General features: G+C 63.9%; 56 protein-coding genes (1 of these 56 only partly in view). 25 read left to right on the top strand and 31 right to left on the bottom strand.

Going from position 1 to position 55,377, the window contains the following annotated elements; translation table 11 throughout:
* On the bottom strand, positions 1–301 hold the start of the coding sequence (locus V6590_RS16720; RefSeq protein WP_335424817.1) for an acyl-CoA dehydrogenase family protein. Its footprint begins 1,364 nt before the window's first position; 301 of the gene's 1,665 nt are visible here — the first part of the coding sequence; it begins with the start codon at positions 299–301; its stop codon lies off the left edge, out of view.
* Between the two features lie 165 nt (positions 302–466).
* On the opposite strand from V6590_RS16720, the gene V6590_RS16715 reads away from it, so the two are divergent.
* Positions 467–1,237 (top strand): sulfite exporter TauE/SafE family protein, encoded by a 771-nt coding sequence (locus V6590_RS16715; RefSeq protein ID WP_335424816.1) that lies wholly within the window; start codon positions 467–469, stop codon positions 1,235–1,237.
* Between the two features lie 24 nt (positions 1,238–1,261).
* Here the strand turns inward: V6590_RS16715 and V6590_RS16710 are convergent, their stop codons facing one another.
* Both V6590_RS16710 and V6590_RS16705 read right to left on the bottom strand, forming a co-directional pair.
* Positions 1,262–3,130, bottom strand: a complete 1,869-nt coding sequence (locus V6590_RS16710; RefSeq protein WP_335424826.1) for a calcium-binding protein — start codon at positions 3,128–3,130, stop codon at positions 1,262–1,264.
* A gap of 253 nt (positions 3,131–3,383) precedes the next feature.
* Complete coding sequence (locus V6590_RS16705; RefSeq protein WP_335424815.1) at positions 3,384–4,982, bottom strand: phosphoenolpyruvate carboxykinase; 1,599 nt, start codon at positions 4,980–4,982, stop codon at positions 3,384–3,386.
* 350 nt (positions 4,983–5,332) lie between these two features.
* Between V6590_RS16705 and V6590_RS16700 the strand changes: the two genes are divergently transcribed.
* The 7 genes from V6590_RS16700 to V6590_RS16670 are packed head-to-tail and all read left to right on the top strand — an operon-like array spanning position 5,333 to position 10,608.
* On the top strand, positions 5,333–6,034 hold the full coding sequence (locus V6590_RS16700; RefSeq protein WP_335424814.1) for a response regulator transcription factor: 702 nt from the start codon (positions 5,333–5,335) through the stop codon (positions 6,032–6,034).
* Positions 6,035–6,040: 6 nt separating this feature from the next.
* Complete coding sequence (locus V6590_RS16695) at positions 6,041–7,720, top strand: sensor N-terminal transmembrane domain-containing protein (RefSeq protein ID WP_335424813.1); 1,680 nt, start codon at positions 6,041–6,043, stop codon at positions 7,718–7,720.
* Positions 7,721–7,725: 5 nt separating this feature from the next.
* Positions 7,726–8,139, top strand: coding sequence for an HPr kinase/phosphorylase (locus tag V6590_RS16690; protein ID WP_335424812.1), 414 nt, complete (start codon positions 7,726–7,728; stop codon positions 8,137–8,139).
* Positions 8,132–9,058 carry an RNase adapter RapZ gene (rapZ, locus tag V6590_RS16685; protein WP_335424811.1) on the top strand — a complete coding sequence of 309 codons (927 nt, stop codon included), beginning with the start codon at positions 8,132–8,134 and terminating at the stop codon, positions 9,056–9,058. The genes V6590_RS16690 and rapZ overlap by 8 nt, the downstream gene beginning before the upstream one ends.
* A gap of 7 nt (positions 9,059–9,065) precedes the next feature.
* Positions 9,066–9,485: a PTS sugar transporter subunit IIA gene (locus V6590_RS16680; protein ID WP_335424825.1), complete on the top strand. Its 420-nt coding sequence runs from the start codon at positions 9,066–9,068 to the stop codon at positions 9,483–9,485.
* Entirely contained in the window at positions 9,482–9,751 is a 270-nt protein-coding gene (locus V6590_RS16675; RefSeq protein WP_335424810.1) for an HPr family phosphocarrier protein, read from the top strand. Before V6590_RS16680 ends, V6590_RS16675 begins: the two co-directional genes overlap by 4 nt.
* Positions 9,752–9,801: 50 nt before the next feature.
* The gene (locus V6590_RS16670) at positions 9,802–10,608 is read left to right on the top strand and encodes a lysophospholipid acyltransferase family protein (RefSeq protein WP_335424809.1); all 807 of its coding nucleotides are present in this window, start codon (positions 9,802–9,804) and stop codon (positions 10,606–10,608) included.
* 6 nt (positions 10,609–10,614) lie between these two features.
* Here the strand turns inward: V6590_RS16670 and V6590_RS16665 are convergent, their stop codons facing one another.
* Entirely contained in the window at positions 10,615–11,490 is an 876-nt protein-coding gene (locus V6590_RS16665) for a 3-hydroxybutyryl-CoA dehydrogenase (protein ID WP_335424808.1), read from the bottom strand.
* 169 nt (positions 11,491–11,659) lie between these two features.
* Here V6590_RS16665 and V6590_RS16660 point away from each other — a divergent pair, with 169 nt between their 5' ends.
* On the top strand, positions 11,660–12,481 hold the full coding sequence (locus V6590_RS16660) for a DUF6473 family protein (protein WP_335424807.1): 822 nt from the start codon (positions 11,660–11,662) through the stop codon (positions 12,479–12,481).
* 72 nt (positions 12,482–12,553) lie between these two features.
* On the opposite strand, the gene V6590_RS16655 is transcribed toward V6590_RS16660, so the two are convergent.
* From V6590_RS16655 to V6590_RS16630, 6 genes are all read right to left on the bottom strand, one after another.
* Positions 12,554–13,465, bottom strand: a complete 912-nt coding sequence (locus tag V6590_RS16655) for an electron transfer flavoprotein subunit alpha/FixB family protein (RefSeq protein WP_335424806.1) — start codon at positions 13,463–13,465, stop codon at positions 12,554–12,556.
* Position 13,466: 1 nt separating this feature from the next.
* Entirely contained in the window at positions 13,467–14,228 is a 762-nt protein-coding gene (locus tag V6590_RS16650) for an electron transfer flavoprotein subunit beta/FixA family protein (protein WP_335424805.1), read from the bottom strand.
* 150 nt (positions 14,229–14,378) lie between these two features.
* Entirely contained in the window at positions 14,379–14,951 is a 573-nt protein-coding gene (locus tag V6590_RS16645; protein WP_335424804.1) for a cob(I)yrinic acid a,c-diamide adenosyltransferase, read from the bottom strand.
* Positions 14,951–15,160, bottom strand: a complete 210-nt coding sequence (locus V6590_RS16640) for a twin transmembrane helix small protein (RefSeq protein ID WP_335424824.1) — start codon at positions 15,158–15,160, stop codon at positions 14,951–14,953. Before V6590_RS16640 ends, V6590_RS16645 begins: the two co-directional genes overlap by 1 nt.
* 68 nt (positions 15,161–15,228) lie before the next feature.
* The gene (locus tag V6590_RS16635) at positions 15,229–16,062 is read right to left on the bottom strand and encodes an SDR family NAD(P)-dependent oxidoreductase (RefSeq protein WP_335424803.1); all 834 of its coding nucleotides are present in this window, start codon (positions 16,060–16,062) and stop codon (positions 15,229–15,231) included.
* An 81-nt stretch (positions 16,063–16,143) separates the two neighbouring features.
* Positions 16,144–16,629, bottom strand: coding sequence for an SH3 domain-containing protein (locus tag V6590_RS16630; protein ID WP_335424802.1), 486 nt, complete (start codon positions 16,627–16,629; stop codon positions 16,144–16,146).
* A gap of 135 nt (positions 16,630–16,764) precedes the next feature.
* Here V6590_RS16630 and V6590_RS16625 point away from each other — a divergent pair, with 135 nt between their 5' ends.
* Entirely contained in the window at positions 16,765–19,068 is a 2,304-nt protein-coding gene (locus V6590_RS16625) for a DNA topoisomerase IV subunit A (protein WP_335424801.1), read from the top strand.
* A 45-nt stretch (positions 19,069–19,113) separates the two neighbouring features.
* Positions 19,114–20,013, top strand: a complete 900-nt coding sequence (locus tag V6590_RS16620) for a calcium-binding protein (protein WP_335424800.1) — start codon at positions 19,114–19,116, stop codon at positions 20,011–20,013.
* Positions 20,014–20,061: 48 nt separating this feature from the next.
* On the opposite strand, the gene V6590_RS16615 is transcribed toward V6590_RS16620, so the two are convergent.
* The 3 genes from V6590_RS16615 to V6590_RS16605 form a co-directional block, all read right to left on the bottom strand.
* A complete protein-coding gene (locus V6590_RS16615) occupies positions 20,062–20,493 on the bottom strand; it encodes a hypothetical protein (RefSeq protein WP_335424799.1) in 432 nt (143 codons plus the stop codon).
* Positions 20,494–20,536: 43 nt separating this feature from the next.
* The gene (gene pheS, locus V6590_RS16610; protein ID WP_335424798.1) at positions 20,537–21,616 is read right to left on the bottom strand and encodes a phenylalanine--tRNA ligase subunit alpha; all 1,080 of its coding nucleotides are present in this window, start codon (positions 21,614–21,616) and stop codon (positions 20,537–20,539) included.
* A gap of 70 nt (positions 21,617–21,686) precedes the next feature.
* Complete coding sequence (locus V6590_RS16605) at positions 21,687–22,538, bottom strand: AraC family transcriptional regulator (RefSeq protein WP_335424797.1); 852 nt, start codon at positions 22,536–22,538, stop codon at positions 21,687–21,689.
* A 117-nt stretch (positions 22,539–22,655) separates the two neighbouring features.
* Here V6590_RS16605 and V6590_RS16600 point away from each other — a divergent pair, with 117 nt between their 5' ends.
* Positions 22,656–23,528 carry a DMT family transporter gene (locus tag V6590_RS16600; RefSeq protein ID WP_335424796.1) on the top strand — a complete coding sequence of 291 codons (873 nt, stop codon included), beginning with the start codon at positions 22,656–22,658 and terminating at the stop codon, positions 23,526–23,528.
* Positions 23,529–23,538: 10 nt separating this feature from the next.
* On the opposite strand, the gene V6590_RS16595 is transcribed toward V6590_RS16600, so the two are convergent.
* Entirely contained in the window at positions 23,539–24,033 is a 495-nt protein-coding gene (locus V6590_RS16595; RefSeq protein ID WP_335424795.1) for a VOC family protein, read from the bottom strand.
* Between the two features lie 143 nt (positions 24,034–24,176).
* Positions 24,177–25,220, bottom strand: coding sequence for a tryptophan--tRNA ligase (trpS, locus tag V6590_RS16590; RefSeq protein ID WP_335424794.1), 1,044 nt, complete (start codon positions 25,218–25,220; stop codon positions 24,177–24,179).
* An 88-nt stretch (positions 25,221–25,308) separates the two neighbouring features.
* Here trpS and V6590_RS16585 point away from each other — a divergent pair, with 88 nt between their 5' ends.
* Positions 25,309–26,010: a rhomboid family intramembrane serine protease gene (locus V6590_RS16585; RefSeq protein WP_335424793.1), complete on the top strand. Its 702-nt coding sequence runs from the start codon at positions 25,309–25,311 to the stop codon at positions 26,008–26,010.
* 33 nt (positions 26,011–26,043) lie between these two features.
* Here the strand turns inward: V6590_RS16585 and murJ are convergent, their stop codons facing one another.
* The 3 genes from murJ to V6590_RS16570 are packed head-to-tail and all read right to left on the bottom strand — an operon-like array spanning position 26,044 to position 31,546.
* On the bottom strand, positions 26,044–27,588 hold the full coding sequence (gene murJ / locus V6590_RS16580) for a murein biosynthesis integral membrane protein MurJ (protein WP_335424792.1): 1,545 nt from the start codon (positions 27,586–27,588) through the stop codon (positions 26,044–26,046).
* Positions 27,585–30,320, bottom strand: a complete 2,736-nt coding sequence (locus V6590_RS16575) for a [protein-PII] uridylyltransferase (RefSeq protein WP_335424791.1) — start codon at positions 30,318–30,320, stop codon at positions 27,585–27,587. Before V6590_RS16575 ends, murJ begins: the two co-directional genes overlap by 4 nt.
* Before the next feature lie 44 nt (positions 30,321–30,364).
* On the bottom strand, positions 30,365–31,546 hold the full coding sequence (locus V6590_RS16570) for a penicillin-binding protein activator (RefSeq protein ID WP_335424790.1): 1,182 nt from the start codon (positions 31,544–31,546) through the stop codon (positions 30,365–30,367).
* 96 nt (positions 31,547–31,642) lie between these two features.
* On the opposite strand from V6590_RS16570, the gene rsmI reads away from it, so the two are divergent.
* The 3 genes from rsmI to gshB are packed head-to-tail and all read left to right on the top strand — an operon-like array spanning position 31,643 to position 33,869.
* Positions 31,643–32,509, top strand: coding sequence for a 16S rRNA (cytidine(1402)-2'-O)-methyltransferase (gene rsmI, locus V6590_RS16565; RefSeq protein WP_335424789.1), 867 nt, complete (start codon positions 31,643–31,645; stop codon positions 32,507–32,509).
* On the top strand, positions 32,509–32,871 hold the full coding sequence (locus V6590_RS16560; RefSeq protein WP_335424788.1) for a YraN family protein: 363 nt from the start codon (positions 32,509–32,511) through the stop codon (positions 32,869–32,871). Before rsmI ends, V6590_RS16560 begins: the two co-directional genes overlap by 1 nt.
* 53 nt (positions 32,872–32,924) lie before the next feature.
* On the top strand, positions 32,925–33,869 hold the full coding sequence (gshB, locus tag V6590_RS16555; protein WP_335424787.1) for a glutathione synthase: 945 nt from the start codon (positions 32,925–32,927) through the stop codon (positions 33,867–33,869).
* A 5-nt stretch (positions 33,870–33,874) separates the two neighbouring features.
* Here the strand turns inward: gshB and V6590_RS16550 are convergent, their stop codons facing one another.
* The 4 genes from V6590_RS16550 to cobU form a co-directional block, all read right to left on the bottom strand.
* A complete protein-coding gene (locus V6590_RS16550; RefSeq protein WP_335424786.1) occupies positions 33,875–35,395 on the bottom strand; it encodes a YifB family Mg chelatase-like AAA ATPase in 1,521 nt (506 codons plus the stop codon).
* Positions 35,396–35,442: 47 nt separating this feature from the next.
* Positions 35,443–36,315: a glutathione S-transferase N-terminal domain-containing protein gene (locus V6590_RS16545; RefSeq protein ID WP_335424785.1), complete on the bottom strand. Its 873-nt coding sequence runs from the start codon at positions 36,313–36,315 to the stop codon at positions 35,443–35,445.
* A gap of 78 nt (positions 36,316–36,393) precedes the next feature.
* Positions 36,394–36,966 (bottom strand): histidine phosphatase family protein, encoded by a 573-nt coding sequence (locus V6590_RS16540; RefSeq protein WP_335424784.1) that lies wholly within the window; start codon positions 36,964–36,966, stop codon positions 36,394–36,396.
* On the bottom strand, positions 36,963–37,511 hold the full coding sequence (gene cobU / locus V6590_RS16535; protein ID WP_335424783.1) for a bifunctional adenosylcobinamide kinase/adenosylcobinamide-phosphate guanylyltransferase: 549 nt from the start codon (positions 37,509–37,511) through the stop codon (positions 36,963–36,965). Before cobU ends, V6590_RS16540 begins: the two co-directional genes overlap by 4 nt.
* Before the next feature lie 46 nt (positions 37,512–37,557).
* Between cobU and V6590_RS16530 the strand changes: the two genes are divergently transcribed.
* Together V6590_RS16530 and coaBC are read left to right on the top strand one after the other, a co-directional pair.
* Complete coding sequence (locus V6590_RS16530) at positions 37,558–38,433, top strand: RNA polymerase factor sigma-32 (protein ID WP_335424782.1); 876 nt, start codon at positions 37,558–37,560, stop codon at positions 38,431–38,433.
* Positions 38,434–38,499: 66 nt separating this feature from the next.
* Complete coding sequence (gene coaBC, locus V6590_RS16525; protein WP_335424823.1) at positions 38,500–39,711, top strand: bifunctional phosphopantothenoylcysteine decarboxylase/phosphopantothenate--cysteine ligase CoaBC; 1,212 nt, start codon at positions 38,500–38,502, stop codon at positions 39,709–39,711.
* Here the strand turns inward: coaBC and V6590_RS16520 are convergent.
* Entirely contained in the window at positions 39,689–40,498 is an 810-nt protein-coding gene (locus V6590_RS16520; RefSeq protein WP_335424781.1) for a protein-disulfide reductase DsbD domain-containing protein, read from the bottom strand. The two genes, coaBC and V6590_RS16520, sit on opposite strands and share 23 nt — an antisense overlap.
* A 153-nt stretch (positions 40,499–40,651) precedes the next feature.
* Between V6590_RS16520 and V6590_RS16515 the strand changes: the two genes are divergently transcribed.
* Positions 40,652–41,206, top strand: a complete 555-nt coding sequence (locus tag V6590_RS16515; protein ID WP_335424822.1) for a YqgE/AlgH family protein — start codon at positions 40,652–40,654, stop codon at positions 41,204–41,206.
* On the opposite strand, the gene V6590_RS16510 is transcribed toward V6590_RS16515, so the two are convergent.
* Positions 41,203–41,913, bottom strand: coding sequence for a pyridoxamine 5'-phosphate oxidase family protein (locus tag V6590_RS16510; protein WP_335424780.1), 711 nt, complete (start codon positions 41,911–41,913; stop codon positions 41,203–41,205). The genes V6590_RS16515 and V6590_RS16510 overlap by 4 nt on opposite strands.
* A 64-nt stretch (positions 41,914–41,977) precedes the next feature.
* Between V6590_RS16510 and pdxR the strand changes: the two genes are divergently transcribed.
* Complete coding sequence (pdxR, locus tag V6590_RS16505) at positions 41,978–43,408, top strand: MocR-like pyridoxine biosynthesis transcription factor PdxR (RefSeq protein ID WP_335424779.1); 1,431 nt, start codon at positions 41,978–41,980, stop codon at positions 43,406–43,408.
* 52 nt (positions 43,409–43,460) lie between these two features.
* On the top strand, positions 43,461–43,853 hold the full coding sequence (locus tag V6590_RS16500) for a hypothetical protein (protein WP_335424778.1): 393 nt from the start codon (positions 43,461–43,463) through the stop codon (positions 43,851–43,853).
* On the opposite strand, the gene V6590_RS16495 is transcribed toward V6590_RS16500, so the two are convergent.
* On the bottom strand, positions 43,808–44,695 hold the full coding sequence (locus V6590_RS16495) for a helix-turn-helix domain-containing protein (RefSeq protein ID WP_335424777.1): 888 nt from the start codon (positions 44,693–44,695) through the stop codon (positions 43,808–43,810). The two genes, V6590_RS16500 and V6590_RS16495, sit on opposite strands and share 46 nt — an antisense overlap.
* A gap of 208 nt (positions 44,696–44,903) precedes the next feature.
* Here V6590_RS16495 and V6590_RS16490 point away from each other — a divergent pair, with 208 nt between their 5' ends.
* The gene (locus V6590_RS16490; RefSeq protein WP_335424776.1) at positions 44,904–46,196 is read left to right on the top strand and encodes an adenylosuccinate synthase; all 1,293 of its coding nucleotides are present in this window, start codon (positions 44,904–44,906) and stop codon (positions 46,194–46,196) included.
* A 5-nt stretch (positions 46,197–46,201) separates the two neighbouring features.
* Entirely contained in the window at positions 46,202–46,432 is a 231-nt protein-coding gene (locus V6590_RS16485) for a DUF2842 domain-containing protein (protein WP_335424775.1), read from the top strand.
* 133 nt (positions 46,433–46,565) lie between these two features.
* On the opposite strand, the gene V6590_RS16480 is transcribed toward V6590_RS16485, so the two are convergent.
* Positions 46,566–48,806 carry a hypothetical protein gene (locus tag V6590_RS16480; RefSeq protein ID WP_335424774.1) on the bottom strand — a complete coding sequence of 747 codons (2,241 nt, stop codon included), beginning with the start codon at positions 48,804–48,806 and terminating at the stop codon, positions 46,566–46,568.
* Between the two features lie 139 nt (positions 48,807–48,945).
* On the opposite strand from V6590_RS16480, the gene V6590_RS16475 reads away from it, so the two are divergent.
* Positions 48,946–49,626 carry a thiamine diphosphokinase gene (locus V6590_RS16475; protein ID WP_335424773.1) on the top strand — a complete coding sequence of 227 codons (681 nt, stop codon included), beginning with the start codon at positions 48,946–48,948 and terminating at the stop codon, positions 49,624–49,626.
* A 144-nt stretch (positions 49,627–49,770) separates the two neighbouring features.
* Entirely contained in the window at positions 49,771–51,123 is a 1,353-nt protein-coding gene (locus V6590_RS16470) for a calcium-binding protein (RefSeq protein WP_335424772.1), read from the top strand.
* 2 nt (positions 51,124–51,125) lie between these two features.
* On the opposite strand, the gene V6590_RS16465 is transcribed toward V6590_RS16470, so the two are convergent.
* From V6590_RS16465 to V6590_RS16445, 5 genes are all read right to left on the bottom strand, one after another.
* The gene (locus tag V6590_RS16465; RefSeq protein ID WP_335424771.1) at positions 51,126–52,067 is read right to left on the bottom strand and encodes a DMT family transporter; all 942 of its coding nucleotides are present in this window, start codon (positions 52,065–52,067) and stop codon (positions 51,126–51,128) included.
* 39 nt (positions 52,068–52,106) lie between these two features.
* Complete coding sequence (locus tag V6590_RS16460) at positions 52,107–52,424, bottom strand: DnaJ family domain-containing protein (RefSeq protein WP_335424770.1); 318 nt, start codon at positions 52,422–52,424, stop codon at positions 52,107–52,109.
* 63 nt (positions 52,425–52,487) lie between these two features.
* Positions 52,488–53,861: an L-serine ammonia-lyase gene (locus tag V6590_RS16455; protein WP_335424769.1), complete on the bottom strand. Its 1,374-nt coding sequence runs from the start codon at positions 53,859–53,861 to the stop codon at positions 52,488–52,490.
* 123 nt (positions 53,862–53,984) lie between these two features.
* Positions 53,985–54,647 carry a glutathione S-transferase family protein gene (locus V6590_RS16450; RefSeq protein ID WP_335424768.1) on the bottom strand — a complete coding sequence of 221 codons (663 nt, stop codon included), beginning with the start codon at positions 54,645–54,647 and terminating at the stop codon, positions 53,985–53,987.
* 182 nt (positions 54,648–54,829) lie between these two features.
* Positions 54,830–55,300: a DUF4279 domain-containing protein gene (locus V6590_RS16445; RefSeq protein ID WP_335424767.1), complete on the bottom strand. Its 471-nt coding sequence runs from the start codon at positions 55,298–55,300 to the stop codon at positions 54,830–54,832.
* Positions 55,301–55,377 lie beyond the last annotated feature (77 nt).

The raw sequence follows: 55,377 nt of genomic DNA, 5'->3' as shown, positions 1-55,377 counted from the left end.
CGATCTGCAGGATCAGCCCCTCCATCGCGCCAAACTGGCCCTGTTCGGCCAGCCGCCCGGCCCAGGCGTCCAACTGGCGCAGGCTTTCGGTATAGGTTGCCAGCCAGGACAGGGCATGGGCGGCGAACTGGTGTTCCTCCAGTGCCGCGGCCGAAATCTTGCCGCCGACAGTGACCCGCCCCCGCAGCGCCTCGCGCGCTTGCGCGAACAGGGTTTCCACTTCGGGCAGGGCAGCGGCGGTCAGGCCGGTCAGATCGGCGATGAGAGGCTGGTGGGGCACGGCTTGACCATCATGCGGCATGGCGATTCCTCGGGCTTCTGCAGTTGCGAAAGGGGTAATCCTTTTGCAGTTGCAGCGCAACAAGATTTCAAACAGCATGGCGCATTCGTATCAATATGTCGCTGCCGTTTAGGGCTTGCCCTGCATTGGTCAAGGGTTCAATCAGGGAAAAAAGCGGAGACTGCGATGGAATTCTGGATGGCGGGCACCAGCCCGATGGCATTTGCATTGGCCCTTGCCGTCACGCTGTTTGCAGGCTTTGTGAAGGGTGCCATCGGCTTTGCCATGCCGATGATCATGATTTCGGCCTTTTCCAGCTTTCTGCCCCCCGAAACCGCGCTGGCCGGGCTGATCCTGCCCACTGTTGTCGCCAATCTGGGGCAGGCCTTCCGGCAGGGGGTGGCACCTGCCCTGGCCACGATCCGCCGGTATTGGCGCACGATCAGTGCCACGATCATCTTCATCGTGATTTCGGCGCAATTCGTGCGGGTCATTCCGCAGGATCTGTTCCTGTTCGCCCTGGGTGCCCCGATCACGTTGTTCGCGGCAGCGCAGTTGATGGGCGCGAGCCTTGCGCTGAAGCTGCAGCACCGCAATCGCGCCGAATGGGCGCTTGGGGTGATCGCCGGGCTTTATGGCGGGATTTCGGGGGTCTGGGGGCCGCCGCTGCTGGTGTTCCTGCTGTCGATCGGGGCCGACAAGGTGGAGACGGTGCGGGTGCAGGGCGTGGTCTTCCTGATCGGGGCGGTGGTTCTGACCACGGCGCATCTGCAATCGGGCGTATTGAATGCCGAAACGGTGCCGTTTTCGCTGGCCCTTGTGCTGCCCAGCCTGATCGGCATGGCGCTTGGCCAATGGGTGCAGGACCGGCTGGATCAACTGCGGTTTCGCCGCTGGACCCAAGCCCTGCTGGTGCTGACCGGTCTGAACCTGATGCGGCGGGCCGTGGGGCTTTGACCCCGCACCGCCCGCCGCCATGGATCATGCCAGGATGAAGTCGCTGGCGTCGATGCTGGAAAGCCGGGTGTCGCGCAGCAGGATATCCAGCGGGCCCGCATCTATGCGGACATCTGCCCCGATCTGCACGGCTGCCGCCAGAACCTGCGCGGCCGAACTGAACAGCCCCTCCAGCCGCAGCAGATCCCGTTCATTGGCCGCATGGTTGAAATCTTCGATCACAGCCAGACCAGTTTGCCCGGCGGCAAAAACGAAGGTGTCATTGCCATGCCCGCCATTCAGCCGGTCATTGCCGCCGCCACCCTTCAGCACATCGGCATGTTCAGCGCCATAGAGCGTGTCATTCCCGCCCCCGCCCGACAGGGTGTCGATGCCGCGCCCGCCATGCAGCAGATCGGCCCCTGCGCCACCGGAAACCATGTCGTTTCCGGCCTGACCAAAGGCGAAGGCCCCCGAAATCACATCATTCCCGGCCCCGCCTTGGGTTGCAGCGGAAAAGCCCAGATCCTGATCGAACCACTGGAACAAGGACGGGGTTTCATCTTCCAGCCGGTCGCCCTGCACCGAATAATCGCGGGTAAAAGCCCCCAGCAGCCCGGTATTCTGGAATTGCACCTTTTCGATGCCGCTGGCGATCTTGAGCCCATGGGCCGCCGACCAGAAGGCCAGATTGCCATCATTGAGCTTCATCACCCGCCAATCATTGTTCGATCCTGACAGGTGCAGCATATCCTGCCCGGTGCCGCCTGCGATGACGTCGAACCCCTGGCCGGTGCGGAAGGTGTCATTGCCCGTGCGGCCTTCGAGATAGTCATTGCCGCGATTGCCGGACAGAAGATCATCAAAGTCGCTGCCGATGACGAAAGCCGGTGCCCCGACATGGTTGGAGGCCAGTGTGGCCTTGTCTTCGACCCAGGTCGTGCCACGGCTGAGCGCGGAAAGGTTGGAGACCACCACCACGCTGTCGCGATCGGTCAGGTCATAGAATTCCGATCCGGCAATACGGTCCAGCGCATCGGTAAAGACCCCGCCCACATGCGCCCCCCAACCGCCAATGACATTCAGGATGGAGAAGGGTCCGAAGGGAAACAGCGACGAGGCGTAGATGTCGTCGAACAGGATGATATTGTCGGTGGAAGAGACAAGGTTGTAATCCTGCCCGGTCAGGAAGGGCAGGGTGGGCAGGGCGGCCTCGAGAAAGCTCGCCCAATCGCCTGCTGCGCGGTGAACGACATCGTTTTCATACCCCACGTTCAGAACGCGGTCATTGTCTTCGTACATCAGCGGGCCGTCATGGCCGATATAGACCGAATCCGCGAAGAACCCACCGGCAAGGCTATCGGCGAAACGCGCCATCACATTGGTCATCGCCCCGCCCAGCGAATAGCCGGTCACGATGACATCTTCGCCGGTCAGGCCGTAGGATGCCGCAAGGGCTGCGACAGCAGATAACAGCGGCTCCATCTCGGCGCTGATCGTGCCATCGTTCAGCTGAAGATAGTCCAGCACATCGACCGGTGAATTGGTGCCGGTAAAGGCCAGGGACAAGCGGGTCACCGCACCGTTGGCATCGGTTTCAGCCAGGATCTTCAACTGTGGACCGGTCCAGGTCGTGCCGGTCAGCGGGCTGGGGATGGTGTAGAAGCCATCCCGGTCCAGCGCCGCATTGGTAAGACCCAGTTCAACCGGGGCGACTTCGCGCCAGCCCGATGGCAGGGACGAGGTCAGCGTGCTGGGCAGGGTGCCGGGGGGCAATACCGAACCGACGGTGTTGATCAGATCCCGGATCGGCACACCGACAAAGGGGCCAAGCTGCGAATAGGTGGCCAGATCATGCGAAAGCAGCGTCAGAGCCGCCGATTCCGCTGCAGAATAGTCCTGATACTCAAACATACCCACGGGCGCATTCCTCCTGATTGCGTCACAAGGGGGCGGCGCTGCTGTGGCTCCAAGGTCCCCCCGGGCGCAGTAAACACAGGGCTGCGGGGGGTAGGTCAGATAACGTCGGGGAATATAGTGACGTTACGCTGCGTATAATTGAAATTTAATTGCGTGGTAAAAACTTGTGTGCACAACTTTTGGGCGATCAGCGCAATGAAAAACGCCACCCCGGTCGGGGTGGCGCAAAGCTGTCAACCCGCAGGCATCAGCCGATGGCGGCGGCCTTAACGTCTTCGTCGATATGCGCGACATATTGGCCGAAATTGTCGGCAAACATCGTCACCAGCTTTTTCGCCTGCGCGTCATAGGCGGCCTTGTCGGCCCAGGTGTCGCGCGGGTTCAGCAGGGTAGCATCAACGCCCGGCACGGCGACCGGCACTTCAAAGCCGAAGTTCGGGTCCTTGCGGAACTCGACCTTGCCGAGCGAGCCGTCCAGCGCCGCTGTCAGCAGGGCGCGGGTGGCCTTGATCGGCATGCGCTTGCCGGTGCCATGGGCGCCACCAGTCCAGCCGGTGTTGACCAGCCAGCATTCGGCGCCGAACTGCGCAATCTTCTCCTGCAGCAGCTTGCCATAAACCTCGGGGCGGCGCGGCATGAAGGGGGCACCGAAGCAGGTGGAGAAGGTGGGCGTCGGTTCCGTCACCCCACGTTCGGTGCCCGGCGTCTTGGACGTGAAGCCGGACAGGAAGTGATACATCGCCTGCGCAGGGGTCAGCCGCGCGATGGGCGGCAGCACGCCAAAGGCGTCACAGGTCAGCATGATCACGTTCTTGGGCGTGCCGCCCAGACCGGTGGGCGAGGCGTTCGAGATGTAATCCAGCGGATAGGCGCAACGCATGTTCTGCGTCAGGCTGGCATCGTCGAAATCCAGCTCCAGCGTTTCGGGGTGATAGACCATGTTTTCGATCACGGTGCCGAATTTGGAGGTGGTGGCAAAGATTTCCGGCTCGGCCTCGGCCGACAGGTTGATCGTCTTGGCGTAGCAGCCACCTTCAAAGTTGAAGATGCCCTGATCCGACCAGCCATGTTCGTCATCGCCGATCAGGATGCGCGAGGGATCGGCCGACAACGTGGTCTTGCCGGTGCCCGACAGGCCGAAGAACACCGCCGCATCGGCCGGGTTGCCAATGGCGTGGTTGGCCGAACAATGCATGGGCATGATACCCTTGCCGGGCAGAATATAGTTCAGCAGGGTGAAGACCGATTTCTTGTTTTCACCTGCGTATTGGGTATTCGCGATCAGGATCAGCTTCTTGTCGAAATTGAGCGCGATCACCGTTTCGGTCCGGCAACCGTGGCGGGCCGGATCGGCCTTGAAGCTGGGGCAGTTGATGATGGTGAATTCCGGCACGAAGCTGTCCAGTTCCTCGCGCGCCGGGCGGCGCAGCAGGTGACGGATGAACAGGCCATGCCATGCCAGTTCGGTCACCACGCGCACGTCCAGCCGATGGGCCGGATCGGCCCCGGCGAACAGATCCTGCACGAAGTAGTCGCCGCCCTTCATGTGTTCCAGCATGTCGGCATGCAGGCGATCAAACGCGTCGGGCGCCATGGGGGCGTTGTTTTCCCACCAGATCGTGTTTTCCACCGATGGGGTGCGCACCACGAACTTGTCTTTCGGAGAACGGCCGGTGAACTGGCCGGTGGTGCAGAGGAATGCACCGCCCTTGCCCAGCTTGCCTTCGCCGCGCGACACCGCCGCTTCGACCAGCGCCGGTTCGATATCGTTGTAATAGACGTTGCCCAGGCCGATGATGCCTTGCGTTTCAAGGGTATGGCTGGGGTTCACGCGTCCATTTGTCATTGTGCAAGCTCCCGGTGCCGCAATGCGGCGTCAATCTGGGTTCAAATCGGCATCCCGGGCCTAGGGATACCGGCCGACCCCGGTGCGAAGGGACGACACGCGCCCTATAACATGAGGATTTCGTGACGGAACAGCAGACATTTTTGCAGTTAGCGCAACCATCCGGGGTTTAGCGCAATCATCTTGCGCGGGGTTCCGCCGGGTGAGGCAAATTAGCCATTCCTTCAGCCTTTTCGCTTGTCCTGAACAGAGCGAGTCAAGCCGATTCGCAGATAGAGGTTGATTCTTCGCGTGAGAAAACAGAGAATGTTCACAAAACCAGAACAATGAGCAGCACAGGAAAACCGCACATGTCGAGGATCGCCCTTGTGGACGACGACAGGAATATCCTGACGTCGGTTTCCATGACGCTTGAGGCCGAAGGCTTCGAGGTCGAAACCTATAATGACGGGCAAAGCGCCCTTGATGCCTTCAATCGCCGCCTGCCCGACATGGCCGTGCTGGACATCAAGATGCCACGGATGGACGGGATGGACCTGCTGCAGCGCCTGCGGCAGAAAACCACCATGCCGGTGATCTTCCTCACGTCGAAGGATGATGAGATCGACGAAGTGCTGGGCCTGCGAATGGGGGCCGACGATTATGTCAAGAAGCCCTTCAGCCAGCGCCTGCTGGTCGAACGCATTCGGGCGCTCTTGCGTCGGCAGGATGCGATCTCGACCGGTGAGGTCGCGGTGACCGAAGAAACCAAGATCATGGAGCGGGGCAATCTGCGGATGGATCCGCTGCGCCATGCCGTGACCTGGAAGGGCCAGGACGTTTCGCTGACCGTGACGGAATTCCTGCTGCTGCAGGCCCTGGCGCAGCGCCCCGGTTTCGTGAAATCGCGCGATCAGCTGATGGATGTGGCCTATGACGATCAGGTCTATGTCGATGACCGCACGATCGACAGCCATATCAAGCGCCTGCGCAAGAAGATGCGGACGGCTGATGCAGAGTTCTCGGCCATCGAAACCCTGTATGGTATCGGTTATCGTTACAACGAAGAATGATGCCCGATGACCGTGGCGCAGCAGATCAGGATGGATGAGCGCAAGGCACAGCCCCGCAATGGCGAGGTGTTGCTGGGCGAGGATTGGGTCAGCCCCGAGGCATTGGCCGAACAGGAACTGCGCGCCGGACGCGGGCGGCGCGGTCTTGTTGCGCTGAACCATTCTCCGCTAGCCCGGAAGATTGTCATCTTCAACATGATGGCCATCGTGATCATGGTGGCGGGGGTCCTGTTTCTGAACCCGTTCCGTGACAGTCTGGTCATCCAGCGCGAACAGGGTCTTGTCACCGAGGCGGAGCTTGCCGCCGATGTTCTGGCTGCCAAAATGGCCAGCATGATGCCCGAGGCCGCGGTGGAAGGGCTGCGTATCGGCCCGGGTGTCACGCTGCATGTGTTTGATGCCAGCGGTCAGGTTGTTGCCGAAGCGCGCGGTGGGCCACGGCAGGCCCTAGGGGAAGAGCGCACGACCATCATCACTGATTTCCTCAACCTCGTCTGGGATGCGGTATCCGGTGTGCTGACGTCGGGCCGGAGCGCCGAAGGGCCGGCGGATGGCGTGGCCTTGGCGCAGGATATCATCGCGCGGGCGCAGGCGGGCGAAACCGCCATAAAGACGACACGCGGCCCTGAAGGCGGCACCATATTTACCGTCGCAACTCCGATCGGCGCGTCAACCGGCCCGCTGGGTGTGGTTGCGCTGACCTCTGCAGAAGGCGAGATTGACCGCTTGGTGCGGCACGAACGCGAACAGGTGCTGCAGATGTTCGTGATCGCCCTGCTGGTGTCGATCGGGCTCAGCCTCGTGCTGGCCTCTACCATCGCCAACCCGCTCAGCGATCTGGCGGCGGCGGCCGAACTGGGGCAGGACAGGGACGCGCGGCGGATGTCGCCCGGTCGGGTCAGGATCCCGGACCTGACGGCCCGCCCCGATGAAATCGGGCGGCTGTCGGTGGCAATGCGGGGCATGGTGGCGGCACTGTATGACCGGATTGACGCCAATGAACAATTCGCCGCCGATGTGGCGCATGAGATCAAGAACCCGCTTGCCAGCCTGCGGTCGGCAGTCGCCTCGTTGCATGTGGCCAAGCGCGATGACCAGCGCGCCCGCCTGCTGGAAGTGATCGATCACGATGTGCGGCGGCTAGATCGTCTGGTCAGCGATATTTCGAATGCTTCGCGGCTGGACAGCGAACTGGTGAAGGAAGAGGAAGAAGAGTTCAATCTTCTGAAAACGCTTGCCAATCTGTCCGAATATCTGGGGCAGCAGGCGTCGGAAAAGGGCGTTGAGTTCATCACCGACCTGCCGGTCGATCCCATCGTGATCCGCGGGTTGGAGGGGCGTCTGGCGCAGGTCTTCGTCAACCTGATCACCAATGCGATTTCCTTCTGCGAACAGGGCGATGCCGTGCGGGTCTGGGCGCGCAAGCGGGACAACCGTGTACTGGTCGTGGTCGAGGATACCGGCCCCGGCATACCTGAACAGGCGCTGACCAAGGTGTTCAAACGGTTTTACTCCGAACGGCCTCAGGGGGATTTCGGCAATCATTCGGGCCTTGGCCTTGCGATCTCAAAACAGATTGTCGAGGCCCATGGCGGGGTGATCTGGGCCGAAAACATCCGTCCGACCCATGCCGATGTCACCTCGGAACCACTGGGTGCCCGTTTCGTTGTTGGCCTTCCGGTCTGATTGCGGTGCCGCTGCTGCATGCCAGTTGTGTGGCACTTGAGGGGCGTGGTCTGCTGATCCTTGGGCGCGCAGGGGCCGGAAAGTCCGGCCTCGCGCTGCATCTGATGGCGCTTGGCTGCCAACTTGTGGCCGATGATCAGGTGGACCTGACCCGCGTCGGGGCCGAGGTATTCGCGACCGTGCCCGGCCGTCTGCACGGGTTGATCGAGGCGCGCGGTCTGGGACTGATACGGGCCGAACCCTGCGCGCGGGCCAAGATTGACCTCGTGATCGATCTGGACCGGACCGAACCTGATCGTCTGCCGCCGAAACGTGAAATCCTGATCTGCGAATGTCCTTTGCCGCTTGTCTTGCGCGGGGATGCGGCCCATTTTCCCTATGGAGTGCTGCAACTTCTGCGTGGAGGGCGTCATGCTTGACGGCGGATCGGAACGGAGAGCCGGGGCGGATCGCGCCGAGCATCGTCTGGTGATGATCACCGGGCCGTCGGGGGCGGGCCGTTCAACGGCGATCAATGCGCTGGAAGATCTGGGCTATGAGGCGATCGACAATCTGCCGCTCAGTCTGGTGCCCCGATTGATGGACGGGCCTCCGCTGGGCCGCCCCATCGCGCTTGGCATTGATGTCCGCAACCGGGATTTCAGCGCGACGGCGTTGATCGAAATGGTCGATCTGCTGGAAGCTGATCCCCGGGTCACCCTGAACCTGCTCTATCTGGATTGCGCGCCCAATGAACTGATCCGGCGCTATTCGGAAACCCGGCGGCGGCATCCTCTGGCCGAGGCGGAAAGCCCGGCCGAGGGGATCGCCCGGGAAATCGACCTGTTGGCACCGATCCGGGTGCGGGCCGATCATCTGATCGACACCACGGAAATGTCGCCCCACGATCTGAAGGCCGATATCGTGGGGTGGTTTCAGTCAGAGGGCACGCCCAGGCTGGCCGTGTCGGTGCAAAGCTTCAGCTACAAGCGTGGGGTGCCGCGCGGGCTGGACATGATCTTTGATTGCCGGTTTCTCGACAATCCGCATTGGGTGCCGGCCCTGCGACCGCTGGACGGTCGTGATTCTCGTGTCGCGCAGCATGTGACTGCAGATCCGAATTTCCCTGAGTTCAGCCAAAGATTGCGCGATTTGCTTCTTTTTCTGCTTCCGGCCCATGAAGCCGAGGGCAAGGCCCATCTCTGCATCGGCTTTGGCTGTACCGGCGGGCAACACAGATCGGTTGCAGTTGCAGAAATCATGGGTAACGCGCTTGCAGAAGCGGGCTGGTCGGTGTCAAAACGACATCGGGAACTTGAACGCAGGTCAGCGGCAGCGCGACCTTTGGGATCTGGGTGATCTGGGTTTGATCGGGATCGTGATCGTTGCGCATGGCGGTCTGGCGCGGGAATATCTGTCCGCGGTAGAGCATGTTGTCGGCAAGCAGGCCGGCATGGCAGCCATTGCCATTGCGGATGAACATGACCGCGCCGCGAAGTCGCTGGAAATCGCGGCTGCCGCAGATGCGGTGGATCATGGCGATGGCGTTGTTGTGGTGACTGACATGTTTGGAGGCTCACCCTCCAATCTGTCCTTGCCTGCCTGCACGGTGCGCAACCGCCGCATTCTTTATGGGGCCAACCTGCCCATGCTCATCAAGCTGACCAAATCGCGCGAACTGCCGCTGGCGGATGCGGTGGCACTGGCGCTGGATGCCGGGCGCAAGTATATCAACAGCCTGGATTTGGGTGGTGAACCGGTTGTCAGACCGGAGGGGCAGGAATGACGAGCAAAAGCTTGCGCATCGTGAACGAGAAGGGGCTGCATGCCCGCGCCTCGGCCCGATTTGTGGAATGTGTGGAACGGTTTGACGCCCAGGCAGAAGTGACCAAGGACGGAATGACCGTGTCAGGCGATTCCATCATGGGATTGTTGATGCTGGGGGCGTCGATCGGCACCTCGATCGATGTGGCCACCAGCGGGGCAGAGGCAGAGGCGCTTGCCACGGCGCTCGAGGCCCTCGTGGCCAACCGGTTCGGGGAAGAGCGGTGAATATACTCCGCAACGAGGCCGCGCCCCCGCCTGCAGGCCGTCAGTATGACATGCGCCGTCTGTCCTATGCGGGCACCTTCAGCCATCCGGTCAAGGCAGGCGCGATCCGCGCTCTGGAATGGGTGACGGCGAAGATCACCCTGCTGCGGTTGATCCGCAAGTTCGAGGCTTCCGGTGCGCCGTTCGGCGTGCCGTTCTGGCCCAAGGCGATCCGCACCATGGGCATCGACATCCAGACGCCGGATGAAGAAATCGCCCGCATCCCGGCCAGTGGCCCTGTGGTACTGGTGGCCAATCATCCGCACGGATTGGTGGATGGCATGGTCATGGCCGAAATCGTTTCGCGTGTTCGGCCCGATTTCAAGATCCTGACCCGGTCGCTGCTGACCGGCATCCCTGAAATCGAAGAATTCATGATCCCGGTGCCCTTCCCGCATGAGGAAAACGCGCGGGAACTGGGTTTGCAGATGCGCAATGAAACCATGGCCCATCTGAAGCGCGGCGGGCTTATCATCCTTTTCCCGGCGGGCAAGGTCGCCATGTCCGAAGGCTGGTGGGGGCCGGCGGTCGAAGGGGAATGGAACGTCTTTACGCACAAGATGGTCCGCACTTCGGGCGCGACCATTGTGCCGATGCGCTTTACCGGCCAGAACAGCCGGGCCTTCCAGATCGCCAATCAACTGTCCGACACGCTGCGGCAGGGATTGCTGCTGTATGAAATCAAGCGTGCCCTGTTCCGGCCGCAGCGCCCGCATATCGGGCAGCCGATCCCGGCATCGGAACTGGACAAATGGGAAGGCAATCCGCGCGGCTTTCTGGCCTGGTTGCGCGATCATACGCTGTCGCTGGGGCGGTGACCCGCCTCAGCGGGTCGGCACCGGGGTTCCGCTGCGATAGTCGTAAAAGCCGCGACCGGATTTGCGGCCCAGCCAACCTGCCTCGACATATTTCGTGAGCAGGGGGCAGGGGCGGTACTTGGTATCGGCCAACCCGTCATGCAGCACGTTCATGATCGCAAGGCAGGTATCCAGACCGATGAAATCCGCCAGTTCCAGCGGGCCCATCGGGTGGTTGGCCCCCAGCTTCATCGATTCATCAATGCTGCGCACACTGCCCACGCCTTCGTACAGCGTATAGACGGCTTCATTGATCATCGGCACCAGAATGCGGTTCACGATGAAGGCCGGGAAATCTTCGGCGCTGGCGGCGGTCTTGCCCAGCCGCGCCACCACCTCCAGCAGCGTCTGGTAGGTGGGTTGGTCGGTGGCAATGCCGCGGATCAGTTCCACCAGCTGCATCACCGGCACCGGGTTCATGAAGTGAAAGCCCATGAAGCGTTCAGGCCGGTCGGTCCGGCTGGCCAGCCGCGTGATCGAGATCGACGAGGTGTTCGAGGTGAGGATCGTTTCCGGCTTCAGATGTGGCAGGAGCGCGTCAAAGATCTTGTTCTTCACCGCTTCGTTTTCCGTTGCCGCCTCGATCACCAGATCGGTCTGGCCCAAATCGGCAAGGCTGGTGGTAGTCCTGATCCGGGCCATGGCCGCCGCCTTGTCTTCAGCGCTGACCTTGCCGCGGCTGACCTGACGTTCCAGATTGCGGTCGATGGTGGCAACGGCACTGTCCAGCGCAGCGGCGTTGATATCGTTCAGCAGGACCTCATAGCCGGACAGGGCGAAGACATGCGCGATCCCGTTACCCATCTGCCCCGCGCCGACAATGCCCACGCTTTCGATTGCCATGTCTTCCCCCCGGGCTGTGTTCTGTGCCGGGAAACCTTATGCGCCGGATCAGGGCCAGTGCAAGGGCGGATCGCGCTTGGGAAATTTGTTTCAAATGTACCGCTTAGGGATTTGGCAAGGCAATTGCTGCACCCTGAGTCGTGGGTGTTGTGACTTATGGGTGGGTGTGATGGCCTATGTCTATCAGGGCGGGGGCGCCCTGGATTATCGCGCGTGCCATTATGGCGCGTCGCGCGTGCAGTTCCGTGGGCCGCAGGCGCGGCTTGACGGAAACCATATTGCGGTTCTGGGGGGAACCGAAACGTATGGCAAATTCATCCCGGCCCCTTGGCCGGACCTTCTGTCCCGACTGACCGGGGCAGAGGTGGCCAATCTTGGTGCGGTCAATGCCGGGGTTGATCTCTATCTGAACGAACCTTCCGTGATGGAAGTGGCGGCGAAGGCGCGTGTGACGGTTGTGCAGGTCATGGGGGCACATAACCTTTCAAACCGCTATTACGCTGTGCATCCGCGTCGCAATGACCGGTTTCTGGGGGCCACACCGCTGTTGCGAACCCTGTTCCGCGAGGCGGATTTCACGGAATACAACTTTACCCGGCATCTGCTGGCCGGGCTGCACAGGATATCCTCCCAGCGATTTGATCGGCTGGCTGAAGAATTGCGGCAGTGCTGGCTGCTCAAGATGCGGATGCTGCTGCAGGAACTGCCGGGGCGCAAGGTATTGCTTTGGTTTGCAGATCAGGCGCCGCGGCCGCGCGAACCCCATGCCAGCCCCGAAGGGGACCCGATGCTGGTGACCCGTGAAATGGTCGATGCGATGCGGCATCTGGTGACGGATTATGTGGAACTGGTGGTCAGCCCGCAGATGCGCCTGACGGGGACAGAGGGCATGATCTTCTCTGCCATGGAGGAACCTGCCGCCCTGTCCTTGCCCGGCCCTTCGGCGCATGAGGAACTGGCAACCGAATTGGCGCGGGTCTTGGCGAGCTGATCATTTCCCGCCATCAGCCAAACAAAAGGGCCGCGCAGATTGCGCGGCCCTTTCGCTTCCCTGCGGCAGGGATCAGAGTTTGCCGGTCAGTTCCGGAACGGCGGTGAAGAGGTCGGCCACCAGACCATAATCGGCCACCTGGAAGATCGGGGCTTCTTCGTCCTTGTTGATGGCAACGATCACCTTGCTGTCTTTCATGCCAGCCAGATGCTGGATCGCGCCAGAGATGCCGACCGCAACATAAAGCGCAGGAGCGACAACCTTGCCGGTCTGGCCAACCTGCCAATCGTTCGGTGCATAACCCGAATCGACGGCGGCACGGCTGGCACCTACCGCAGCACCAAGCTTGTCGGCCAGTTTTTCGATCAGCGCGAAATCGGCTTCCGAACCGACGCCACGGCCCCCCGACACCACGATCTTGGCCGAGGTCAGTTCCGGACGGTCCGAGGCCGCGACCTTGTCTTCCACCCAGGACGACAGATCGGAAGCCTTGGCCGCGACGGCCTCGATGCTGGCCGAACCGCCATTGCCCGCAGCGGCAAAGGCCGCTGTGCGCACGGTAAAGACCTTCTTGGCATCCGAGGATTTCACCGTCTGGATGGCGTTGCCTGCATAGATCGGGCGTTCGAACGTGTCGGCATCGACGATGGCCGTCACGTCCGACAGGACCATCACATCCAGCAGGGCAGCCACGCGCGGCAGCACGTTCTTGGCATAGGCCGTGGCGGCGGCGGCGATGTGGCTGTAGCCACCGGCCAGACCGACGATCAGGTCAGCCAGACCTTCGGCCAGACCATTGCCAGCCTCGTCGGCATGCAGAACCTTGGCCACGCCTTCCAGTTTGGCGGCCTCAGCCGCAGCCGAAGCCGGACCCGACACCAGCAGATGCACGTCGCCCAAAGCCTTGACCGCAGTCACGGTCTTGGCCACTGCGTCAGCGGCCAGAACGCCGCCATTCACGTCAGCAAGCAGAAGAACAGCCATTTCAGATCACCCCCGCTTCGTCTTTCAGTTTCGCGATCAGTTCATCGACCGACCCGACCTTGACACCCGCCTTGCGGCCCGCCGGTTCGGTGGTTTTCACCACAGTCAGGCGCGGGGTGACATCGACGCCGTAATCGGCGGCGGTCTTTTCTTCCAGCGGCTTTTTCTTTGCCTTCATGATATTGGGCAGCGAGGCATAGCGCGGCTCATTCAGACGCAGATCGGCGCTGATCACGGCTGGCAGCTTCACCTTGATGGTCTGCAGGCCGCCATCCACTTCGCGGGTGACGGTGGCATGATCGCCATCGATCGAAACTTCGGAAGCGAAGGCCGCCTGGCTCCAGCCCAGCAGGGCCGAGAGCATCTGACCGGTCGCATTCATGTCATTGTCGATGGCCTGCTTGCCGGTGATCACCAGACCCGGGCCTTCTTCCTTGACGACGGCCGCCAGCAGCTTGGCCACGGCCAGCGGTTCGATGTCGGTATGCACATCGGACGCGGCTTCGATCAGGATGGCGCGGTCTGCCCCCATGGCCAGCGCAGTGCGCAGGGTTTCCTGCGCCTGCTTCACGCCGATGGACACCACCACGATTTCGGAGGCCACGCCCTTTTCCTTCAGCCGGATCGCCTCTTCCACGGCAATCTCGTCAAAGGGGTTCATCGACATCTTCACATTCGCAAGATCGACGCCCGATCCGTCCGCCTTCACGCGGACCTTCACGTTGTAATCAATCACGCGTTTGACAGGCACCAAAACCTTCATCAGCGGCAATCTCCCAGATTCCCGGCCCCGCAAAGGGCCCATTCCAAGCTCTCCGCCGTGTTGTTACCCTTTTCGCACCTGCGAAAACAATCCAAAAGCGACGCGGAAAGGCGTTACGACGCCGCGTCATTGACGCAGCGTCAGGCGCGTTCAGCGGGTCAGGCCCGGCACCCAGAGTACATCGGCCCGCCCGTCATCATTGGCAATCCGGGCCGCGACAAAGAACCAGTCGCTCAGGCGATTCAGGTACTTGACCGCCTCGGCGTTGATTTCCTCCATCGTGGCCAGCTCTACCACAAGCCGTTCGGCACGGCGCGAGACGGTGCGGCACAGGTGCAGATGCGCGGCCAGGGCCGATCCGCCGGGCAAGATGAAACTGCGCAGCGGTTCCAGTCGCGCATTCATGGCGTCGATTTCGGATTCGAGCCGGGCGACCTGGCTGTCCAGTATGCGCAGCGGCACATAGCCCGCCTCGTGATCGCGGGCCATATCGGGGCGGCAGAGGTCGGCACCAAGATCGAACAGGTCATTTTGAATGCGTTGCAGCGCGGCATCCATGTCACCTGTGGCATGCAACCGGGCCAGACCTACCGTGGCATTGGTTTCATCCACCGTGCCATAGGCCGAAACCCGCAGGCTGTGCTTGGCGACCCTTGCGCCATTGCCAAGCGCGGTTTCGCCGGCATCGCCGGTCTTGGTATAGATTTTCGACAGAACGACCATCAGTTTCCTCCGCGTCCGCGCAACCAGGCAAAGGCCACGATCAGGATCACCGCCAGCGCCTGCGCAATGATGCGGTAGCGCATCAGCCGATTGGCGTGCTTGCGGTTGAAATCGCCCCCGGTGGCAAAGCCGCCAAGGCCGATCATCAGGATGACCAGCACCCCGAAGGCCGCCAGCGCGGCAATGATGAACAGCGGGTCATTCAGCAGCATACCGGTGTCTCTCCCTTGGCCTTTCGCCCGATGTAGCGGCTTCGGCGCGAAAGGCCACAGGAAAATCAGCCTTTGGCGATCAGCCAGTCCAGCGCGCGGGTCGGCAGGATGCGCCGGGCCAGCCCCATCAGATGCGTGGCATTGGTCACATAATAGCGGGGCCGGGGCCGGGGGCTTTCGATGGCATGGATCAGCTTGGCCGTCACCGCCGAACAGGGCAGCTCAAATCGGTCGGGCCCGGTTTTCGGTTCATACAGGCGGTGCAGCAGTTTGCGATAGTCTTCGGCACGGGCCGAATTCTGCCAATCGATCCATTTTTCGAAATGCGGGATCGAGTTTTCGCGGATGCGGGTCGGGATCGGGCCGGGTTCGATCAGGATCACATCAATCCCCGTGCCCTGCATTTCGATCCGCAGCACATCGGTCAGGCCTTCCAGTGCGAATTTGGTGCTGACATAGGCCGCGCGCCATTTCATCCCCACCAGCCCAAGAACCGAGGAACAATTCACGATCCGCCCGTGGCCCTGTGCCCGCATGACCGGGATCACCCGGCGTGTCAGATCGTGATAGCCGAACAGGTTGACCTCGAAAATTTCGCGCAGGGCGCCGCGCGGCAGGTCTTCTGCGGCCCCGGGGCAGGCAAAGGCCCCGTTGTTGTACAGCGCGTCGAGCGTGCCGCCGGTGCGTTCCAGCAGGGTGGACAGCGCTTCGGAAATGCTGGCTTCATCGGCATAATCCAGCCGGAAGCTTTCCAGCCCCTCGGCCCGCAGCCTTTCGCAATCGGCCTCCTGGCGGCAGGTGGCGAAAACGCGCCAGCCCCGCGTCTGCAGGCTGCGTGCGGCGTCAAGCCCGATGCCCGAAGATGACCCGGTGATGAGAATGCTGCGCGGGGGTGCCATGGCCTGCTCCGGTTTGTGCCCGCACCGGGATAGGGGCTTTGGGTCGCGCTGGCAACTCTGGCAGTGGCGTCGTGGCGGCTGTCAGGGGGCAGGCGACAGGAACTGCCCCGCAACATAGCCGGTCAGGCCATCGCCTTCGATGCTGATCCGGGCCCAGCCATTGTCTTCGGTCCAGATGACCAGCGCCGCCTCGCCCCGCGTCAGCCGCCCGACCATCGGATATTCGGTCGAAGGGCCTTCGCGCACATTCACCGAGCCGACGGAAATATAGCGGATCTCGCCCGCAGGTTCGGCGGGCTCTGCAATGGCTTGCACCGCATCGGTTGCAACAGACTGATCGGGTTTCACCAAGGGCAGGACCAGCGGCATTTCAGGTTCTGCGGCATAAGCCACCTGCACGACCGGGGGGGCTGCGTGTTCCGGCGCGGGTTGGGCCATGACTATGACCGGTTCGCTTGCCTTGTCACGTGCGTCCGCCAGACCGGGGCGCATCTGGCCGTAATCTCGGCCCCCGATCAGCATTACCAGAAAAAGGCAGGCAGAAAGAAGAACAAGCAAACGCAGCATGGCAGCACCCGGAATCACTAGAATGCCTGTCTTTTATCACGTTGGTTTACGGTTTCGTGAGGAAAGTTCACCAGCTTTTCCCCCTTGCGGGAAATCCGGCTGGACCGGCGCGCGGCGGCGCATTACACCACATCCATGACCGAAAATACCGATGACCCCAAGATCGAGCCCGTGGAAATTGCCGAGCCGCTGCGCCGTGCCATCGGCGAGCGGTATCTGACCTATGCGCTGTCCACGATCATGCACCGCGCCTTGCCGGATGCGCGCGACGGGTTGAAGCCCGTGCATCGCCGGATCCTGTGGGCCATGCGGCGGCTGCGGCTGACACCGACCGGGGGATTTCTGAAATCAGCCAAGATTTCGGGCGATACGATGGGGGATTTTCATCCCCATGGCGACAGCGCGATTTACGACGCGATGGTGCGTCTCGCGCAGGATTTCAACATGCGCTACCCGCTGGTGGACGGGCAGGGCAACTTTGGCAATATCGACGGCGATAATGCGGCTGCCAGCCGCTACACCGAAGCGCGCATCACCGCCCTGACCGAAGCGCTTCTGGAAGGCATCGACGAAACGGCCGTGGACTTCCGTCCCAATTACGATGGCCGTCTTGAAGAGCCGGTGGTGCTGCCCGCCGCCTTCCCCAACCTTCTTGCCAATGGGGCCAGCGGCATCGCCGTGGGCATGGCCACCAACATCCCGCCCCATAACCTGCACGAATTGATCGATGGCTGTCAGGCCCTGATCCAGGATCCCGATCTGCCCGATGAAGACCTGGTCAAGCTGATCCCCGGCCCCGATTTTCCCACCGGCGGCGTGATCGTGGAGCCGCGCGACAGCATTCTGGACACCTATCGTACGGGGCGCGGGGCGATCCGCATGCGGGCGCGCTGGTCGGTCGAGGATCTGGGGCGTGGCGGCTGGCAGATCGTGGTCACCGAAATTCCCTATCAGGTGCAGAAATCCAAGCTGATCGAACGTCTGGCCGAGCTGATCCAGCTGAAGAAGGTGCCTGCGCTGGCCGATGTGCGCGATGAAAGCGCCGCCGATATCCGCATCGTGCTGGAACCCCGGGTGCGCACCATCGACCCCGATATGCTGATGGGGATGCTGTTCAAGAACAGTGATCTGGAACTGCGTTTCAGCCTGAACATGAACGTGCTGATCGATGGACGGGTGCCGCGCGTCTGTTCGCTGCGCGAAGTGCTGCGCGCCTTTCTGGATCACCGCCGCGACGTGCTGCAGCGCCGCACCGCGCATCGGATCGAAAAGATCGACCACAGGCTGGAAATTCTGGAAGGGTTCATCATCACCTTCCTGAATCTGGATCGGGTGATCGACATCATCCGCTATGATGCCGACCCCAAGGCCGCGTTGATGGCCGAAAGCTGGGGCAAGAAGCATCGCCGCGCGACCAGCGAAGACGATTACCAGCCCCCCAAACCGGGCAAGGGCGAATTGTCGGAAGTTCAGGCCGAGGCCATTCTGAACATGCGGCTTCGCTCCTTGCGCAAGTTGGAAGAGCTGGAACTGGTGGCCGAACGGGATGCACTGCGTGATGAACGCGCCGATCTGGCGGCGCTGCTGGCCGATGTCGGCCTGCAATGGGCGCGCATTGCGCGCGATCTGGCCGATGTGCAGCGCCAGTTTGGCAAGGGCACCGAAGCAGGCCGCCGCCGCACCGATTTCGCCGATCTGGCCGAGGTCGAGGAGGTGCCGCTGGAGGCGATGATCGAACGCGAACCGATCACGGTGATCTGTTCGAAAATGGGCTGGATCCGCGCCATGAAGGGCCATGTCGCGCTGGATCAGGAGATGAAGTTCAAGGATGGCGATGAAGGCCGCTTTGTCTTTCATGCCGAAACCACCGACCGGATCGTCGTCGTCGGCGCAAATGGCCGCTTCTACACCCTGATGGGGGCCAACCTGCCTGGCGGGCGCGGCATGGGCGAACCGGTCCGGCTGATGATCGATCTGCCCAATGATGCCGAAATCACCGATCTGATGATCTGGCGTGCCGGTGAAAAGCTGCTGGTGGCTTCAACTGCGGGCGATGGGTTCATCGTGCCGTCAGACGAGGTGCTGGCCCAGACCCGCGCGGGCAAGCAGGTTCTGACGGTGAAAGAGGGCGTCCGTACCGCCCTTTGCCGCCGCGTGACCGGCGATCACGTCGCCGTGGTGGGCGAAAACCGCAAGCTGCTGGTCTTCCCGCTGGCCGATCTGCCGGAAATGGCCAAGGGCAAGGGCGTGCGGCTGCAGAAATACAAGGATGGCGGGCTGTCTGATGCCATCACCTTCACGCTCGCCGATGGCCTGACATGGAAAGACCCGGCGGGCCGCACCCGCACGGAACCCGACCTGACGCAATGGAAGGGCGCCCGCGCCAGTGCAGGGGCAATGGCTCCGCGCGGTTTCCCGCGCGACAACCGGTTCACCTGAACATTTCATGCCCACCCAGCCTTGTGTTTATCGAGGAGAATTTCTGTGTCAAACCTGACCCTCAACCCCAATGCGATCGGCATTGAGTTTCTGTCTTCTTCTGTGCTGGCCGATTTGTTGCTGCTGGATTACACGGCGCGCAACACAACGTTGCTCAGGCTGGAAGAGGACGAGGGGCGTATCGATTTCATCGGCACGGGCTTTACCTATGTCATGAATGGTGACCGCATTGTGGGTATGCCATCCGGGACTGTCAGCCGTATCGAGGTCAGCATTGAGGGAACCAGACTGATGGTTTGGAGCGACCTCAATGTCTCTGCCAAGCAGTTTTTCAACTTTGTCACGACCAGGAACTGGACTGCGCTTGACACGTTGCTGCTTGGCAAGGCCGATACGATCACCCTGAGCAACGGCGAAGATGAGATGCGCGGCTTTGGGGGCAATGATGTCATCCGTGGGCTGGGCAGTGATGATCTTCTGATCGGCGATGCTGGCAAGGACACTCTTTGGGGCGATGCCGGGCGCGACACGCTGAAGGGCGGATCCGGGGCGGATCGCCTGGATGGCGGGACAGGGAACGATACGCTCAGCGGTGGAACGGGGAAAGATCGGCTTTCGGGTGGGGACGGCGCGGATGTCTTTCTGTTCGACAGCGCGCCCAACAGCCGGACCAATGTGGATACCATCACCGATTTCAACGCGGCCTGGGATACGATTGCGCTGGATCGCAGCGCTTTTGCCGGCCTGTCGCGAACGGGCGTGCTGTCTGCCAATGCGTTTGTGGCTGGTAGCCGTGCGACGGACGCCGGGGACCGCGTGATTTACCACAAATCGAGCGGACAGCTGTGGTTCGATGCCGATGGCAATGGGCGCGGTGCCAAGGTTCTGCTGGCAGATCTGGTCGATGGCACTGCCCTGACAGCCGCAGATATCCTGATCCTCTGAACTGTCTATGCCGGGGGGCGGTGCTGCCCCCCGCCCACCTTGGCGCGGCTATTCACCGATCAGCTTGCAATATATGGCCTGCGGTGCGGCCTCCACCTCGCGCAGGGGCGCATCAACCAGCCCGCAATCCAGCAGGTTGTCCTCATGGGCAAAGCGGGCGGAGTAGATGTTGACGTTCAGACCGGGTTCCACCACCAGATCCAGCGGCAGCCCCGCCATGGCGCCACCCAGCGTGACCACCTGATCGCGGGGCCAAAGCGTGAATACCTCATCCCCCAGTGAAACCAGCCCCATGCCATCATCGGCATAGGGCTGACCGGCTTCGGTCGGTTCGCCATAATACATGGCGTTGACCACGACCCTTTCGCCAAGCTCGGTCAGCTTTGCACGGGCGGCATCGGAAAAGCTGACCTGCAACGCCACCTCGGCCTGTGCGGTGCCCGCGGCCAGAACCAGAACCATGGAAAGTGCTTTCATCATCAGTCCTTTCAACAAAAAAGGGGGCCAGCGGCCCCCCTTTGGATCAACGGCTCAGACCGCCTGCCAGATCGGGCATGGCCAGAGTTGAAAACCCGTAATGCCGCAGCCAGCGCAGATCGGCTTCGAAGAAGGCGCGCAGGTCGGGAATGCCGTATTTCAACATGGCCAGACGGTCGATCCCCATGCCAAAGGCAAAGCCCTGCCATTCGTCAGGGTTTACCCCTGCCGCAGCCAGCACCTTGGGATGCACCATGCCGGAGCCGAGGATTTCCATCCACTTGTCGCCTTCGCCGATCTTCAGCTGGCCACCCACGTTGGAATAACGGATATCCACTTCGGCCGAGGGTTCGGTAAAGGGGAAGTGGCTGGCGCGGAACCGCAGTTCCACGCGGTCCACCTCGAAGAAGGCGCGGCAGAATTCCTCCAGCACCCATTTCAGATTGGCCATGCTGATGTCGCGGTCAATGGCCAACCCTTCAACCTGATGGAACATCGGGGTATGGGTCTGGTCCATGTCCATCCGATAGACGCGCCCCGGGGCGATCACACGGATCGGCGCGCCCTTGTCCATCATGGCGCGGATCTGCACCGGGCTGGTATGGGTGCGCAGCACATGCGGCGGGCGGTTGTCACCCTCGGCCCGCGCCATGAAGAACGTGTCATGCTCTTGCCGTGCCGGATGTTCGGGCGGCATGTTCAGCGCGTCGAAATTGTACCAGTCGCTTTCCACCTGCGGCCCTTCGGCCACCGAAAAGCCCATATCGGCAAAGATCGCGGTCAGTTCTTCCATCACCTGGCTGACCGGATGGATGCTGCCCGTTCGGCGCGGCCGGCCCGGCAGGGTGACATCAAGCCATTCGGTTTTCAGCCGCGCCTCCAGCGCCGCATCGGCCAACCCGGCCTTGCGGGCACGCAACGCGGCATCGATCTCGTCCTTGACCAGATTCATCGCGGCGCCCGCAGCCTTGCGCGCCTCGGGCTCCATCTTGCCCAGGCCCGCCATCAGCGCGGAAATCTCGCCCTTCTTGCCAAGCGCAGCCAGCCGGACTTCTTCCAGCGCTGCTTCGTCGGCAGCCTTGGCCACCAGGTCGATATACTTGCCCCGCAGTTCGGTCAGGTCCATGGCACACCTCTGAAGCTTTCGTCCGGGTGCTAACGGGGCAGGGGCCGATTTGCAAGGGCGGCGGCATGCCTTAGCGCGTGGCGGCCCGCCAGACGGAAGGCGCAACCCCGCGCGCCTTGCGAAAGGCGCGGGTCAGGTGGCTGTGATGGGCAAAGCCGCAGGCGGCGGCGACATCGGCCAGCGGTTCGCCCGCGGCAATGAGCGACTCGGCGCGCTCAATGCGCAGCCGCTCCAACGCCTGATGCGGGCTGAACCCGGTCGAGGCGCGGAAGGCGCGCTGGAAATGGAACTCCGACAGGCCTGCCGTCGCCGCCAGATCGGCCAGCCGCAGCGGCTGGTCCAGATCGCTCTGCATGCGCGCACGCACCCGCGCCAGCACCCGCGGTGCCAGCCCGCCGCGCTGACGGTCGAGCGTGCCGCCGCACCATGTCGGCTGGGTCAGCAGCCTGTGCAGCACCTCGGTCAGGGCCTGACGGGCCGCGACAGGGGCCGGGGCCGCTGCGAGTTCAGCCAGACGCGCAGCCAGAACCGGATCATCGGCAAAGGTCACATCGCGCGGGGCCAAACTACTTGGTTGCCGGTCTAGCGTTTCGGCGGCAAAGCCGCGCAGGGCGTCATCGGGGATATACAGGTGCAGAAAGGCAAAGCTGCCACCGATTTCCCAATCCGAACTCGCCCCCTGCGGCATGAGCGAGAGCGCCCCCGGATGGCCGCGCATCCCGCCCCGGTCCAGCCGGGCGCTGTCTTGCCCGCGATGGGTGTAAAGGCTCAGCACATGCTGGCGGGTATCTTCATAGCGCACATGGTCGGTGGCATTGGTCCATTGTGCCAGGGCAAAGCCTTCGCCCAGATCGCGCGCCCAGAGCAGCCGCGCCTGCGACTGGGAAAGACGGTCAAATACGGTGGCGCGGGGCATCTGCATGAGGCGCACCCTAGCAGCCCGGTCGGGGGGTGCAATCGCGGCAGGCGGGATTTGCGCAAGATCGTGCAAGCGTCCCCGCATCCCGGCGGCTATGGCAGGGCGATGAAGGAGACTGCCATGACGCTTGCCCTGTTTGCCGCCACTGTCCTGATCTGGGGCACCACCTGGATCGCCATCGCCTTTCAACTGGGCGAGGTGCCGGTGCTGACATCGGTGTTCTACCGCTTTGCACTGGCGGCGCTGTTGATGCTGCCGGGGCTGGCGCTGGCCGGTCGGCTGGTGCCTGTTGCGTTGCGCCAGCACCGATTCATCCTTCTGCAGGGCATCTGCCTGTTCTCGATGAATTTCATCTGTTTCTACAATGCGACGCGTTTCATCCCGTCCGGTCTGGTGTCGGTGATCTTCTCGTTGGCGACGATCTATAACGCGGTGAATGCGCGGCTGATCTTTGGCGATCGGGTGCATCCGCGCGCTGTCTGGGCCACCTTGCTGGGGGCGGCTGGGTTGGTGCTGCTGTTCGCCCCCGATCTGATGGGGCATGAAATCGACCGCGACACGCTGAAGGGCATGGGGTTGGCCGCGCTTGGCACGCTGTTCTTTTCCTTCGGCAACATGGTGTCGCGGCGCAATTCGTCGGCGGGCATCCCGCCCCTGACGGCCAATGCCTGGGGCATGGCTTATGGCGCGCTGATCCTGCTGGCGATCATGGGCGCGACCGGCACGCCGATGGTGATGCCCGACAGTGCCCGCTATGTCTGGGCGTTGGTCTATCTGTCGGTGGCGGGGTCGGTCGTGGCCTTTACCACCTATCTGATGCTGGTCGCGCGGATCGGGACGGCCAAGGCCGCCTATGCAACGGTCTGCTTTCCGGTGATCGCGCTGATCGCATCGGGCCTGTGGGAGGGCTTTGTCTGGACGCCGCTGGTCGTGGCGGGGCTGGGGCTGACGCTGGCGGGGAATGCGGTGATGTTCGCCCCCCGCCGCGCCTGACCCGGGCCGATCAATGGGCTGGGGCCTCGGCCAGCAGCTTGTTCAGGTCCAGCCGGGCGGTGACCATGGCAAGGCTGCCATCGGAATTGCGCGGCCATTCTGCCTCGGGCCGGTCGCGATACAGTTCCACGCCATTGCCATCGGGGTCGCGCAGATAGATCGCCTCGGACACGCCATGATCTGACGCGCCTTCCAGCGGATAATTCGCTTCGACCAGACGGCGCAGCGCATCGGCCAGTTGCGTCCGGTCGGCATAGAGGAAGGCGGTGTGGTAAAGGCCGGTGGTGCCGGGGGCGGGCGGCTGGCCGCCCTTGCTTTCCCAGGTGTTCAGCCCGATGTGATGATGATAGCCCCCGGCGCTCAGAAAGGCGGCATCCCTGCCGTATTTCTGGGTCACCTCAAAGCCAAGAATGCCGGAATAGAAGCCGATCGCGCGATCCAGATCGGCCACTTTCAGATGCACATGGCCGATGCGGGTGGCGGGATGAACGGGTGTGGTGGTCATGGCGGTGCCTCCTTTTCATGCAGGAAACATAGCCGGGGCAGGGGGCTGCGATAAGGCGCAGCGCGGCACAGGGTCTGTGCAGTCTTGCGCCCCCGGTCGGTGCTGCCGCAGCGATGGCAGGCCACAGACCGGGGGCGACAGGGTTAGATCTGGCGCGACCGGATCATGCCGACGATGTCATAGACCTGATCGACAATCGGGCGCGCAATGGCATCGGCCCGGGCCGCGCCCTGCCCGATGATGCGGTCGATCTCGGCCGGGTCCTGCATCAGGCGGCTCATCTCGGCGGTGATGGGCGACAGAACCGCCACTGCCAGATCGGCCAGTTTCGGCTTGAAGCTGCCAAATTGCGCCCCGGCAAATTCGGTCACTACTGCCTCGGGCGAGCTGCCGGCCAGCGCTGCATAAATGTTCACCAGATTGCGCGCCTCGGGCCGGTCTTTCAGCGCCTCGACCGTATCGGGCAGCGGTTCGGGATCGGTCTTGGCCTTGCGGATCTTGGCGGCGATGGTGTCGGCATCATCGGTCAGGTTGATGCGGCTCTGATCGCTGGGATCGGATTTCGACATCTTCTTCGATCCGTCGCGCAGGCTCATGACCCGCGTCCCGGCGCCTTCGATCACCGGTTCGGTGATCGGGAAGAAGTTCACCTTGAAGTCGTTGTTGAACTTGGCCGCGATGTCGCGGGTCAGCTCCAGATGCTGTTTCTGATCCTCGCCCACCGGCACATGGGTCGCCTTGTAGGCCAGGATGTCCGCCGCCATCAGCGCGGGATAGGCGAACAGGCCAAGGCTGGCATTTTCGCTGTTCTTGCCCGCCTTGTCCTTCCACTGGGTCATGCGGCCCATCCAGCCCATGCGCGCCACGCAGTTGAAGATCCAGGCCAGTTCGGCATGGGCGGTCACCTGGCTCTGGTTGAACAGGATCGATCGGGCCGGATCGATTCCGGCGGCGATGAAACCGGCTGCCATTTCGCGCGTCTGGTGGCGCAGCGCGGCCGGGTCTTGCCAGACGGTGATCGCATGCATGTCAACAAGGCAGTAGATCGTTTCGATCCCTTCGTTCTGCTTGTCCACAAAGCGTTTCAATGCGCCCAGGTAATTGCCGAGCGTGAGCCCGCCCGAGGGTTGAATCCCCGAAAAGATGCGGGGGGAAAAGGTCTGAGGCGTTTGGACCGGCTCGGACATCGGGGACTCCGTCTGGAATAATCTGCCGGGCAGGCTTACCTTCGGGCGGCGTGGGCGTCAATGAAGGCGCGCGATCAAGGGGGATGGAATGGCGATCAGGGGCAGGGATGACGGGTTGATGGAAGCGCCGATGAACCCCTTGCCCAAGGTGGTCTGGCTGCTCGCGCTGCCGATGATCGTGATTGAACTGGTGCTGTCGTTGGCCGGGCGTGGCGTGATCGGCGGCCCCGCTGGCATCGGCTGGCGGGTGGATGCGATACAGATGGTGGCCTTTTCGCCCAAGCTGATGCGCTGGATGGTCGAGAACGGGATATGGCCGCTGGAGCCGCTGTTGCGGCTGGTGGCTTATCCCTTCGTGCATGTGAACCTGACCCATGCGGTCATGGTGGTTGTGATGCTGCTGGCCCTGGGCAAGATGGTGGGCGAGATTTTCCGCTGGTGGGCCGTGCTGGCGGTGTTCTTCGGATCGGCCATCGGCGGGGCGCTGGTCTATGCCGCGATTCCGGTCATCACCCTGCCGCTGGTGGGTGGCTATCCGGCGATCTATGGCCTGATCGGGGCCTTCACTTTCCTGATCTGGGTGCGGCTTGCGGGCACCGGCACGACCCAGTTCCGCGCTTTCACGATGATCGGCTTCCTGCTGGGCGCGCAGTTGGTGTTCGGGCTGTTGTTCGGGGGCGGGCCGGAATGGGTGGCTGATCTGGCAGGGTTTGCCGTGGGCTTCGCGCTGAGCTTCGTGGTCAGCCCCGGCGGTATCGCGCGGGTGCGGGCGCGGCTGCGCCAACGCTGAAGGGCAGGGCCGGTGATCCCGGCCCCGTGCCCGCTATCCCTTGTTGCGCCGCAAGGCCGCCTTGAATTCGGCCAGACGAAAGGCGCCGATCAGAAAGCCGGTGCCGAAATAGCTGCCAATGCCGCCGCCGATCAGGCCTGCCAGGGCAAACCAGCGCAAGGCGCGGGTATCAAGCATCGGACCCAGCACGATCGCCAGAACCCAAAGCACTGCCCCCATGACCGCAGCGGCCACGGCAATCCGCCAGAGCCGGGCGCGGAAACGGGCGTCGAACTGGGCCTCGGCGCCCATGCGGCGGGCACCCCACCACAATTGACCGGCCATGATCCAGCCCGAGACGGTTGTGGCCAGCGCCGCCGCCAGAAAGCCGATCACCGGCATCAGCGCCACCGCAAGCCCCGCATTCACCACCATCGACCACAGCGCAAAGCGGAAGGGGCGGCGGGTATCTTCGCGCGCATAATACAGCGGCTGAAACACCTTGTGCAGCACGAAGGCTGGCAGCCCCAACCCATAGGCCGCCAGTGCCAGCGCGGTATTGGCGGTATCATCGGCCCCGAAGGCCCCGCGCTGAAACAGCACCTCGACCAGCGGCATGGCGATCACCACCAGGGCCACGGCAGCCGGAATGGTCAGCGCCAGCGCGAATTCGGCCCCGCGATTCAGGCTGGCCCGCCCGCCCTCGGCATCGCCCGCCCGCAGGCGGCGGCTCAGATCCGGCAGCAGCGCCGTACCGATGGCAATGCCCACCACGCCCAGCGGAAGCTGATACAGCCGGTCGGCATAGGACAGCCAGGCCACCGCCCCTTCGGTGAATGACGCAACCTGCCGCCCGACCAGAAGGTTGATCTGCACCACACCGCCCGCAAGGATTGCAGGCCCGGCGATGATGGCCAGCCGTTTCAGTTCGGGCGTCAAGCGTGGCAGGCCCAGCGTGAAGCGATGCCCCACCGCACGGGCCGACCACCACGTATAGGCGAATTGCAGCGCCCCGGTCAGCGGCAAGGTCCAGGCCAGTGTCAGCCCCATGTCCCAGCCCTGCCAATCCGCCAGATACATTGCGGCGATGAAGGCCAGATTCATCAACACCGGCACAAAGCCAGCTTCGGTAAAGCGGCCCTTGGTCACCAGAACGCCCGACAACAGGGCCACCAGACTGATGAACAGGATGTAGGAAAAGCCGATCTCGCCAAAGGTCACGGCAAGGGCAAAGCGGCTGTCGGCCGCAAATCCCGAGGCCATGGCCCAGACAAGCCAGGGCATGGCCAGCGTGCCGATCACGGTAAAGACCACCAACAGCGCGGCCATGGCGTTGAACGCATCCTGCGCGAAGGCCTGCGCATCCTCGCCCGCCTCGACCTTCTTGGAAAACATCGGCACGAAAGCCGAATTGAAGGCCCCTTCGGCAAAGAAGCGGCGGAACATGTTGGGCAGCGATTGCGCCACCAGAAAGGCATCGGCCACCGGACCCGCGCCCAGATAGCTGGCCATCAGGATGTCGCGCGCAAACCCCGCGCCGCGCGACAATAGCGTCCAGCCGCCCAGCGTGACGACATTGCGGATCAGCGATCTGGTCATGCCTCGGCCCGTTCCGCGCCCTCGGTGATGGCTTGGCGCAACTTCTTTTCCAGGGCCTCGCGCTTGGATTTGGTATGCAGCTTCAGGCCGAACATGTCTTTCACATAGAAACTGTCCACCACCTGCGCGCCAAAGGTCGCGATCACCGCGCTGGCGATATAGATGTTGTTGGCGGCCAGCGTTCGCGTCAGATCATAGAGAAGGCCGGGCCGGTCGCGGGTATCGACCTCGATGATCGTATAGATTTCCGATCCTTCATTGTCGAAGGTGATATGGGTCGGAAAGCGGAATTCGCGTTCGCGCTTCTTCACCTTGTCGCGGTCCTTCAGCGCATCGCGGGCGATGACCTCGCCTCGCAGCGTCTTGTCGATCATGCTGCGCAGGCGGGGCAGGCGTGCGGCCTCGTAGGGGTGGCCTTCGGCATCCTGAACCCAGAACACTGCCGTGGCATAGCCGTCTTTCGAGGTATAGGTGCGGGCATCGACCACATTCGCCCCGACCAGCGCCAAGGCCCCGGCCAGCCGCGAAAAGATGCCCGGATGGTCTGACAGGGCAAAACAGGCGCGGGTCGCATCGCGGGCGCTGTCGGGATGCAGGTCGATGCGGATTTCGTCATCGCCCAGACCGCGCAGCAGCCGGGCGAACACGGCCTGCGTTTCCGTCATCAGCCCCTGCCAATAGGGCGCGTAATGGCGGGCCAGTTCGCTGCGCAGATCCTTGGGATCCCAGTCCGTCAGCACCTCGCGCAGGGCGCGCTTGGCTTCGTCCTCGCGTTGGTCGCGGTTGATGTTTTCCAACCCGCCTTCAAGCGCCTCGGTCGTGTCGCGGTGCAACTGGCGCAGCAGCATGGCTTTCCAGTTGTTCCAGGTGCCGGGGCCGACACCGCGGATATCGCAGACTGTCAGCACCGTGAGCAGGTCCAGCCGCTTGCGCGTCTTCACCGCCTTGGCAAAATCGCGCACGGTGCGCGGGTCGCCGATATCACGCTTTTGCGCCATGTCGGACATCAGCAGATGATAACGCACCAGCCATTCCACGGTTTCCGATTCCTCGGCATCCAGCCCCAGCCGGGGGGCCACGCGGCGGGCGATCTGGGCGCCCAGAATCGAATGATCCTCGGGCCGGCCCTTGCCGATGTCATGCAGGAGCAGCGCCACATACAGTACCTTGCGGCTGACGCCACCCTTGAGGATGGACGACGACAGTGGCAGTTCCTCGACCAGTTCCTCGCGTTCGATCTGCGCCAGGGTCGAGATGCACTGGATGATGTGTTCATCCACCGTGTAGTGATGATAGACGTTGAACTGCATCATCGCGACGATGGGTTCGAATTCGGGGATGAAGGCCCCCAGAACCCCCAGTTCATTCATGCGGCGCAGCGCCCGTTCCGGGTTGCCGTGTTTCAGCAGCAGGTCCAGGAACAGCGCCTGTGCCTCGGGCATCTCGCGCAGTTCGTCGTCGATCAGGTGCAGGTTGGCCGCGATCAGTCGCATCACGTTCGGGTGGATCAGATAGCCGGTGCGCAGCGCCTCTTCGAAGATGCGCAAGAGGTTCAGCTTGTCGGCCAGAAAGGTCTTGGTATCGACCACATCCAGCCGGCCCTGCGACAGTTTCAGCCCTGCCCGCAGCTTTTTCTTGCGGCGGAAAAAGCCGATCAGCCCGGCTTCGGCCTTGGCGTGACGGGCTTCGAGTTCGGTCAGGAAGATGCGGGTCAATTCGCCAACCCGCGTGGCATGGCGGAAATAGTCCTGCATGAAGACCTCGACCGCGCGGCGCCCGCCCGCATCGGCATAGCCCATTCGTGCCGCCACTTCGACCTGCATGTCGAAGGTCAATTGGTCCACCGCCCGCTTGCCGATGTAGTGCAGATGGCAGCGCACCGCCCAGAGGAAGTTCTCGGCCCGGGCAAAGGTGGCGAACTCCTCCTGCGCCAGCAGCCCGGCGGTTACCAACCCGGCCGGATCGCTGACCCGGTTCAGGTATTTGCCGATCCAGTACAGCGTCTGCAGATCGCGCAGCCCGCCCTTGCCCTCTTTCACGTTGGGTTCCAGCACATAGCGCTGGCCGCCTTGGCGTTTGTGCCGTTCGGCCCGTTCGGCCAGTTTCGCCTCGATGAATTCGGGGCCCGAATTGCGGAACAGATCGGCCCAGAGCGCCTCGTCCAGATCGCGGGCCAGGCCGCTGTCGCCAGTGATGAAGCGATGTTCCAGCAGGGCGGTGCGGATCGTGATGTCATCGCGCCCCAGCCGCAGGCAGTCCTTCACCGTGCGCGAACTGTGGCCGACCTTCAGCTTCAGATCCCACAGGATGTAAAGCATGGTCTCGATCACGCTTTCGGCCCAGGGCGTGGTTTTCCACGGCGTCAGGAACAGCAGGTCCACATCCGAAAACGGGGCCATCTCGGCCCGGCCATAGCCGCCCACCGCCAGCACCGCCAGCCGCTCTGACTCGGTCGGGTTGGGCAGCGGATGGAAATGCTGATGCGCAAGATCAAAGGCCACGGTCACCAGCCCGTCGGTCAGGTGGCTTTGTGCACGGGTCAGTGCCCTTGCCTCCAGCGGGCGGGCGGCAAAGGCCTCGGCCAGCGCGGCATTGGCGGCAGCCTTGGCGGTCGTGAGGTGCTGAACGGCAATCGACCGCGCCTGTCGCGGGTCGGTCAAGCCGCTCAGATCGGCAGAAATGGCAGCGAAAACTGCGCGGGGGTCGATGATCTCGACCCCCGGAAGCAGCATGTCCTGTGACGAAATGGCGGCGCGGTGCAAGATCGGGGTGCCCGTCAGAAACCGGCGCCGGCAAAGCTGCGCGGGGCGGGTTCCAGGATGGTCAGCTGGTTGTTCTGGATGGTGGCGATGGCCAGCCCGCGTTCGTTCGTGCCATCCGGTCGCAAGCGGAAGATGCCGTTGACGCCGACGAAACCCGACCCCTGGGTCAGCGCCTGGGCGGTGACAGCATTGCGGTTGCCCTGCTTGACCAAAGCGCCGATGGCCGCGATGCCATCATAGGCGAGACCTGCAAGTTGATGCGGGGGTTCGCCATAGGCGGCCTGATAGCGCGACTGGAATTGTGCCGACAGGCCCGGGTCGGGCAGGGCGAACCACCCCCCTTGCAGCCCGGGCAGGCTGACGGATTGTGCCGGGATGTCCCAACGGGTCAGCCCGACCAGCGCCGTCGAAGGTGGCACAATGCCGTTGTCGCGCAGCATCTGGCTGACAAGGGGCAGATCGGTCGAGGTATTGGCAGTCATGAACACCGATTGCGCGCCGACATTACGGAGCCCCGCGACAATCCCCGGCACGGCTGCGGTGATCCCGTTCTGCGACACCTCATAGCCTTGCTGAAACACAATCTGACCGCCAGCCCGTTGAATGCCCGAAGCCAGCGCAGTTCGGCCCGCCTGGCCCGGCAGATCGTTGCCATAGAGGATACCGGCGCGTCCCTTGCCCGCGCGCACAACAAAGCGACCAAGGCGATCAGCGCTGTTCTGGAAGGTTGCCCCCAGCACAAAGACATTCCCGCCCGCGATATCGGTGTTGTTCGAGAAGGACAGGACATTCACACCGCGTCCGGCCACGGCCACCCCGGCGGCATTGGCTTCCTGGGCATAGACCGGACCCAGGATGATCTTTGCGCCCTCATCCACGGCCTTGATCGCCATCGCGCTGGCCTGCGCGGGTTGACCGGCCGTCGGATAGACCCGCAGGTCGATCTTTGCGCCGCCAAGGTCCGAAATCGCCAGCCGCGCCGCATTCTGAAGGTTGCGCGCGATCAACTCGTCCGTAGCCTGTCCCGATCCCGAGGGCACCAAGAGCGCGACCGGTACGGGCGCGTTCGGGTCGATCTGCTGGCCGCCGCCACCGATCGGACCGCCCGCAGGCACACAGGCAGCCAGCAACGCGGCTCCGGCCAAAGCGCCAAGGCGGCCCAATGACTTGCGGGCCTTGGTGAAAACGGACAACATGCGGACTTCCTCACTCTGCGGGGGCAACGGCTTTGACTGGCGCAGGATACGCGGCGGGGCGAAGGATGGCAACTTTGGAACAGGGGATGGTAGCAGATGAGCGGATCGGGGCCGATGATGGCAAGACTGGAACCGGGCCTGCACCTTGTCGCCACACCGATCGGCGCGGCGCGGGATATCACCTTGCGCGCGCTGGATATTCTGGCGTCGGCAAATGTTCTGGCCGCCGAAGACACACGCACCCTGCGCCACCTGATGGAAATTCATGGCATCGCGCTGAACGGACGGCCTCTCGTGGCCTATCACGAGCATAATGGCGAACAGGCCCGCCCCCGGCTGATCGCGGCGATGACCGAAGGCAAATCGGTTGCCTATGCCTCGGAGGCTGGCACGCCGCTTGTCGCCGATCCGGGGTTCCAGCTGGGACGGGCGACCATTGCCGCAGGCCTGCCGGTGCGCACAGCCCCCGGCCCTTCGGCCGTGCTGGCTGCGCTGACGGTTTCGGGCCTGCCCAGTGACAGGTTTCTTTTTGCCGGTTTCGCCCCATCGGCGCAGGCCGCAAGGTTGCGGTTCCTGCAAGACCTTGCCCCGCAGCAGGCGACGGTCATCCTGTATGAATCGCCCAAGCGCATTAAGGATTTGTTAGTGGATCTGGCGCAAACATTTGGTGAACATCGGCAGATGGTGATCTGCCGTGAACTGACCAAACGATTCGAGGAAGTGCTGCGCGGCACCGTGGCAGACCTGTCCGCCGAACTGGACGGGCGAGAGGTGAAGGGTGAAATCGTTGTGCTTCTGGATCGGGCGGCAGAGGCGCCGGCCGAAGAGGCAGATATAGATGCGGCGCTGCGTCAGGCCTTGTCGCAGCATCGGGTAAAGGATGCGGCATCATTGGTGGCCGAAGCGTTGGGGCTGCCGAAACGGGACGTCTATCAACGCGCGTTGAAATTGACGGGGGAGTGATGCGCAGTCACAAGGGCGCAGTCAGCTATCACGCAGGTAAAGCGGCAGAGGGCGCTGTCGAGCGTCTTTACGAAGGCGGTGGTCGACAGATTGTCGCGCGTCGCTGGCGCGGACAGGCGGGCGAGATCGATCTGATTGCGCGAGACGGGGCCGAGATCATCTTTATCGAAGTCAAGCACAGTGGCACGCATGCCCGGGCCGCCGAACATCTGCGCCCACGCCAGATGGCGCGAATTTATGCAACGGCCGCCGAGTTTCTGGACAGCGAGCCTGCCGGGCAACTGACACCTGCGCGCTTTGATGTGGCGTTGGTCGATGGGCAGGGGCTGATCGAGATTGTCGAGAATGCCTTTGCGGCCTGATTGCATCTGCGGCGAAGCTCGGGCAGGAAGGGACGACAGATGGAGGAAGTCTCATGCGTCTCAAGGTTGCCCTTCAGATGGACCCGATCGCCGCGGTCAACATCGATGCCGACAGCACCTTCCGGATTGCGCTTGAAGCACAGAATCGTGGGCATGACCTGTTCTATTATACGCCCGACCGGCTGGCCTTTGTCGAAGGCCGGGTGATTGCGCGGGGCCATGCGATCACCCTGCGCCGCGAACGTGGAAATCACGTCGATTTCGGGCCCGAAACCGAGGTGGATCTGGGCAGTTTCGACGTGGTCTGGCTGCGGCAGGACCCGCCTTTCGACATGCAGTACATCACCACCACCCATCTGCTGGAGATGATCCATCCCCGCACATTGGTGGTGAATGATCCGTTCTGGGTGCGCAACAGCCCCGAAAAACTGCTCGTGCTGCGCTTTCCGCAGCTGACGCCGCCGACTGCAATTGCCCGTGATCTGCAGACCATTCGTGCCTTCAAGGCCCGCCACGGCGACATCATCCTCAAGCCGCTTTATGGCAATGGCGGGGCCGGGGTGTTCCGGCTGGATGAAAATGACCGCAACCTTTCATCGCTGTATGAACTGTTCACCAGCATGAGCCGTGAGCCGATGATCGTTCAGAAGTTCCTGCCGGCGGTCTCAAAGGGCGACAAGCGGGTCATTCTGGTGGATGGAGAACCGGTCGGGGCCATCAACAGGGTGCCGCAGGCGGGCGAAACGCGGTCGAACATGCATGTGGGGGGCCGCCCCGAACCTGTCGGACTGACGCCGCGCGATCTGGAGATCTGTGCCACCATCGGCCCGGTCCTGCGCGAAAAGGGACAGGTTTTCGTGGGCATCGACGTGATCGGTGATTGGCTGACCGAAATCAATGTCACCTCGCCCACCGGCATTCAGGAGTTGGAGCGGTTCGACGGGTTCAACACGGCCGAACGCATCTGGCAGGTGATCGAGGCCAAGCGCCGCGGCTGACTCGGTCAACGTTTCGTCCGTTCGTTCAGCGTCAGGCGATAGCTGACCGCCTCGGCCACATGGGGGCTGCGCACATCGGGCGATTGGTCCAGATCGGCGATGGTGCGCGCCACCCGCAACACCCGGTGATAAGCGCGGGCCGACAGGCCAAAGCGTTCCGCTACCCGCACCAGCAGGGCCCGGCCTTCGGCATCCGGTGTGGCAATTTCGTCCAGCAGGCGGCCCTCGGCATCGGCGTTGACCCGCGCTTCGGGGTGATTGGCAAAGCGTGCGGCCTGCCGGGCGCGGGCAGTGGCCACCCGTTCCGCCACCTGCGCCGAAGTGTCGCCTGAGGCTGGCAGGTCTATATCGGTGAAAGCCACTGGCGGCACATCCACCCGCAGATCGAACCGGTCCATCAACGGGCCTGAAATCCGCCCCAGATAATCCTCACCACAGTTGGGCACCCGGGCGCAGGCGCGCGCAGGGTCTGTCATGTAGCCACATTTGCACGGGTTTGCTGCGGCAATCAGCAGGAACCGGCTGGGATAGCGGATATGGGCATTGGCGCGGGCCACGACCACATCGCCGGTTTCGATCGGCTGGCGCAGGGTTTCCAGCACGGCGCGCGCGAATTCCGGCAATTCATCCAGAAACAGCACGCCGTTATGGGCCAGGCTGATCTCGCCCGGTTTCGCGCCCTTGCCGCCCCCGACGATTGCCGCCATCGATGCCGTGTGATGCGGGGTTCGGAACGGCCTTTCGCGTGAAATGCCACCTTCGCTCAGCAATCCGGCCAGGGAATGGATCATCGAGGTTTCCAGCGCCTCGGCCGCGGAAAGCGGCGGCAGGATGCCGGGCAAACGGGCCGCCAGCATGGATTTTCCCGATCCGGGGGGGCCGACCATCATCATGTGGTGGCGGCCTGCGGCGGCGATTTCCAGCGCGCGCTTGGCCCTTTCCTGGCCCTTCACCTCGCGCAGGTCGCGGCCATGATTGGGGCGGGCCACTTCGCCAGCTTCGGCGGGGGTGATCGGGGCCTGCCCGGTATAATGGCGGACCACCTGATCGAGCGAGGAGGCGCCCAGAACCTGCGTGGCCCCGACCCAAGCGGCCTCGGCTCCGCAGGCGCGGGGGCACAGAAGCGCGCGATCGGTTTCGGCGGCGGTCATGGCGGCGGGCAAGGCCCCCAGCACCGGCATCAGCCGACCGTCCAGCGACAATTCGCCAAGCGCCACCGTGGTTTCCACATCCTCTTTTGGCAGGATGTCGATGGCGGCCAGCAGGGCCAGCGCGATGGGCAGATCGAAATGCGATCCTTCCTTGGGCAGATCGGCAGGGGCCAGATTGACCGTGATCCGCTTGGCGGGCAACGCAATCGACAGGGCCGAAAGGGCGGCGCGCACGCGTTCCTTGGCCTCGGACACGGCTTTGTCGGGCAGGCCCACCACTGAAAACCCCGGCAATCCGGGCGAAACGGCGCATTGCACTTCGACCAGGCGGGCCTCGACCCCTTCGAATGCGACCGTAAAGGCCCGTGCCACCATCGCCTTGCGCCCCGTTCACTTTCGTTAACGGGTATCAGGGGAATGGTTTACGATTGGTAAAGGGCGACGAATTTGGGCCAGGCTTCGGGATCGGCCACAGTCTTGTCGCGGCAAAAGGCGTTGCAAAAGCCAAAACGCCGACCTTCCAGTTCCAGCACATGGGTCACCGGATCGCCGGAATAGGGACAGGCGCTGTTCTCGGCCTCGCTGCCGTCAACGGCCCGGGCGGGCAGCGGGCGGGGCCCGGGCCAGTCGCGGCGCGGATAGTCCCTGCGGTAGAATTCCTGATCCGCGCCATCCACCAGCCCCATCGCCCGCCAGCGGCGAAAGGCCGGATGCGCCAGATGCGCCTGCACATAACCTGCCGCCTCGGCCCCAACAGGCAGGTTATAGGTGGCGATCCGGGTGGCGACGGGCGCAAAGAACACATCCGCCGCCGAATAGGCCCCACAGAGCCACGGGGTCGTGCTGCCGGTTTCCACCCGCGCCCAGGCCCAGATCTGCTGCAGCCGGTCCAGATCGGCCAATACCGCATCGGGGGGGGCGCAATCGGTATAGCTGACGCGCAGGTTCATCGGGCAATGGCTGCGCAGCGCGGTGAACCCTGCATGCATTTCGGCAGCCAGAACCCGCGCCACGCCCCGCGCGCGCGGGTCTTGCGGCCAGATCCCGGCATCGGGGTGGCGCGAGGCAAGTTCCTCGGCAATGGCCAGACTTTCCGGCACAACCAGCCCGTCCGGGGTGCGCATGGTGGGGGCGGTGCGGGCGGGTGGGAAGGACTTCAGAAGTTCGGGCAGTTCTTCGGTATAAAGCCGGGCGCGGTGCAGCCGGACCGGAATCCCGAACACCTCGAACAGAAGCCAGCCGCGCAGCGACCAGCTGGAATAGACGCGGTTACCGATCACAAGATCATAGGTCATGGCGGGTCTCCCTGTTGCTGGCCCATGGTGTAGCCGTTGGCCTCACCCCGGCCAAACGATGAATCGTCAGGGCAAACATCACGGAATGTGATTGATGAGTTCGGCCCGCCAGCGGGTTCCGTCATGGGCCAGCCGGGTGAGCGACAGCGGATCGATCCGGTGGCCGATGGCCGTTTCGGGGTCTTCATCCAGTGCCTGCGCAAGCCGGGTCAGGATCACACCCATATGGGCGACCACGATCAGATCGGTATGGCCAAGCGCCAGAAGACCGCCGACAGCTGCATCGACCCGCGCGGCGGCGGCATTCCAGCTTTCGCCGCCGGGCGGGGCAATGTCGCCCGGGCTTTCCCAATAGGCGCGCGACAGCTCCGGGTGGCTTTCGGCGGTTTCGGACCAGTGCTTGCCCTCCCATTCTCCGAAATGAAACTCGCGCAGGTTGGGCAGCGCAGGCAGGCGGGGGCGGGGGCCGGCAATTGCATCGGCGGTCTGGCGGGCGCGCAGCAGATCGGAGGACACGACCGGCGCATCGGGCAGCAGGGCCTGCATCCGGCCGATCGCGGCGTGATCCGACAGATCGGCCGGCAGATCGAGCCAGCCGCAGAAATGCTTGGCATGGGTAGGACCGTGGCGCAGCCACCAGAACCGGGTCATGGCATCTGTCCTTTCAGCACCATGGGCAGGCCCGAGATGACCGCAACCACCAGTTCGGCCTGTTCGGCCAGCCGCTGGTTCAGCCGTCCCTGCGCATCGCGGAACCGTCGCGCGAGCGCGTTTTCCGGCACGATGGACCAGCCAAGTTCATTGGTGACGATGACAACAGGGGCAGGGCAGGCGGCAAGCGCCGCCAGCAACGCCGCCGTATCTGCCTGCAGATCGGCCTCGGCCAGCATCCGGTTGGTCAGCCACAGCGTTGCGCAATCGATCAGCACCGCCGCCCCGGCCGGAACCTGCGCCAGTGCCCCGGCCAGATCCTGCGGCGCATCAAGGGTCTGCCAATCCCGGCCACGGTCCTGCCGGTGCTGGTCGATGCGGGCGCGCATCTCGTCATCCCAGGCTTCTGCGGTGGCGATATAGACGCGCGGCCGCCCTGTTGCGGTCACCAGCCCTTCGGCCAGCCGCGATTTCCCCGACCGCGCCCCCCCGATCACGAGGCTGAGAGCAGGAAGTGATTTTTCGGGCAGAGGTGATCCGGTCATGCTGTGGCCTCGTATCTTTCGCAGACAAAAACCGCGGGGGGCTGTCATGGCGCTGGACGGGTATAGCGATCAAGGATTGTCGCGCCAAGCGCGCAAGGCCGAACTTCTGGATGCCGAGACCGAGGCGGCACTGGCCCGCGCCTGGCGCGACCAGCGCGACGAGGCGGCGCTGCATCGGCTCATTCAGGCCTATATGCGGCTGGCGATCAGCATGGCGGCCAAGTTCCGCCGCTATGGCGCCCCGATGAACGATCTGATCCAGGAAGCCAGCCTTGGCCTGATGAAGGCCGCCGACAAGTTCGATCCCGATCGGGGCGTGCGGTTTTCCACCTATGCCGTGTGGTGGATCAAGGCCAGCATTCAGGATCATGTGATGCGCAACTGGTCACTGGTGCGCACCGGATCGACATCGGCGCAGAAATCGCTGTTCTTCAACCTGCGCCGGGTGCAGGCGCGCATCGAACGGGCCGCAGCCCAAGAGGGCGAAAGACTGACGCCGGAATCGCTGCGCGCCCGGGTGGCCGCCGAACTCGGGGTGACGATCACCGAGGTCGCCACGATGGAGGGTCGGCTGGCGGGGATGGACTTCTCGCTCAACGCGACCCAATCGACCGAGGAAGAGGGGCGCGAATGGATCGACGCGCTGGAGGATGAAAGCGAACAGGCCGCCGAACAGGTGGCAGCGGCGCATGACCACGATCTCTTGCGTGGCTGGCTGACCCGGGCGCTGGCGGGGTTGAATGATCGCGAGCGCTATATCGTCACCGAACGCAAGCTGCGCGAAGACGGTCGCACGCTGGAATCGCTGGGTGAGGAACTGGGCCTGTCGAAAGAGCGTGTGCGCCAGGTTGAGGCTGCCGCCTTCGCAAAACTGCGCCGCAAGCTGGAGGTTGAAGCACCAGAGGTGCAGTTGTTCCTGTAACCCGCCGCCGTTGCGCTTGGTCGCGGTCCTGCCTAAAGCTTGATCCAGCGGCAATTGGGGGCGGAAATGCTGGCGGGCAAGCGGATACTTCTCATCATCGGGGGCGGGATCGCCGCCTACAAGGCGCTTGATCTGATCCGCCGCCTGCGCGAACGCGGCGTGGCAGTAACGCCGGTGCTGACCCGTGCGGGGCATGAATTTGTTACGCCGCTGTCGGTTTCCGCGCTTGCCGGGGAAAAGGTCCACAGCGCGTTGTTCGACCTGACCGCCGAGGCCGAAATGGGCCATATCCAGCTGTCGCGGGTGGCAGACCTGATCGTTGTTGCCCCAGCTACTGCCGATCTGATGGCCAAGGCCGCGCAGGGCAGGGCCGATGATCTGGCCTCGACGCTGTTGCTCGCCACGGATACGCCGGTTCTGATGGCCCCCGCGATGAATGTGCGGATGTGGGAACACAAGGCGACGCAACGCAATCTGGCGCAGTTGCGGGCCGATGGGGTGCGGTTTGTCGGCCCCAATGCGGGGGATATGGCCTGTGGGGAATTCGGCCCGGGCCGGATGGCTGAGCCGCTGGAAATCGTTGCGGCCATAGATGCCGCGCTGGTGGCCGGGCCGCTGGCAGGTCGGCATGTGCTGGTGACATCCGGCCCGACGCATGAACCGATTGATCCGGTGCGCTATATCGCCAATCGCTCGTCCGGGGCGCAGGGCACGGCATTGGCGGCGGCGCTGCGCGATCTGGGGGCGAGGGTGACCTTTGTCACCGGTCCTGCCAGCGTGCCGCCGCCGGATGGGGTGCAGGTCGTGCAGGTGGAAACCGCGCAGCAGATGCTGGCGGCGGTGCAGCAGGCCCTGCCAGCCGACGCGGCGGTCTTTGCTGCAGCGGTGGCGGATTGGCGGGTGGCCAATGCTGGCGCGCAGAAGATGAAGAAGGATGGCACGGGCCGTGCCCCCGCGCTGGAATTCGCGGAAAACCCCGACATACTGGCTACGGTGTCGCAGATGGGGGCGGGGCGGCCTGCGCTGGTGGTGGGCTTTGCTGCCGAGACCGAACAGGTGGTGGCCCACGCCACCGCCAAACGTGCCCGCAAGGGCTGTGACTGGATCGTGGCCAATGATGTCAGCCCGGCGACAGGCATCATGGGCGGCAGCGAGAATGCCGTGACGCTGATTACTGCAACGGGTGCCGAAAGCTGGCCGCGCATGACCAAGGATCAGGTGGCCCGCGATCTGGCGCAGCGGATTGCCGATGCGATCAGCGTAGCGGGCAGCCGATAAGTTCAACGGCATGGCTACCGGACAGGACCGTCAGTCGAAGCGCCGCCGGGTCGAGGGTGAAGCTTTGACCCGGGCCGGGCACCATGTCGGCCACGGCTGTCAGCAGGTTGCCGTCGCGGTTGACTGTGCTGTCGGATACCCAGACTGGTGCCCCCGGTTCCATCACCACGGTTTCGGCTGCGGGACCGGGGGGCAGGCGCAGGCGGGCGGTGACTTGCAGGCCATCCGAAATCTCGGCCACGCTACAATCTGCCATTTCAATCCCGCCTGTGGTGGAATCGAGCGGTCGGGCCGCCAGTGCCGCCGCGATGGCGGCATCGGCTGCGCCCGGCGTGGGCAAGGCCCCCTCCATCGACACTTCGGCGGGCACACAGACATCCTTGCAGATGCCCAGATCGACGCGCGCCTGCAGATGCATCGGGCGGGACGGGTCTTGCGGTTCCACCTCGACCGGCAGAACCACATCCTGCAGATAGCCGATGGTTGTCATGCCTTCGAAATCGAACACGGTCGGGCGCGGCCAATGCACCGTAACGCGGCCCAGATTTTCAGAACCTGACCAGTCGAATTGCGGCGGGATGCCCGCATCGCCCGGCGCACGCCAATAGGTTTTCCACTGCGGGGCCAGCCGCAGATGCAGCGCGGCAAAGTGCCGTCCATCAGCCTCGCGCCAGCCGGGCAGCAATTCGGCCCGGATCAGATCGCCGGGGGCGGGGATGGTTTCGGCCCGCAGGGCGGGGGCGGTCACGATGGTGGCCAGCAGGGCAAGGGTCAGGTGGTTTTGCATGGGCCGAAAATAGGCAAGCTGGCCGAAATGGGAAATCACTTTCCGGCGACAGCCGCGCGAGCGCAGGGGTGCACGACATTCCGCCGATCCGGCAGTTCGGGGCTTGAGAGCGCCGGGATGCGGGTCCATATCTTTGGCATGGGGGAATGTGCCATGGACCTGAGCGGCCAGATCCTGATTTCAATGCCCGGCCTGGGCGATACGCGGTTTGACCGCAGCGTGGTGCTGATCTGCGCCCACAGCCCCGAGGGGGCAATGGGCCTCATCATCAACAAACCTGCGCACGATCTGGATTTTGCCGGGCTTCTGGCGCATCTGGAAATCGAACGACAGGATGGTGCGCGCGATATCCGGGTGCATTTCGGTGGGCCAGTGGAACGCGGGCGCGGCTTTGTGCTGCATTCCGATGATTACCGGGCAGATGCCGGAACGCTGGCCGTGGCAGGGGGCTATGGCATGACCGCCACGCTGGATGTGTTGCAGGAACTTGCTTCAGGCGGTGGGCCGCGGCAGGCGCTGCTGGCGCTGGGCTATGCCGGATGGGGGCCGGGCCAGCTTGAGGGCGAACTGGCCCGCAATGACTGGCTGACCGCCACACCGACGCCGGACCTGATCTTTGCCCCGGATGACGCTGCGAAATGGGCGTCGGCTCTGCGCGCGATGGGGGTGAACCCCCTGCTTCTGGCGTCAGAGGGCGGCCGCGCCTAGGCGCGACCCTCGGCATCATAGATCGCCTGCGTTTCCAGCATCACCTCATCCAGCCGCCGTCCTTCGGCAAAGCGCTGCAGATGCGGGGCAAGCGGGGTCTCGGGCATCAGCGCCGAGGGTTGCGCCGCACCGATCATTGTAGCGACCGGGATCACCCCGGCCCAGACCGGCAGGTGGCCATCTTCGGCATCATCGCCCACGCCATGGGCGCGCACCTTGGCGCTGGCTTCGGTGATGGTCATTCCGATCACACTTGTCGCCTTTACCTCTTGCGCGGTCATGGGGCGCAGCTCTGCCCGGCGCCCGGGATAGAAGCGGTCGGTCAGGGCCTCCAGCGCCCGGGTCTTTTCGGCGGCATCTTCGATGATTTCGGCCAGACCAAAGCACATGGCCGACCGGTAATTGGCGGAATGGTTGAAGGCCGAACGCGCCATGACCAGCCCATCCAGATGGGTGACGGTGACGCAGACCGGCACGCCACCCTTTTGCGCCCGCAACATCCGGCTGGCCGATGATCCATGCCAGTAAAGCCGCGTCCCGTCGCGCCAATGGATCGTCGGCGTGCAATAGGGCTGGCCGTCGATCACATAGGCGATGTGGCACATCAACCCGGCATCCAGAACGGCATGGACGGTGTCATGGTCATAGCGGGCGCGTTCATGCACACGCTTGGCTCGGTTGCGGGGGGTGACGGGATAGTGGGTCATGACCTTTTCCTTGCTTGTCCCCTTGCGATAACGCAGGATATTGGTCGGAAACAGGGCCAATCAGATGAAGAAAAATCAGACCAATTTTTCCGATTGGCCCGCATTGGTCCCGGCGCTGGACAGGGCGGGGCCGCGCCATCGTGCCCTGTATGCCGCGATCCGCGCGGGCATCCTGTCGGGGGCCTTGCCTGCCGGAGCGCGGCTGCCGCCCAGCCGGGTGCTGGCAGCCGGGCTGGGCCTGTCGCGCGGGGCGGTGGTCACGGCCTATGACATGCTGGTGGCCGATGGTTTCGCCGAGGCCCGGGTGGGATCAGGCACACATGTCGCGGGGCAGGTGCCGCGCGTGGCCGCCGACCTGCCTGCGCCGCCCGCCGATCCGGCGCATGATCCCGATTATGGCCTGCCGGGTGATCTGGGTCTGGCCACGGTCGAGCCGCGCAGCCTGCAACAGTTTCGTGCCATCCTGCACCGCCAGATGGCCCGCCCGCCGCGCGCGCAATTCGCCTATGGCGATGCGCGGGGCGATGCCGGGTTGCGGGGCGAAATTGCGGCGTGGCTGGCGCTGTCGCGCGGGGTCAAGGCCCATCCCGATCAGATCGTGCTGACGGCAGGCACCCAAGGGGCGCTGGATCTGATTGCCCGTGCCGTGCTGCGCCCCGGGATGCCGGTCTGGATCGAAGACCCCGGCTATCCGATGGCCCGTGCGGCATTTTGCGCGCAACAACTGGTGCCCGTGCCGGTCGATGGGCAGGGGCTGGATGTGGCCGCCGGGATCGCGCGCAGCCCCGAGGCCGCCGCCGCCTATCTGACCCCTTCGCATCAGTTCCCGACCGGGGTGGTGCTGACCATGCCGCGCCGGCTGGCCTTGCTGGATTGGGCGGTCGGGGCCGGGGCCTGGCTGATCGAGGATGATTATGACAGTGAATTCCGCCATGCGGGCCAGCCACTGGCCGCCTTGCAGGGCATGGATGGGGCGGGGCGAGTGATCTATGTCGGCACGTTTTCCAAGACGCTGATGCCTGGTTTGCGGCTGGGCTACATGATCCTGCCTGAACCGCTTCTGGCCCCGGTCCTGTCGCTGCGCCGCCGGGCCGACCGCTATCCGCCTACGCTGGCCGAGGCGGCGCTGGCCGAATTTCTGCGCGACGGTCACTTTGCCGCCCATCTGCGCCGGGCGCGGCGCAGCACATTGGCCGCCCGCGATGCGTTGGTTGCGGCGCTGCATGCGGGCGGGTTGCAGGCCGTGGCCCCCGATCAGGGGTTGCATCTGGTGGCCCCGCTGCCAGAGGGATGCGATGACCGGGCGATGGCGCGCGCAGCGCGGGCCAGCGGGTTTGGCACCCGCGCGCTCAGCCCGATGTATCTTGGTTCTTGCCCGCGCCCGGGCTTGGTGATCGGCTTTTCCGGCCATACGCCCGATGCGCTACAGTCCGCCGCGCGGCGCTGGCTGACGGATGGCGGGATCTGCACAATCTCTGTCCGGTCCGGCCATTGAGCGGCGGGCGGCTGCCATGCGAGGCAGCAGCTTTCACAAACCGGAGGTCAAAATGACGGCCAAGACCCTTCTTCGCACCCTGCTTCTGGCCGGGGTGGGCTATTTCTGTGCCATGGCGGCGGCGCATTTCTTCGGGCTGAAATGGCCGGTGCTGTTTGTCTATTACGACACGCCCTTCCATGCCTATCAGGACAAGATCATCTCTTTCGCGGTGCTGGCCTATGCGGGCCTGTTCTGGCAGGCGGCGCGGGAGCCTTCGGCGGTGCCGGTGGCGCTGGGGGTGCTGGCACTGACCGTAGCGGGGCTGTCGCATGTCACCCTGTCGGGCGCGCTGGTGCAGGAGTTGCAGCCCGGGCAGCCGACCTGGCCCTATTGGGCGCAGATCGCGATGATCGCGGGTTATCTGGCGGCGCTGCTTGCGGCCTGGCGGGCAGCCTCGCGGTAATCGCGCGGGCCAAGCCCCATGGCGCGGCGAAACGCCCGCGAGAAGGCCGCCGCATCGACATAGCCCAGATCAAGGCCGATCAGCCCGATCGGATCGGCAGAATAGGCCAGCCGCTGGGCCGCCCGGCCCATGCGTTGCGCCTGCAGATATTCGGCCGGGGCCAGGCCGGTGGCGGCGCGGAAACGGCGATGCAGGCTGCGCGGGCTGAGCGCAAGGTCGGCGGCCAATGTCTCCAGCGCCAAAGGGCCTGTGCTGGCCGCGATCCGCGCCTGGGCGCGCAGGATCACCGGGTCTTCTGCGGGGGGCGCAGGGCAGGCGGCCTCGGGCAGGGTGCCCGAGTAATGCGCGGCAAGGGTGAGGGCGGTGTTGCGCCCCGCCAGCCGGTCCATCAGGCCAAGCCCCAGCAAGGGCCAGTCACCCGGTGCGGCGGCGGTCAGCACCTGCCCGTCCCAAAGCGCGCCGGGCCGGGAAACCGCCCGCGCTTGCGGGGCGTGGCGCGCGAGCAGGGGATGCAGGGGCGGGGCCAGCGCCACCAGCCGGGCCCCAAGCGCGCCGCTGCGCGCCAGCACCAGCGCCCCGGCACAAAGCGCTGCCACCGGCTGCCCGGCCTGCAAGGCCGCGCCCACCAGCGCCACCGCCTCGGCGGGTGGTTCGGGGTCCGGCTGGTGCAGATTGGGCGGCACCACCAGCGCCCGCGCGCCTTCGGGCCCGGCCAGATGCAGCACCGGCGCCGAAGGGCACAGCCTGGCCGCCAGCGCAAACATCTCGGCCAGCCCTGCTGCGGGCGCGTTTTGCGCGCCGGGCAGGTCGAGCAGATGAACGGGGGCTAGGGGGCGGGGCATCAAGGTTCCGGTTTTCGTCCACCCTATGCCGCAGACGCGGTCTAGGAAACACCCCCCTGCAGCTTGCCGGTTCAATACCGTGCCCAGGATAGGTGCCCGTCGCCCGAAGCTACGCGCGCTTATTGCCCTTGCGGCGATTTTCCTCTGTCCTCGCCCGGCTGCCCTCTATATACGGTCGCGGGTTTCACTTTGCCGAAGGATAGCGGGCATGGCCAATGTCGTCGTCGTGGGCGCCCAGTGGGGCGACGAGGGGAAGGGCAAGATCGTTGACTGGCTCAGCGAACGCGCCGATGTGATCGCGCGCTTTCAGGGCGGTCACAATGCGGGCCATACGCTGGTCATTGATGGCAAGGTCTACAAGCTGAGCCTGCTGCCCTCGGGCATCGTGCGCGGCGGCAAGCTGTCGGTCATCGGCAATGGTGTGGTGCTGGACCCCTGGCATCTGGTGACCGAGATCGCCAAGCTGCGCGATCAGGGCGTGGAAATTTCGCCCGAGAACCTGATGATTGCCGAAAACGCCCCGCTGATCCTGCCGCTGCATGGCGAGCTGGACCGGGCGCGCGAGGGCAATGTGGGCGTGGCCAAGATCGGCACAACCGGGCGTGGCATTGGCCCGGCCTATGAGGACAAGGTGGGCCGTCGCGCCATTCGCGTGGCCGATCTGGCCGATGCAAAAACGCTGGAGCTTCGGGTGGACCGCTTGCTCGCCCATCACGATGCGCTGCGCCGGGGCCTGGGCATGGAGCCGATCGACCGCGCGGCGCTGCTGGCACAACTGGCCGAGATCGCGCCGCAAGTGCTGCCCTATGCGGCGCCGGTCTGGAAGGTGATGACCGAGGCCCGCCGCGCGGGCAAGCGCATCCTGTTCGAAGGCGCGCAAGGCGCGCTGCTTGATATCGACTTTGGCACCTATCCTTTTGTCACCTCCTCGAACGTGATCGCGGGGCAGGCGGCAACGGGCGTGGGCCTTGGGCCGACCGCGATCGATTTCGTGCTGGGCATCGTGAAGGCCTATACCACCCGTGTGGGCGAAGGCCCCTTCCCGGCCGAGCTGTTCGATGCCGATGGCGAGCGTCTGGGCGAGCGCGGGCATGAGTTCGGCACCGTGACGGGCCGAAAGCGCCGCTGCGGTTGGTTCGATGCGGTGCTGGTGCGCCAGACCTGCGCCACCTCGGGCGTGTCGGGCATCGCGCTGACCAAGCTGGATGTGCTGGACGGGTTCAAGACGCTGAAGATCTGCGTGGGCTATGATCTGGATGGCAAGCGGCTGGATTACCTGCCGACCGCCGCCGATGAGCAGGCGCGCTGCACCCCCATTTATGAAGAGATGGAAGGCTGGAGCGAGTCGACCGCCGGTGCGCGCAGCTGGGCCGATCTGCCGGGGGCTGCGATCAAGTATGTCCGCCGCATCGAAGAGCTGATCCAATGCCCGGTGGCGCTGCTCTCCACCAGCCCGGAGCGTGACGACACCATCCTTGTCACCGATCCCTTCGCGGATTGATCGCCATGGCGCTGTCTTATCGCACGCGCAAACGGCTGGCCCTGCTGATCCTGGTGGTGGGGCTGCCGCTGTATATCGCGGTGGCTTGGGGCATCATGGGGGCGCTGGAGCGGCCCTCGATCTGGGTTGAATTGCTGATTTATGTGGCGCTGGGCATTGTCTGGGCCTTGCCCTTCAAGTTCATCTTCAAGGGGATCGGCCAGCCTGACCCGGATGCTCCCGACGAACGGGACTGAAGATACAGCAAAATGCCAGAAAGGCGGAAGGTTTCCCTTCCGCCTTTCTGTCTCCGGGGAGAGTGGCAGCCCGTCGACCCGGAGCGAGAGCGGACCGGCACCAAAGGTGCCAAAGGTCCGGTTCGCGGTCCGGTCACCCGGTGATCTTGCGCGCCTCTGTCAGGAAATGCGAATTCGGCGAGAGCACATAGCGGCCGCGCTGGATGCGCTGGATCGTGCCCGTGCGCAGCAAGGTGCCAAAGCTGCGCAGGCTATCTTCGCGCTGCGCATCGGTGCCTTCGCCCAATTCGGCCACCTGCCGCATCAGCTGCGGCCGCGTGAATTCGGCGCGGCCTTCCACACAGGCGGCATAGGCGGCGGCGGCTTCGATCAGTTCGGCCAGATTGCGGGCCCCCAACTGTTCGGCAAACTCGGCAAAGCCACGGGCATCGGTGAAGATATTGGTGTCTTCTTCCTCTTCGTCCTCGACCATGGCGACAGCCATTGCCGCCTGCGATTGTACCCGCATCGGCTGGACATCGCTGCGCGGCGTCTGCGCTGCTACCGGCGCTTGCGGGGACATCGGGGCCGGGGCGGTCGGACGGTCGATCCGCTGTTCCGAGACCAGCACCAGCGGCGTGCTGCTGCGCGGGGCGGCAGGGCGAACCATGCGCGACAGATCGGCGCGATAGGGATCGATACGTTCTTCCTCATTCACCGGCTTGGCCAGACCTGCGCGGCGTTCGGCCACGGTGGCGGCCACGGCGGCTTTCAGATGCTGGATCGCTGACAGGCGACGGCGGCTTTCCGGCCCTTCCATCTGGGTATTCGCTTCGGCGATCAGGCGCGAGACGGCCGCTTCGCTTTCCGGGTTGGCCAGCGCGGTGGTGCGCGCATCGGCAACCGGGCGGGTGGGGCGGACCGGGCGGCTTGGCCGCACCGGGGCAACAGCCGCGGGCTGAGCGGGGGCCGCCGGTGCCGGTTCTGCCACGGCGTCCGCCTCGGTTTCGATCTCGGCTTCGGTCCGGGCCGCTTCCAACTCACGCAGAAGCGCGGCTTCAGCTTCGGGCGGCAGGACCGGCTCTGCACTGTCCTGCGCCGCTGTCGAGGTGGCGGCTTGGGCCGGTTCGGCATCGCTGCGGCGAATGCGGATCACCCGGGCCCGGGCCCGCTGAATACGGGCCAGCGCAGTTTCGGTCTCGGCTTGTGCGGCGGGGGCATCGTCTTGCGTTTCAGCAAGATCAGGTGCACCCGTTGCACCCAGATCATCGGTTTCGTCCAGCGTGGCGCTGTCGAATTCCGGCAGGCTGGCCGGGGATTCTTCGACAACAGGGGCCAGTTCTGCAGGCGCCTGGGCCTTGGCGGCGGCTGCGGGCTGGGCATCCAGCGCGGCCAGCAGGGCATCAAGCTCGTCATCCAGCGGATCGGCGGGCTTCGCCTCGGTAACCGGGGTCTTGGCCGTGATGCCATCGGTATCAGCGGTCACATCCAGCGCGGCAAGGCTGGCCAGAAGATCGTCCTCATCCGCAGTAGCCAGCACTTCGGCAGGTGCCGACGTATTCTCCACCACAACCGTGAGGTCATCGGCCGTGGTCTTGGTATCGGCCAGATCCTCGGCCAGCGCGGCCAGAATGTCATCCTCGGCGCTGGTGCCTTCCGTTTCCACCGTGGTTGCAGCAGCGATCAGTTCCGCATCCAGCGGATCCTCTTCGGCTGTGGCCAATTCGGGAAGGGCCTCTTCTGTCAGATCGGGCGCATCTTCCGGCAGAAGATCCTCCAGCGCGGACAGATCATCGCTGTCGCCTTCTGCCAGGACTTCCGCGACTTCTTCGGGCGTGCTGTCGGCAATCGGGGCAGGCGCAAGGTCCGCCGTGCTGGTCTCTGCCAGATTTGCGGCAGGTTCGGCCAGATCTTCCTCATACAGATCGGTGACGGCAGGAGCCGTCAGCGGAGCCGGTGCCGCAGTGGCCCTGGCCTGCGCCACGGCATTGCGGATGCGCGACAGCTTTGCCGCCACATTGTCTGCCTCGCTGGCCGGTTGCGCCGGTTCGACGGCAGCCACCTCGACCGGGGCGGCGACCTTGGGCTGCGGTGCCGGTTCGGCCAGAGCGGCGCGGGGGATCGGCAGCGGTTCGCTGGCATCGCCAGCCCGCAGGATCACGCCGTTTTCCTGAATCTTCGCCTCGACCCGGCGCTGGATTTCACGTTCGGCAATCCGGTGCAGCATGGCCGCATCGGGCGTTGGCGGTTCGGCACCGAAGTAGCGATCTTCCGCCGCAAGGTCACGGAAATATTCCGCAATCGCCTTCATGGTGTTGAACGGATCGTCAAACCCTTCCAGCGTGCAGCTGAAAGTCCCGTAGGACACCGTGAGAATTTTACTGGCTCCGATCATCGGATGGTCGCCTTCTACAAAACCATGCTGCCACTTTACCGCCCCACCGTTCAATTCCGTGGACAGAAGGGGGTAATTTGAAGGATTGATTATGGCCCGTGACCCGGCCCTTTGCCTTAATTCCCGGAACAGTATCTGCATGAATCGCCTGATTGTCGAATCTTCCGAAGCGATCTGCCTTGTTGCAGGGGGGGCTGTGCCTGCCCGCGACATGGCCCTTGCGCGCCGCCATGCCCCCGTCGTTGTGGCGGCTGATGGCGGGGCGGACCGGGCGCTTGCACTTGGCGTTGAACCGGTGGCGGTGATCGGGGATCTGGATTCGCTGTCAGATTCGGCGCGCCTGCGGCTGGCGCAGCGACTGCATGAGGTGCCGGAACAGGAAACCACCGATTTCGACAAGGTGCTGCGCCATGTGGCAGCCCCCTTCGTTCTGGCATTGGGTGTGGCGGGGGGGCGGGTTGACCACGCGCTGTCGGTGCTGGCCGGGCTGTTGCGCCATCAGGCGACGCGGCCTGACATGCCCTGTGTGATCCTTGGGCCGCAGGATGTGATCTTTGCCGCCCCGCCCGTCTTGCACATGACAGTTTCGGTGGGGGATCGGGTGTCGCTGTTTCCGATGGTGCCGGTTACTGGGCGGTCGCAAGGGCTGGAATGGCCGATTGATGGGCTGACACTGGCCCCCGATGGCCGGATCGGCACGTCAAACCGCGCCAGCGCACGCCGGGTTGTGATCGAATCCGACCGGCCCGGGCTTCTGGTGATCCTGCCACGGCGGCGGCTTGCTGTGGCGCTGGCAGCACTGATGGCAATACCAGCATAAACGCAGGGTGTAAGAGCCTCCGATCCGGGCGCTTTGGTCGGGTATTCCTGACTTGCCTCGGGTTTCGGCATTTCCCAGACTTTCCGAGCGACCGGCCCCTGCAACCTTTCGGGCCGCGACACCTGACTGGAAAGGACCCGCTTCATGGCCGTATTTCACAGCTGGAACCCCGATCTTGCCGCTGCTGATCTTGAGACTCTTAATCTTGGCGGTCTCTGGGCCGCGCGGACAGACAGCAAATTGGATACTGGCCCGATCACCCATCGCGGTGTGGTCTATGGGGCGCAACTGACCATCACCTTTGATGGACCTGGCAGCCCCCTGCATATTATGGGCGAGGGGTTGACCGTGGATATCAATGGCCGCCTGACCGGTGGGACGGTTTCGGCGCTGGTGATGGGCGGGCAGGTGACAGGACTGGACTATGGCTGGAGCCTGTCCGGTTTCGCACTTGAGGCGGTCCAGTTTTTCGCGGCCTTCCTGACACAGGGCACGCGGGATGACCGCGCGCTCCTTGCGCTTGTTCTGGCGGGTGATGACCGGCTGGACGGGCTGGGTGATGCGCGCCTTTTTGGTGGTGCCGGGCAGGATAGCTTGGGTGCCGGGCGCGGCAATGACACGCTGTTCGGCGGCACAGGCAACGATTCGATCGACGGTTTCTTTGGCGACGACCTGCTATATGGCGGAGCAGGCCATGACACGATCGGCGGGTCTGCCGATGACGATACGGTTTATGGTGGCAGCGGGAATGATGAAATCGGTTTCCGTTCAGGCTTCAATCTGGCCTATGGCGGGGCGGGGAACGATACGATCCGGGGGGGCAGTCAGGCGATTTCCGGCGAAGATGGTGCCAGCCGCTATTTCGGCGGCAGGGGCCATGACTGGATTGTCAACGGCGCAGGGGCCGCGCGCGCCGAGGGCGGATCAGGGCGCGATACGCTGCAGGGCGGCGGTCAGAATGACACGCTGATCGGCGGCACTGCCACCGATGATCTGGCGGGGGGGGACGGCGATGATCGTCTGCTGGGCGGCAGCCACGGCGACCGGCTGTCCGGTGGTGATGGCAATGACCGGTTGTCGGGGGGCAGCGGCCATGACCGGCTGGAGGGCGGGCGTGGCGACGATCGGCTTGCAGGCGACGGCGGGAAAGACAGTCTGGCGGGTGGCGACGGGTCTGACACACTCGCAGGGGGTGCGGGCGATGACCAGTTGGAAGGGGGAACCGGGGCCGATGTCTTTGTGTTTGGCCGGGCAGGGGGCGCAGATCGGATCTCTGATTTCCGCACCGGGATCGAGGCGCTGTTCTTCGATGACGCCCTGCACCTGTCCGGCAGGCTCTGGCGGGGTGACCTGACGGCTGAACAGGTGGTGGCCCGTTTTGCCCGGCTGGATGAAGATGGCAATATCCGGCTGGATTTCGGCGCGGCAGGCACGGTGATCGTGTTGGAAGGTCATGATGACATCGCCGGGCTCGCCGACCATATCATCATTCTGTAAGCCTATGCCGTCGTGCCCTGCCGCGCGACGGCGCGTTCGCGCATAAGGATGTACAACCCTGATCCGGTGATGACGAAAATCCCGGCCCAGGTCATTGCATTCGGGAAATCACCGAAGACCAGATAGCCTAGGGCCACTGCCACCACGATTTCAAAGTAATGCAAGGGGGCCAGCGTGGCCGATGGGGCAAAGCGCAGGGCATAGGTCATGCACATGTGGCTGACAGCGGCCCAGAACCCGACGCCGAACAGCCAAAGCCAGGCCAACCCTTGCGGCATCACCGGATCAAGCATGGCAATACCGCTGCCCTCGGCCCAGAGGATCACCGGCAGGCATAGCGCGATACCCGCCAGCGAGGTGTGCAGCTGCATTGCAACCGGCTGCATCGCTGTGGACATGGCCCGGGTGACCAGCATGTAAAAGGAAAACAGGAAGGCCGTTCCCAGCGGATAGAGCGTGACCAGACCAAAGGTGGCGAAGGCGGGCTGAATCACCAACAGCGCCCCGGCAAAGCCCACGATGCTGGCGGCAATGCGCCGCGGCCCCACCGCATCGCCAAACAGCAGATGACCCAGCAGCAGCAGGATGAAGGGTTCGATGAAGACGATGGCCAGCGCATCGGCCAAGGGCATTTCCGCCAGCGCCGCGATGAAGCAATAGGTGGACAGCACCAGAAATCCGGCTCGCAGCAGCACCAGCCCCGCCATGCGTGGCGACATCCGCCAATCGCTGCGCAGGATCAGGGCCAGCGGCAGCATCAGCGCGCCCTGCACGACAAACCGCGCCAGTGTCACCTGACCAACCGGGATGGTTGCCGCCGCCAGCTTGGCCGCAACATCCAGCAGCGGCGCCAGCACACAGAAGGCCAGCATCAGGGCAACACCGGGAAGGACGCGATCTTGGGTCATGTCACGGGTGTAGCCGCGCACCACGCTTCGGTCCATCGCCGGATTGTCACCGATACAGGCTTTGTTATGGCGGGTTCAGTTTCCCTGAAACCGCCGTCGCGCTTCGGACTCGATATCCAGTCGCAACTGCAGATCGGCCAGATGGGCGCGGGCCTGCCGGATCTCCTCGGCGTCGGTCAGCGATTGCAAGGCGCGGGTCTGGTCTTCCACCGCCTTGCGCAAGGCCACTTCACGCGGCAGAGCGCCTGCTTCGGCCATGATGCGAAAGCCCACGGCCTCCATACTGCCATCGCCCGACAGGTCCAGCGGCTGGCCCGCGCCTTTCAGGTTGTCCAGCTGTCCTTCGGCCTGCGCCTTCAGGATCTGCCGTTCTGCGAGTTCAGACCATTTCATGCGCCTGCCCCTTTCAGCCCCCCCACCGCAAGATGGGGGGCGAAGGGGCTGTGGGCAAGGGCATCAGCAGTTCGGCACGTTCACCGCAAGGCCCCCGAGCGAGGTTTCCTTGTATTTTTCATGCATGTCGTGGCCGGTCTGGCGCATCGTTTCGATGCAGACATCCAGACTGACCAGATGCTGCCCGTCGCCACGCAGGGCAAGGCTGGCGGCAGAAACCGCCTTGATCGCGCCCAGACCGTTACGCTCGATGCAGGGAACCTGCACCAATCCCTTCACCGGATCGCAGGTCATGCCAAGATGATGTTCCAGCGCGATTTCGGCGGCGTTTTCCACCTGTTCCGGGGTGCCGCCCATCACGGCAGCCAGCCCCGCCGCCGCCATCGCCGCAGCACTGCCCACTTCGGCCTGACAGCCACATTCCGCACCCGAAATGCTGGCATTATGCTTGCAGAGCCCCCCGATGGCCGCAGCCGTCAGCAGGAAATCCGGGATCTTCGCGGTCGATGCGCCCGGCACATGGTCGAGATAATAGCGCAGCACAGCCGGCAGCACGCCCGCCGCGCCATTGGTGGGCGCTGTTACCACCTGGCCACCTGCCGCGTTTTCCTCGTTCACCGCCATGGCATAGAGCGACATCCAGTCGTTGATCGTATGGGGCGCGGTCATGTTCAGGCCGCGTTCGGCCAGCAGCGCTTCGTGGATTCCCTTGGCGCGACGGCGCACCTTGAGCCCGCCGGGCAGAATGCCTTCACCCGCCATGCCACGGGTGATGCAATTGTTCATCACCTCCCACAGCCGGGCGATGCCTGCGTCAATTTCGGCCTTGCTGCGGAAGGCCAATTCGTTTTCCAGCTTCATCCGCGCGATGGATTTGCCCGAGGCGCGCGCCATGTCGAGCATCTGGGCTGCAGTTTCAAACGGATAGGGGCAGGCGGCCTTGGGCTTGGCCGCAGCGCCCTGCGCCAGTTCATCTGCCGTCAGCACAAAGCCGCCGCCGATGGAATAATAGGTTTCTTCAAGGATCACGTCGCCTTCGGCATCTGTGGCCTTCAGGATCATGCCATTGGCATGGCCGGGCAGGGCGGGGCCGAAATCGAACAGCATGTCGGTTTTGGGATCGAAGCGCAGCGTGCCAAGGCCAGGCGGGCAGATGGTCTTGGTGGCATGGATCGCCGCCAGGGCCGCCTCGGCCTTGTCATGGTCATAGGTGGCGGGCTCGAACCCTGCCAGACCCAGGATCGTGGCCCGGTCGGTCGCATGGCCCACACCTGTAAAGGCCAGGCTGCCATGCAGTGATGCACGCAGGCCATGGGCGTGGAAGGGGCTGGACTTCAGCGTGGCCAGAAACCGCGCAGCAGCCACCATCGGCCCCATCGTATGCGAAGAGGATGGGCCGATGCCCACCTTGAACATGTCGAAAACCGAAAGGAACATCAGCGCGTGCTCCGCGCTTGGGTGGATCTGGTCATGTGGCGTCTCCCTGCTGGCGCCAATATGGCGGGTTTGCCGCGCGATGCGAGGGGGAAATGCGACATTTGCCCGCCCGATCCGGACGGGTCAGAGCGCGCTGCCCTCGGGCGGGCGGCAGGGCTGTGGTTCGGTGAAGGGCCGGGGGCCAAGGCCTTCGGCCGCAATCAGGGCCGCAACCGATGGCCGGATTTCCAACGCGGCCGCGCGCGCAGCCAAAGCCGGATAATCCGCCAGCCGGAACCAGTCGGGCCGGGTGTAGAGCACAGACCAGCGCAACAGGGCAGCGGCATAAAGGGCCAGCACCGAAGGTGGAGCAAAGAGCGGCGTATCGGCCACCCGGTCAAGCTGGCCGAAATGGGTTTGCATCCGTGCCTGCAACCGGGCGCGATGCCCGTCGTGCCCCTCGGGCCCCACATAAAGATCGGGGTAGAACAGGTGGCGGATATCTGCATGTGCCGTATTCGAAAGGAAAAACAGCCATTTGAGGAAATCCCCCCTTTGGGCCTGCGGCGCAAGTTCGGGATGACGGTCGGCCAGCCACAACAGGATGGCACCGGTTTCTGAAATCGGGCCTTCGTCGGTTTCCAGCACGGGGATCAGCCCGGTCGGGTTCAACCGCCGATAGGCCGCGCTGTCCTGCGCCCTTGTGCTGCGATCCACCAGCGCGGTGCGGAAGGGCAGGCCGGCCTCCAGCAAGGCAAGGCGGATGATGAGCGAGGCATTGTCTGGCGCGTAGTGAAGAACATACATGGCAACCTCCCTGTCACCCCACACAGTGCCGCAAGAGGCCCACCCCGCTTGCCCGAAAGCGACCGTATTTGTTCCGCATGGTTTGGGTAGCTGCTTTTGTCCGAATTGGCCGGCGGCTCTGCGGACGAAGTGAGCTTTCGCTGCGACCACCCCAATGGCGGCTTTTCACTTCGTCTCTAGTTTCATTCACCGTCAACGGCGTCGCGCCCATATTGGGCGCGTAAATCAAACATGAGTTTGTGGACATCTTCATCAATATAAGCGTCAAACCAAGTGCGGATGCCGAGCTGGGTCAAACGTCTTTGATGCTGGAAATCCAACTCGAAACTAAAGCACTGAAGGTTGTAACTCACCAAAACGACGCGGATATCATAGTCTCCGGTCAAGGCCTGCAGCGCCAACTCACGAGATCGCAAACGACGCAAGATGGCTTCCACATGGATGTTCAGGCCCTCAGTTTCCGGAACTCCACTGTTCAGCTTCCAATTCGTGAACCACCGTTTCTTGTGTGGCCCTTTCGTTTGCCAATCATCGCCTTCCGACCATTCCTCATCAGGTTCGAGACCAAGAGCGTCCGAAATTTTCTGTGACGGGCCTTTCCCTTGAATTCCAAGGTAGGCGTATTGTCGATAGGTTTGTGGTTCCAAAGGCATAGTGATTGGTGCCTCTAAGATGTTGCGTTTACTGTCTCGATTGAATGCCTAGCAGACATTCAGCCGTAGCACAGCAC

The organism is Gemmobacter denitrificans (genome assembly GCF_036964905.1).
GTDB classification, from domain to species: Bacteria; Pseudomonadota; Alphaproteobacteria; order Rhodobacterales; family Rhodobacteraceae; genus Gemmobacter; species Gemmobacter denitrificans.
The sequence above is the reverse complement of the archived record's forward strand: the minus strand, read 5'-3'. Positions and strand labels throughout refer to the sequence as shown.

Excerpts from the sequence above, each read along its gene's own strand:
- V6590_RS16470 (WP_335424772.1), top strand. The coding sequence starts at position 49,771 with ATGGCCGTATTTCACAGCTGGAACCCCGATCTTGCCGCTGCTGATCTT.
- V6590_RS16595 (WP_335424795.1), bottom strand. The coding sequence starts at position 24,033 with ATGACCACCACACCCGTTCATCCCGCCACCCGCATCGGCCATGTGCAT.
- V6590_RS16490 (WP_335424776.1), top strand. The coding sequence starts at position 44,904 with ATGGCCAATGTCGTCGTCGTGGGCGCCCAGTGGGGCGACGAGGGGAAG.
- V6590_RS16540 (WP_335424784.1), bottom strand. The coding sequence starts at position 36,966 with ATGACCCGGTTCTGGTGGCTGCGCCACGGTCCTACCCATGCCAAGCAT.
- rsmI (WP_335424789.1), top strand. The coding sequence starts at position 31,643 with ATGAGCGGATCGGGGCCGATGATGGCAAGACTGGAACCGGGCCTGCAC.
- V6590_RS16650 (WP_335424805.1), bottom strand. The coding sequence starts at position 14,228 with ATGAAGGTTTTGGTGCCTGTCAAACGCGTGATTGATTACAACGTGAAG.
- V6590_RS16645 (WP_335424804.1), bottom strand. The coding sequence starts at position 14,951 with ATGGTCGTTCTGTCGAAAATCTATACCAAGACCGGCGATGCCGGCGAA.
- rapZ (WP_335424811.1), top strand. The coding sequence starts at position 8,132 with ATGCTTGACGGCGGATCGGAACGGAGAGCCGGGGCGGATCGCGCCGAG.
- gshB (WP_335424787.1), top strand. The coding sequence starts at position 32,925 with ATGCGTCTCAAGGTTGCCCTTCAGATGGACCCGATCGCCGCGGTCAAC.
- V6590_RS16670 (WP_335424809.1), top strand. The coding sequence starts at position 9,802 with ATGCGCCGTCTGTCCTATGCGGGCACCTTCAGCCATCCGGTCAAGGCA.
- V6590_RS16520 (WP_335424781.1), bottom strand. The coding sequence starts at position 40,498 with ATGCAAAACCACCTGACCCTTGCCCTGCTGGCCACCATCGTGACCGCC.
- coaBC (WP_335424823.1), top strand. The coding sequence starts at position 38,500 with ATGCTGGCGGGCAAGCGGATACTTCTCATCATCGGGGGCGGGATCGCC.
- V6590_RS16560 (WP_335424788.1), top strand. The coding sequence starts at position 32,509 with ATGCGCAGTCACAAGGGCGCAGTCAGCTATCACGCAGGTAAAGCGGCA.
- V6590_RS16665 (WP_335424808.1), bottom strand. The coding sequence starts at position 11,490 with ATGGCAATCGAAAGCGTGGGCATTGTCGGCGCGGGGCAGATGGGTAAC.
- V6590_RS16455 (WP_335424769.1), bottom strand. The coding sequence starts at position 53,861 with ATGTTCCTTTCGGTTTTCGACATGTTCAAGGTGGGCATCGGCCCATCC.
- V6590_RS16515 (WP_335424822.1), top strand. The coding sequence starts at position 40,652 with ATGGACCTGAGCGGCCAGATCCTGATTTCAATGCCCGGCCTGGGCGAT.
- V6590_RS16500 (WP_335424778.1), top strand. The coding sequence starts at position 43,461 with ATGACGGCCAAGACCCTTCTTCGCACCCTGCTTCTGGCCGGGGTGGGC.
- V6590_RS16630 (WP_335424802.1), bottom strand. The coding sequence starts at position 16,629 with ATGCTGCGTTTGCTTGTTCTTCTTTCTGCCTGCCTTTTTCTGGTAATG.
- V6590_RS16575 (WP_335424791.1), bottom strand. The coding sequence starts at position 30,320 with ATGCTGCTTCCGGGGGTCGAGATCATCGACCCCCGCGCAGTTTTCGCT.
- V6590_RS16510 (WP_335424780.1), bottom strand. The coding sequence starts at position 41,913 with ATGACCCACTATCCCGTCACCCCCCGCAACCGAGCCAAGCGTGTGCAT.
- V6590_RS16655 (WP_335424806.1), bottom strand. The coding sequence starts at position 13,465 with ATGGCTGTTCTTCTGCTTGCTGACGTGAATGGCGGCGTTCTGGCCGCT.
- V6590_RS16605 (WP_335424797.1), bottom strand. The coding sequence starts at position 22,538 with ATGCAGATGCCCCGCGCCACCGTATTTGACCGTCTTTCCCAGTCGCAG.
- V6590_RS16675 (WP_335424810.1), top strand. The coding sequence starts at position 9,482 with ATGACGAGCAAAAGCTTGCGCATCGTGAACGAGAAGGGGCTGCATGCC.
- V6590_RS16495 (WP_335424777.1), bottom strand. The coding sequence starts at position 44,695 with ATGCCCCGCCCCCTAGCCCCCGTTCATCTGCTCGACCTGCCCGGCGCG.
- V6590_RS16705 (WP_335424815.1), bottom strand. The coding sequence starts at position 4,982 with ATGACAAATGGACGCGTGAACCCCAGCCATACCCTTGAAACGCAAGGC.
- V6590_RS16695 (WP_335424813.1), top strand. The coding sequence starts at position 6,041 with ATGACCGTGGCGCAGCAGATCAGGATGGATGAGCGCAAGGCACAGCCC.
- murJ (WP_335424792.1), bottom strand. The coding sequence starts at position 27,588 with ATGACCAGATCGCTGATCCGCAATGTCGTCACGCTGGGCGGCTGGACG.
- V6590_RS16715 (WP_335424816.1), top strand. The coding sequence starts at position 467 with ATGGAATTCTGGATGGCGGGCACCAGCCCGATGGCATTTGCATTGGCC.
- V6590_RS16475 (WP_335424773.1), top strand. The coding sequence starts at position 48,946 with ATGAATCGCCTGATTGTCGAATCTTCCGAAGCGATCTGCCTTGTTGCA.
- V6590_RS16480 (WP_335424774.1), bottom strand. The coding sequence starts at position 48,806 with ATGATCGGAGCCAGTAAAATTCTCACGGTGTCCTACGGGACTTTCAGC.
- V6590_RS16625 (WP_335424801.1), top strand. The coding sequence starts at position 16,765 with ATGACCGAAAATACCGATGACCCCAAGATCGAGCCCGTGGAAATTGCC.
- V6590_RS16585 (WP_335424793.1), top strand. The coding sequence starts at position 25,309 with ATGGCGATCAGGGGCAGGGATGACGGGTTGATGGAAGCGCCGATGAAC.
- trpS (WP_335424794.1), bottom strand. The coding sequence starts at position 25,220 with ATGTCCGAGCCGGTCCAAACGCCTCAGACCTTTTCCCCCCGCATCTTT.
- V6590_RS16465 (WP_335424771.1), bottom strand. The coding sequence starts at position 52,067 with ATGGACCGAAGCGTGGTGCGCGGCTACACCCGTGACATGACCCAAGAT.
- V6590_RS16450 (WP_335424768.1), bottom strand. The coding sequence starts at position 54,647 with ATGTATGTTCTTCACTACGCGCCAGACAATGCCTCGCTCATCATCCGC.
- V6590_RS16445 (WP_335424767.1), bottom strand. The coding sequence starts at position 55,300 with ATGCCTTTGGAACCACAAACCTATCGACAATACGCCTACCTTGGAATT.
- V6590_RS16460 (WP_335424770.1), bottom strand. The coding sequence starts at position 52,424 with ATGAAATGGTCTGAACTCGCAGAACGGCAGATCCTGAAGGCGCAGGCC.
- cobU (WP_335424783.1), bottom strand. The coding sequence starts at position 37,511 with ATGACCGGATCACCTCTGCCCGAAAAATCACTTCCTGCTCTCAGCCTC.
- V6590_RS16550 (WP_335424786.1), bottom strand. The coding sequence starts at position 35,395 with ATGGTGGCACGGGCCTTTACGGTCGCATTCGAAGGGGTCGAGGCCCGC.
- V6590_RS16615 (WP_335424799.1), bottom strand. The coding sequence starts at position 20,493 with ATGATGAAAGCACTTTCCATGGTTCTGGTTCTGGCCGCGGGCACCGCA.
- pheS (WP_335424798.1), bottom strand. The coding sequence starts at position 21,616 with ATGGACCTGACCGAACTGCGGGGCAAGTATATCGACCTGGTGGCCAAG.
- V6590_RS16600 (WP_335424796.1), top strand. The coding sequence starts at position 22,656 with ATGACGCTTGCCCTGTTTGCCGCCACTGTCCTGATCTGGGGCACCACC.
- pdxR (WP_335424779.1), top strand. The coding sequence starts at position 41,978 with ATGAAGAAAAATCAGACCAATTTTTCCGATTGGCCCGCATTGGTCCCG.
- V6590_RS16570 (WP_335424790.1), bottom strand. The coding sequence starts at position 31,546 with ATGTTGTCCGTTTTCACCAAGGCCCGCAAGTCATTGGGCCGCCTTGGC.
- V6590_RS16660 (WP_335424807.1), top strand. The coding sequence starts at position 11,660 with ATGGCCTATGTCTATCAGGGCGGGGGCGCCCTGGATTATCGCGCGTGC.
- V6590_RS16710 (WP_335424826.1), bottom strand. The coding sequence starts at position 3,130 with ATGTTTGAGTATCAGGACTATTCTGCAGCGGAATCGGCGGCTCTGACG.
- V6590_RS16545 (WP_335424785.1), bottom strand. The coding sequence starts at position 36,315 with ATGACCTATGATCTTGTGATCGGTAACCGCGTCTATTCCAGCTGGTCG.
- V6590_RS16635 (WP_335424803.1), bottom strand. The coding sequence starts at position 16,062 with ATGGCACCCCCGCGCAGCATTCTCATCACCGGGTCATCTTCGGGCATC.
- V6590_RS16485 (WP_335424775.1), top strand. The coding sequence starts at position 46,202 with ATGGCGCTGTCTTATCGCACGCGCAAACGGCTGGCCCTGCTGATCCTG.
- V6590_RS16700 (WP_335424814.1), top strand. The coding sequence starts at position 5,333 with ATGTCGAGGATCGCCCTTGTGGACGACGACAGGAATATCCTGACGTCG.
- V6590_RS16530 (WP_335424782.1), top strand. The coding sequence starts at position 37,558 with ATGGCGCTGGACGGGTATAGCGATCAAGGATTGTCGCGCCAAGCGCGC.